Source organism: Halomonas saccharevitans (assembly GCF_900116405.1).
Taxonomy (GTDB): domain Bacteria; phylum Pseudomonadota; class Gammaproteobacteria; order Pseudomonadales; family Halomonadaceae; genus Halomonas; species Halomonas saccharevitans.
Map to the genome: position 1 here is coordinate 1 of NZ_FPAQ01000017.1, position 56497 is coordinate 56497.

The following is a 56497-nucleotide window of genomic DNA, read 5'->3' on the forward strand; positions in this document are numbered from 1 at the left end:
TTCACTTTGGTCGGTAAAGCAGGGAGGGTATCGGCGCTGGCCCTCCTACCTCTACCGTGTGGTCCAAAGCGCTGCAGTTATTCTATGAATCCAGGGATGCCAGCCTTGCGACGCTTTTTTACATTTCCGCTACGCGGATTAACAACAAGGAAATATAAAGAAAAGACTTATTTTTTTACTCCTAATCGAAATAACGTCTCCAGAGAATCAAACAAAATAAGCTCTACCTAACAATAAGACGTGACGCAGCGACGGAAACTTGACGAAAACACTCGGCCATTTGACTTGCGGATATCGTCGCCAGGCGCCATCCTTTCGAGCGCCGTCGGCCAACGGCAAAACAGGCCTCACGCCCCGTCACTTTCTCGCGTAAGTACCGCGGTGACGGCGCTTGGGGAGCTTTTCTGTATATCCATACAGACTAGGCATCTCATACGTCATAGAGTATGGTTCTAAGGCCATTTTTTCGCGTTTCCTTTCTTAAACTGTCACGGCCTTAATTATCATGATGCGAATTCTTCATTCGCTACCCCGCACTCACAAGCTGCTGCTGTTACCCGTTGCTACCATGGTGACCGTGCTGGGAGCCCAGAAGGTGTTCACTACCTTCGAAGATGTTCAGCGTGATCGACAGACGCTCGATACCGTTCTCGTTCCCCTCGACGCCGACGCAAGCCCCGGCCTGCCCGCGCTCAGCACCAAGCAGGACGCGGTCAGCGGCGCCCTGGCCAAGGCCAACCGGGCGCTGGATGCGACCCGCGGCCACGTGCCGATCTCCGCATTGACGGCCTCGGAAGTGGTCGATATCGACTTCATCGACGCCGCCAGAGCCAACAGCGCCGAGTCGGCAGCGCTGACCGCCGCATCATCACCCGCTGATCAGGAGGCGGCCGAGGTTGCTCGCCTCGACGAGGGTGCCCAGCACATGGCCGTGGTCGTCGGCACCATCGCCGCCGGCATGCTCGAACTCGACGACGGCATGGTCGCCGATGCCACCTCCTACGAAGATGTCAGCGAAGACGAGCTCGCGCTGTTCGACGAGGGCCCGATCGTTCTCGACCAGGAGATCGTTGCCACCGAGCCCTTCGTCCCGCAGTGGCAGACCTATAGCGTGCAGAGCGGCGACACCTTCGCCATCATGGCCCAGGAGCATCTCGAGATGGGCTATAGCGAGGTCATGGCGCTGCTTGATTCCCTGCCCGAGCCTCGCCTGCTGACCCACTGGCGCGTCGGCGACCATTTCGAATACCAGCTGGACGAACAGGGCGACCTGCTCGCCCTGCGGATGATGAAGAACGCCCGCGACGGCTACCTGGTCGAACGCCAGGACGACGCCTTCGAGGTCGCCACCATCGAGCGCGCCGGCGAAGCCACGCAACGCCTCTTCGCCGGTACCATCAGCGGCAGCTTCGCGCGATCGGCCAAGGCCACCGGCCTGACCAGTGCCGAGGTCGCGGAACTCTCCAGCGTGCTGGAAAAGAAGCTCGACTTTCGCCGCGACACTCGTCGCGGCGACCGCTTCCAGGTGCTGGTGGAATCCGACATCATCGACGGCGAGAGCCTCGACCCTCGCGTCCTCGCGGTCGCCTACGAAGGCGCACGCATGAACCTCACCGTGGTGCGCAACCCCGACAATAATCGTTTCTATACGCCGGAAGGCGCGAGCCTCGACCCGGCCTTCAACCGCTACCCCTTCGAAGGGCGCTATCGGCTCAGTTCGCACTTCAATCCCAACCGCCATCACCCGGTCACCGGCCGCATCAGTCCCCACAAGGGCACCGACTTCGCCATGCCGATCGGGTCCAACGTGCTGGCACCGGCCGACGGCCGCGTCGAGAAGGTCGGCAACCACCCAGCGGCGGGGCGCTACATCGTGATCCGTCACGACAACGGCTACAAGACTCGCTACCTGCACCTCTCTCGCCCGATGGTCAGCAACGGTGAGCGCGTCACCATGGGCGAGCGCATCGCCCTCTCCGGCAACACCGGCCGCAGCACCGGCCCGCATCTGCACTATGAGGTCCTGGTCAACAACACCCAGGTGAATGCCATGAAGGTGCCGCTGCCGGATAATCAGAGCCTGCAGGGAGATCGCCTGGTGGCCTTCCAGCGTCAGGCGAAGCCGATGCTGGCGGCCCTGCAGAGCGGCCAGACCGGCAGCGTGGTGGCCAGCACCGAGCAGCCCGCCGCGGATGACGACGAAGGCTGATCCCGCCTTCGTCGCCGTAAAGCGCCCCGCCTCGAGCGGGGCGCCGTCGTTTCTGGCCCGACTCAGCCCAGGATCATCACCACGCAGGCCGCGGTCAGAAGCCCCATCAGCGCATTGAAGACCCGCCAGTGACGAGGCGTTCTCATCAGCCGACCGACGGCCACGCCAAAGCCGGCCCAAAGCGCGATCGACGGCAGGTTGGTCATGCCCATCACCGCTATCACCACCAGCGCCGAGGCCAGGAAGGCATCGCCGGAGAGCGTGAAGGAGGCGATCCCCGAGATCGCCATCACCCACGCCTTGGGGTTGGCGAACTGGAAGGCGGCGGCCTGCCAGAAGGTCAGCGGCCGCGCCTTTGCGTCGGCGCTCTCAGCATCCGGTGGCGGCGCAGTGGCGATCCGGTAGGCGAGCCACAGCAGGTAGGCGCTGCCGATGAGCTTGAGCCCCTGCTGTAACGGCGGCCACTGCTCGAACAGGGTGCCGAGCCCCAGCGCCACGGCGCCCATCAGCCCCATCACGCCGATCGAGATGCCGAGCATGTGCGGCAGGGTGCGCAGGAAGCCGAAGTTGGCGCCCGACGCGGTCAGCATCATGTTGTTGGGGCCGGGCGTGGCGGACATGCTGATCGCGAACAGCATCATCGGGCCCACCAGGGCGAGCAGCTCGGGAAGCGGGAGGGTCATGAGGGCTCCTTCGTATCGTCAATCGAGTCGGGGACGTCGCCAGCGACGACTATTGTAGGGGTACAATTCTGCGAATATTCCTGGCAAAAACGGAAATTGCGCGCACAATCTCAGTATGCGACGCCGTTTTCGCCGATCAAGGAATGCTTTGTCACCCCGACATTGTCCGCTGCCAAATTCGCCCGACCGCCCTGATTCTCACTGACAGGATTGCCCGTCAGCCGTTACCGTTATCCGTTGGAGAGTCGCCGCATGGACATCCAGGCCCAGGCCCGCGCTCGCTGCCAGTGGCTGCCCGACCTCGAGGGCACCGACACCCCGCGCTACCAAGCGCTGGTCGATCAGCTGGCCGCCGATATCGCCGCCGGCACCCTCGCTCCCGGCGAGCGCCTGCCGCCTCAGCGGCTGCTGGCCGATGCGCTCAAGGTGACCGTTGGCACCATCACCCGCGCCTATCGCGAGGCCGAGCGTCGCGGCCTGGTCGAGGCCCGAGTCGGCAGCGGCACCCGGGTACGTTCGGCCTCACCCGAGGCGCCGCGCTTTCACCACCTTTCCCACGCCGCCGAGGGCAGCATCGACCTGTCGCTCAGCGTGCCGATTCCCCACCCCTGGCGGGCAGAGCAGCTTACCGGCGTGCTGTCACGCCTGAGCCAGTCTGCCCAGGCCATCGAGGCCGCCCTGGCCTATCCGCCCGAGCAGGGCAGCCCGGCCAGCCGCGAGGCGCTGGCCGTCTGGCTGACCCGCCAGGGCCTGCCGCTATCGGCCGAGGAGCTGATCCTTACCGCCGGAGGGCAGCACGCCGACTTCCTGGCCCTGCAAGCGCTGGTACAGCCCGGCGAGGCGGTGGCCTCGGCGGCCCTCACCTATCCCGGCATGATCGCCACCACCCGCCAACTCGGCTTGAAGCACGTGGCGGTGCCGATGGATGACGAAGGCCTCCAGCCCGAGGCGCTGGAGCGCCTGTGCCAGCAGCAGCGCATCCGCCTGCTCTACCTGATGCCCGAGCACAACAATCCCACCGGCGCGCGAATGGGCGAGGCGCGACGCCACGCCATCGTCGAGGTGGCCAGGCGCCATGATCTGCTGCTGCTCGAAGACGGCGTGCAGTTCGTGACCGCCGCGACCCGCGGTACGCCCTTCTACCGGCTGGCGCCGGAGCGCGCGCTCTACATCTTCAGCGTCTCCAAGCTGCTCGCCGGTGGGCTGCGCCTGGGCGCCCTGCGGGCCCCCGCCAACCTGATGCCGCGCCTGACCGCCGCCCTGCGGGCCCAGTGCTGGGCGATGCCGGAGCTGATGACCCGCGCCGCCGCCGACTGGTTGACCAGCGCCAAGGCCACGACTCTGATCGAATGGCAGTGGCAGGAGGTGGCCGCTCGCCAGCGACTGCTCACCGAGCGTCTCAAAGGCCACGACATCGTCGCCCATCCCTGCGGCTTCCATGCCTGGCTGCGCCTGCCCGAGCCCTGGCGCGCGGTGGACGTGGTGGCCCGCGCCGCCGAACGAGGCGTCACCCTGCTCGGCGCCGACCCCTTCTGTGTGGGCAGCCAGCCCGCCCCCCAGGCGGTGCGCATCTGCGTGACGCCGCCCGCCGAGCGCGCCCGGCTCGACGAGGGCCTGACCCGGCTGGCCGCGCTGCTCGACGAGGAACCTCGGCGAATCTCACCGCTGGTCTGACCCCCTCTCCCCCTTCACTGCCAGGAGCCATGCGCTTGTCCTCACCTCACGCACACGCCCCCTCCTCGCCGCGCTCCAGCGGCATGCTCGCCGGCTTCGTCGGCGTCTTTCGCTACAGCCATCGCGCCCTGGCGCTGGTCTGGCAGACCTCTCGCCCGCTGACCCTGGGGCTCGCGCTGTGCACCCTGGTCGCCGGCGTGCTGCCGGCGGTGGCGGCCTGGATCGGCCAGCTGATCGTCGATGCCGTGGTCGCGGCGATGGCGGTGCATCGCGACACCGGTCGCGTCGAGTGGTGGGGAGTGCTGCGCTACGTGCTGGCAGAAGCCGGGGTGATTGCCACGATCGCCCTGGCCCAGCGCGGCCTCGCGGGCCAGCAATCGCTGCTGCGCGCCCTGCTCGGCCAGAAGGTCAACGTGATGATCCTCGAGAAGGCCGGCACCCTGTCACTTGGGCAGTTCGAGGACTCCGAGTTCTACGACAAGCTGACTCGCGCCCGCCGCGAGGCCTCGACGCGCCCGCTGGGCCTGGTCAACAAGACCTTCGGCCTGGCCCAGAACGCCATCTCGCTGGCCAGCTTCGGCGTGCTGCTGGTGCAGTTCTCGCCCTGGGCGATCCTGGTGCTGGTGATCGGCGCCCTGCCGGTGTTCGTCTCGGAGGCCAAGTTCTCGGGCGATGCCTTCCGGCTGTTCCGCTGGCGCTCGCCGCAGACGCGCATGCAGATGTACCTGGAGACGGTGCTGGCCCGCGAGGACAGCATCAAGGAGGTCAAGCTGTTCGGCCTGGAGCCGCTGCTGCTGGATCGCTACCGGACGATCTTCGACACCCTCTACGGCGAGGATCGTCGCCTGACCATCCGCCGCGAGACCTGGGGCTTCCTGCTCGGCCTGCTCGGCACCCTGGCCTTCTACGGCGCCTACGCCTGGGTGGTGGTGGAGACGGTGACCGGCACGCTGACCCTGGGTGAGATGACCATGTACCTGATGGTCTTCAAGCAGGGCCAGGCGGCGCTCTCGGCGAGCCTCACGGCGATCGGCGGCATGTACGAGGACAACCTCTACCTGTCGAACCTCTACGAGTATCTCGAGCAGCCGGTGCCGGCGGAGCGCGGTACGTTGACCGAGGGCGCGCAGCCGGGCGACGGCATCCGCTTCGAGGCGGTGAGCTTCACCTATCCGGGCAGCGCGACGCCGGCCCTTGCGGGGATCTCAATGCACCTGCGACCGGGACGTAGCCTCGCCCTGGTCGGGGCCAACGGCTCGGGCAAGACCACCCTGATCAAGCTGCTGACGCGCCTTTATGAGCCGACCGGCGGGCGCATCCTGCTCGACGGCAGCGACCTGCGCGACTGGGAGATCCAGACCCTGCGCCGGCGCATCGGGGTGATCTTCCAGGACTTCGTGCGCTACCAGATGAAAGTGGGCGAGAACCTGGGCGCCGGGGACGTCGAGGCCTTCACCGACGAGGCGCGCTGGCAGGAGGCAGCGCGACGCGGCCTGGCCGATGACTTCATCGCCGAGATGCCGAACGGCTACCACACCCAGCTGGGACGCTGGTTCAAGGGCGGCCAGGAGCTCTCCGGCGGCCAGTGGCAGAAGATCGCCCTGTCGCGGGCCTACATGCGCGAGGGCGCCGACATCCTGGTACTCGACGAGCCCACCGCGGCCATGGACGCCGCGGCGGAGGCCGCCGTCTACGCCGACTTTCGCGAGCACAGCCGCGACCGCATGACCATCCTGATCTCCCACCGTTTCTCGACGGTGCGGGCCGCCGACTGGATCCTGGTGATCGATAATGGCGAGATCCTCGAGCAGGGCGACCATGCAAGCCTGATGGCCGCCAACGGTCGCTACGCGAGGCTGTTTCGCCTGCAGGCGAAGGGCTACGAGTGAACGCCGACGCAGGGTGAGCAACAGGCAAGCACCTCTGATGAAGCGCTAGCGGGTCGGAGACGCGTCAAGGGCCTCCAGCAGTGCGGCATCGCGCTGGTAGACATCGGGGCGGAAGACCAGCCGGCCCTCTTCATCCGGATGCACCGTCCAGTAGTGCAGGATGACCGGCACGGGGCGCTCGAGATGGACGTTGCGGGTCCTCCCGGCGGCGACCAGCGTGGACACCTCGGCCTCGGTGCCGGTGTCGTCGAAGAGATGCTGGGCGAGCTCGAGCACGCCCTGCACGCGGATGCAGCCCGAGCTGAACGCGCGCTGTTCCCGGGCGAAGAGCGCCTGCGCCGGGGTATCGTGCAGGTAGACCAGGTGATCGTTGGGGAAGCGCAGCACCACGCGCCCCAGGGCGTTCCGGGGACCGGCGCGCTGGCGCAGGATGACGTTGCCGGGCCGCCACCAGTCGACGTCTCTCGGGTCGAGGCGTCGCCCGGACGGGCTCAGCACCATCAGATCCTGCTGCCACAGGTAGCCGAGGTTGCGGCGCACCCTGGGCAGCACGTCTTCGCGCAGGATGGTCGGCGGCACCGTCCAGGTGGGATTGATCGTCAGGTGGCTGATGCTTGATCGCAGCGAAGGGGTGCGACGATAGGGCCGCCCCACCACGATGCGAGAGCGCCAGACGTCGCCATCGGGGCGGAAGTAGCGGATTCGGTAGCCGGCGATATCCACCAGCACGAAGGAGTCCGGCAGGCCATGGAGCAGCCAGCGAGCACGCTCCAGGTTGACGCGGATCTGATCGATGCGGGTGACCACGGGAACGTTGAGGGCTGCTCGCGTCCGGGGCCCGACGATGCCGTCCACCTCCAGCAGGTGACGCTGCTGGAAGCGCTCCACGGCCGCCATCAGACGCTCGTCGTAGCGGCGCGGTTCGGTCGCTTGCGGCTCCACCCCGGCGGAGACACCCGCCGCCATCACCTCCAGCTCGCCCAGAATGGCCAGGCGCTCTCGCAGCAGCAGCACATCGTCGTGGAGCTCCCCCGGGCGCAGCGACTGCGACCGGGGCGGCATCATCGGCCAGCCCCCCTGCCGCGCGATGTGACGATAGCGCGCGAGACTCGCCCGCAGGCGCTCGTAAGAGGCTGCAGAGGGACGCGCCGAGGCGAAGGCCTGCTCGAAGCGACGGGCGTCCACCGCCTGTGATATCGCCGCGAGATCGAGCGGGGGTGCCTCGATGGGCACCTCCCAGCCCGGATCGATGCGATAGGGATCCACCTTGCCGCGCTGCAGGTGACGCAGCGCCGTCAGCAGGGTTTGACTGGTCTGAACATCGAAGCGTGCCCGTGCCGCCGGGGAGCTTTGCTCGGCGAGCGCCTGGCGATGAGCGGCCACCAGGGTATCCGGGCGGTAGTCCTGCGGCGTCAGGCCATCGGCGTCCAGGGTGCGCAGGGCGTTGGCGAGGGCCGCCACGGTGGCGGTCTCCTGCCAGGCAGGCCGTCCATCGCGCGCCGCGTAGAACGCCCGCAGGGCCACCTCCTGCTCACCTAGGCGCTCATCCAAGCGCTCACCCAGGCGCTCGGCGAGGAGATCTCCCGGGGTGGGCACCCCCTCCTCGGCCAGCGCCGAGGAGGCGGACGCCAGCAGCATCGCCGCCGCGAGAACGATCGGCTTCCATCCGGTTGCCCAGAACATGGCGACCTCCTCGAGGTTGATGTCGGTGGCTGGTTCTTTATGATGCTCATCATCATCATAGTGTTGGATCTCGAGCCGCAGGGAAGCCGCTTATCCGTTCGCGTGATCGCCCCTTCGTTCCGGAACGGACGTCGAGCCGGCAGCGCAACCCACCCCACAGGTTTCCCGAATGTCCATGAATTCCCCGAGCCGATGGCTGCCCGGCGCGGCCCTCTGCAGCGCCCTGCTGCTTGGCGCCCTGCCCTCCCTGGCCAGCGACGACTTCCTGACGCAGGCCGACACGCCCAACACCCTGGACTCCCCATCCCTCGACCAGACCCTGTTACGGCTGGCCCCCGGCGCCGATGCCCGGGTAATGCAACTCGCGGCGCGGGCACTCGCCTGCGCCGACCCGGACGCCGAGCGACTGGCAGTGATCGACTTCTCGCTGCCCTCCACCGAGCCTCGCCTCTGGGTCTTCGACCTGCAAAAACAGCAGTTGTTGTTCAAGGAGCTGGTCTCTCATGGCCAGGGGTCGGGCAATGCCGTGGCGCAGAGCTTCTCGAACGTTCCCGAGAGTCACCAGTCAAGCATCGGGCTGTTTCGCACCATGAACAGCTACCGGGGCAGCAACGGCTACTCCCTGCGCCTCGAAGGGCTGGAGCCCGGGGTCAACGACCTGGCCTATGAGCGAGCCATCGTCATCCACGGTGCCGACTACGTCAGCGAGGACTTCATCCAGCAAACTGGCCGTCTCGGCCGCAGCCACGGCTGTCCGGCGGTTCGCCAGGAAGTGGCGATCCCGCTGATCGACAGCATCAAGGACAATCAGTATCTCTTTACCTACTACCCGGATCCCGAGTGGCTGGCGAGCTCGAACTTCTTCCGCTGCGACCGTGACGAGGGGCCACTGGCCATGAACTGAGGAACTGCCTGCCGTCGGCGATCATCGGGGCGAGCGTCCCGCGCGCCGATATTGCGCAGACGACGATGACTGCGCCATTCTGCAACCTGGCATCTCAATGGCACAGGAGAAGACGATGAAAGATCGGGTATTACTGATTACCGGGGCCTCGAGCGGCATCGGCGCCGCTACGGCCCGCGCCGCCGCGCGTGAGAACTACAAGCTGGTGCTGGCGGCCCGCTCCCGGGAGAAGTTGAACGCCCTGGCCGAGGAGCTGGGTCAGGAAAACGTCCTCGCCGTCGGCTGTGACGTCACCTCCATGGACGACCAGCAGGCCATGGTCGAGCAGGCGCTGGAGCGTTTCGGCCGTATCGATGCGGTGTTCGCCAACGCGGGGCGCGGCGGCTCACCCGGAGGTTTCAGCGGCGCCGATCACGACGCCTGGCGCGACATGATCCTGACCAACGTCTATGGAGTGGGCCTGACCCTGCAGGCGACCCTGCCAGCGTTGCGTCACAGTCGCGGTCAGGTGCTACTCACGGGATCGGCCGCCGGCCGGGCCACCATCCCCGGCTCCATGTACAGCGCCACCAAGTGGGCGGTCACCGGCATCGGCTACAACCTGCGTGAAGAGTTGCGCGGCAGCGGCATCCGGGTGACGCTGATTGAGCCCGGCATGGTGGACACGCCCTTCTTCGACGAACCTCCGGAACACGCCATGGAAGATCGCGATATCGCCAACGCGGTGATCTACGCGCTCAACCAGCCACCCCATGTGGACGTCAACGAGATTCTGATTCGTCCCACTCCTCCCGTGGAATAAGCGCTCTATGTCGTCACCGCCGCAGACGCCATCGCGACCTGACGGCATTTGGTGCCCCCCGCCTTATGATGAGCCATCCCAAGCGGGGGGAAGGGAAGAACTCCGCCTGCCGATTCCTCCCGACGTACCGGTCGAGTCAGGATTAATCGGCAACAGCGCTATAGAAAAATAACTAAAGAAAGAATTGATATAAAAAACAGGATTAAAATAGTGATGAACCAGCCTGATGATCGCTACTCATCATCACCCATGATCGCTTTTACATCCTCACTACCCAACTCACATTTCCCTGCAACCTCGTGTACCAATTTAATACCCCATCTTAACCTCACCCTCTACACCCACACCGCCAACAAGATTTCAATCACTTGAATTAAAAGGATTTTTTATTTCCTTACCAAGGATTGCACCAATTCGAGGTTGAGCACCTCGACGTAACATGACTTTACAGTAAAGTGAAATCCACCAACACTAACATGGTCGATATTGGAAGAGTCACCTCTGCATGAGTAACGGCTTTATCGCCACACGATTTCAATAGCGGGTTGGAAAAACCACGCTTACACAGACACGAATAATAGATCGTTCAAGCAGCATCACCCTTGAACAGTCGTACCGACCCTTGATCACCATCCACAATGATTACCAGTAACCTTAAGGAAGACTGATGATGGAATCATCAAGGCAGATCATGGCTATCGGTAATCACTCGGCCTTGCGGAACACCGTAGAGGCACTGTCACGATATGACTGGTCAATCTTTCATCCCGGAACTCTCGAAGAAGCCCGAGCGATCTTGAGCGAAAAAGCCTGCAGGGTTGGACTTGTTTTTCTCGATGAAGCTCCTTCATCAATACCGCTGTATATGGAAAAAATGCCTGATCTATACTGGATATCGATCATCGAGAATGTCGAGCTGCTGAGTGACGAAACCCGAGATCTGATATACAGGTGCTGCTTCGCTTATCATTCCGGCTCACTAGACGCTCAACACATCAACACGCTCATCGAGAGTGCACTGAGCATGGCCAAGCTGAGCGACCTATGCGAAAAAAACAGAAAGCGTTGTCAAAATAAAGCCTTATGCATGGTTGGCGATACGCCTGTCATGCAGCACCTCTACCGGACCATTCGCAAGGTCGCTTCCGTTGATGCTCCCGTATTGATTACCGGAAAATCCGGAACGGGAAAGGAGCTGACTGCAAGAGCCATTCATGAGCTGTCGTCTCGCCGCCAAGGACCGTTCAATGCAATCAACTGCGGGGCGTTGCCGGCGGGCCTCATCCAGTCGGAGCTTTTCGGCCATGAGAAAGGCGCCTTCACTGGTGCCAATCAGCGACAAATCGGCATTATAGAAAACTCATCTAACGGCACCCTTTTTCTAGATGAAATTGGTGACCTTCCCCTGGAAATGCAGGTCAATCTCCTGAGGTTTTTGGAAAGATTAACTGTATTTCGCGTCGGCGGACAAAAGGAGATCCCCGTCGATGTCAGAGTCCTGGCGGCCACCCATGTCGATCTCGAAAAAGCTATCGAGAAGGGAGAGTTCCGGGAGGACCTCTTTCACCGCCTCAATGTCCTGCAAGTGCGGACACCCGCCCTGAAAGAGCATCCTGAGGATATCGAACCGCTGGCCAACTTCTTCTTCCAGCGATTTTCATCAGACAAACCCGCCATGTTGCGTGGATTCAGCCAAGAGAGCCTGGTGGTCATGCAGCAGTACCACTGGCCTGGAAACATACGAGAAATGGTGAACAGAGTGAGGCGCTCCATGATCATGTGCGAGCATCGCCTGATCAGCCCCGGCGACCTGGGATTGGAACGGCGAAATGGCCATTCCCGAGACACCGACTCCCTGCAGCAGGCTCGCGACTCGGCAGAATGCGAGGCGATCAGGGCCGCGCTGGCACGCAACAAGTACAAGATACTGCACGCGGCGCGCGAACTCGGTATCGCACGGGTCACCCTGTATAGACTGCTCGAGAAGCACGGTATCGACAGGAACGGCGTCCAGGATGAGGCCGCGGCAGACTTTCCGTCGACATCCGAGACCATTCAACTAACCTGAAAGTGAGCCTGTGTCAGCGCTTACCGGAGCTTGACGGCTCGCCCCTGGGGTGGGGGCGAAGTAACTGGGATCATTACTGCACGCCTCTAAGTGCTTAAGGTGCGGCGCAAAAAGTGGCGCGTGATAAGCAACAAGAAAAGGAACGAAGCCATGAGCTCAGCAACCACGACCATCCGCTATGCCGCGGGTATCCTCACAGTGCTAGGCTGCATGCCAGCGCTCGCACAAGAGGCGGGGCGTAATTCTCAGATCCAACCGGTGGGTCAAGCGCCCGAATCGCAGGAAGAGCGACCGCAGATTCAGTCCATCGCCGAATACGGCGGGGTACTCACCCCTAAGGGCCGTCTCATTCTGGAACCCGAGTTCCAATACTCCCACGAAAGCATCAACCGCATGACCTTCGAGGGGGTCAGCGTGCTGAGCACGCTGCTGATCGGGGTGTTCACGGCTCAGGACGTCGATCGCGACAACTACACCGCCTCCCTGACCGGTCGTCTTGGCTTCACCGATCGCCTGGAGCTCGAGATGAAGGTGCCCTACGTCTATCGGGATGAGAACGAGAGGGTCAATGTCCCCATCGAGAATAACCAGGACGATGTCTTCAGCCTCGATCGCGAACTCTCCGGCGATAGCCTGGGCGATATTGAGCTGGCGGCCCACTATCAGCTGAACCGCGGCCAGAACGGTATGCCCTTCTTCATCGGCAACCTGCGCTACAAGACCACCACTGGCAATGGCCCCTTCGACATCGATCGCGACAGTTCAGGCAACCCGTTGGAGCTCTCGACCGGCACGGGATTCCACTCAATCGAGCCCAGCATTACGGTGCTTCTGCCCTCAGCCCCGGCGGTCTACTTCGCCAACCTGGGCTATGTCTTTCACCTCGAAGACAGTGTCGATCAGAGACTAAGCATTGATGATGAGAATATACTTGTTGGCGACGTCGATCCGGGCGATGCCGTACGCCTCAGCTTCGGCATGGCGTATGCGATCAATCCGCGCACCTCCTTTACCCTGGGCTACAAGAACGACTTCATCGGCAAGACCAAGACCGAATACGTCAATACGGTCAATGGAAGCACCACTCAGGTTGAGTCACAAACGTTGAACGTCGGCTCCCTGCTGCTAGGCTGGAATTACTCTCTTAGCCAGGATGTTAATATCAATCTGGGTCTCGAGCTCGGCATTACCGAGGACGCCCCTGACACCACCTTGACCCTGCGTATGCCCATCGGCATGAACGTCTTCTAAACTGACACGCACGGAGAGACGTCAACGCAGGGTAAGAAAAGCAGTAGATTCAACAGCAATGAGGCTCCCCGTAAAGGCAGCCTCATTGTGATCACTCTGTGGCTCGATAAAAGAACGATGGGAAAGTCAGGCGGTGTCAGCGCAGTATGCCAGAGAAGGAATCCAAGATCGCTGCCCGCTTCCTGGCGGCATCCAGGGCGCCCATGTTATTGAGCCGAACGTTGATATCGATTCGCTGCTGGATGCTCCTGCTCGATGCATTGCTCACCACGCCGCTGATGATGGCATCCCGGGTGATATTGTGCAGGGCGGTGGTAAAGCCCTTGGCATCGTTCAGGGCAATACCCGAAAAGTCGGCTAGGCCCGTCAAGTTCACCCCACCGGGAGTCACGTCGGCCACCGAAACCGCACCGTTACCCACGGGGATAGCCGCACCAGCAGGATCACTGAAAGACTGCGAGACAATATTGGTGCCCGCCCGGGTAAAGTTGATAACGGAGATCATCTCGACGCGGTTATCGATCAGCGTCTGGAGACGGGCGCCGAAGTCCACATCAATCCCACCAAGGTTGAAGCCGGCACGCATCTGGCCCATTTCCTCAGCCGCGATCACAGTGCCGCGATAGAAACCGTCATGGGCTCCACGAGACAGCGATACCTCGGTATAGAGCCTCTCCGCGTCATGGACCATGACGGGTACGTGACGCTGATGGGAGCCAGCCGCAAGGTCCGACGCTGACATTTCAGAAGAAGAAGCCGTTTCAGAAGAAGTCGTTGCCGCCTGAGAGGCAGCCGCCAGGAGCAGAGCAGCCGCACAGGCCAACCCGAGCCGGCTCGCCGTCGCTCCCCTACAACACAGAGAGTTCATCGTGTTATCTCCTCGTTACCGCCCCAGTTCGTTGTAGGCGGGTAGGGTCAGCAAGCTGGCCCCGACGCTCGAGCGATTTACGCCCCTGTCGAGCGGGGAGTCAGGGCGCACGGCCCAGTCCTGATCATGGTTGAAATGCTGGCGAGCCACCTCGATCTCATCCCGGGCACCCAGTACTGTCCCGTTCCATAAGTTCTCGAAGTGCTCTCGAGGCACTACCAGGGTACCGGCGGCAGGGTCCCCCACCAGGATATTGTCGGCATCGATACCCTTGACGACGACGAAATGCTTGTAGCCACCGGTGTTCACCATGGTGATGGCCGGAACGCCGATGCGAATGAAATCATCCAGCGAGATTCGAAAGCCGTCAGCATTGAGTCCACGGCCATCCAGGTAGCCTTTCATGTCCAACATGGAAAAACCATGGCGCTGGATCTTTTCAGCATCCCCGGCACGAATCATGGTCTCGAAGACCTCGGCCTCGGTCGTGTCACGCTGATAGTGGTAGGTCAATAAGGTAGCCACAGCGGCCGAACCGCAGCTGAAGTCGTACTCTTGTCTGATCACCCTGTCCCAGCCCTTTTCCTGGAGACTCTTGGCCTCTACCTGAAAGTTGCCGAACCGATTGGTAATGGTGACCTGGCCGGCGATGACTTCCATGCTACCCGCGATGAGTAGCAGTGATGCCATGCCACAGCAAAGGCTCCGGTGCACGTTCATGGCGAATCATCTCTTGGTAGGCACGTTGTGTGACCGACGTTCATCGCGTTAGTCAGCGATGAACACACTGATACCCACCGCGTTGTTGATGGAGTTACCGTTGCCGGTCACGGCGCTGAAGATACCGGTGCCGCTATAGCTGCCCAGCGCTTCCGGCGAGAAGGTGATGTTGCCCGACACCATGTTTCCCCCGATATCGAAGGACGTGTCGTTCACCGATGCCTTCATCTTCTGGACGCTCTTCACCGTGTTGATATTGACGACTGTCTGCCCTTCCCGGGCCCTGGACTGATCCATCTCCGCAAGATCCAGCTGCTCCACGGCTGAGAAGCCTTCCGTCATATACTTATCGCCGTCACCGCCGATCACGGCGACTTCATGGTAAAAAGTAGTGTTCGTGTCCGCCTGACCATTCGACGCACCTATCGCCAGCAGCGCCGAAAGGAGAAAGGAGACCGTCGCCGTGTGGCGATGACGCCCCATACCGGCATATGGACTAACTCTGTTGCTCTTCATGGCGTGAACTCCCGAACTCCGATCCACAGGGACGTTTCATCAAGGAGCCAGTGGAGTTTTCTCCACCGGCTCCCGATTCTTGCGTCGTATCCGCGCGTCACGCGCTCCGGATCAGTTGCCGATGCTCACGTTGCTGTGAGCCGCCACGCTGGTGCCGGACAGCTGGGAGTTGTAGAGGCCGGTGGACACGTTCATGTTGTTGATGCCACCGAACACTCCACCACCTACGGACACATTGGCCGCGCCGGTGCGCAGGATGGCCGCACCGCCGTTGCCGCCGTTGCCGCCGGCACCGCCACCACCCGCATATGCGTAGGCATCACCAGTGGCAGCACTGCCGCCACCGCCGCCGCCACCGTAGCCGTCGCCGCCAGCGCCGGCCACCGCGCTGGCCCAGCCGGTACCGCTGCCGTTCCCGCCTGCACCGGAACCAGTGCCGGTACCGCTACCGCTACCGTTGCCGGTACCGCTGCCGCTACCTCCAGTGCCGGCCGTCGCTCCAGAAGAGGCCCCGGCTGAGGAGCCGGCAGACTGGGTACCACCCGCACCGCCGGGAGCGAGAAAGCCGCCCGCGCCACCATCACCGCTCTGGTCGTTGTCGGCATTAGAGGCGGAGAGCGCGCCGCTACCGGCATCGGCACTACCACCTGCACCGAAGCCGGTACCGGTACCAGTCCCAGTACCAGTACCGGTACCAGTACCGGCACCCCCGGTCCCGGCGCCAAGGCCAATCGCGCCAGCATCGCCGCCGCGAGCGCCGTTGCCGTTGCCTCCATTACCGCCTACGCCCAGGCCGACGTTGAGAGAGAGGGCTCCGCCACCTGCGCCACCGGCCGCACCGACAGCACCGGCACCACCATTGATGTTGATGCGAGCTCCGGTGACGGTGGAGGTCATATCCTGACGAGAGATAACACTGGTGGAGGTATTGTAGGACTCGCTCATCGCCCAGGCGTCTCCGCCACGGCCGGTGGAGCCTCCCATGCCACCAGCACCTGAGCCATTGGCATAGCCACCTGAACCTGCGCCGCCGTTACCACCGGCCCCGCCGGATCCGCCGCCACCCAGCAGTCCGCCGTCATTGTCGTCTCCGCCATCGGCACTGCCGCCGGTACCAGCACCACCAGCGCCCAAGCCAAGCCCTGCTCCGCCAACAGCACTACCACTAGCACCTCCAACCGCGGTAGCAGTAGAGTTCACGTCCTGATCGGCTCCATCGGAGAAGGTCGCGGTCGGGTTGGCGTGCGCCGTAGAAATGGCCATGACGATGGCCAGCAGAGGTGTTCCCGCGAGTACAAGATGCTTTTTCATGATCATGTCTCCATTTGTTGTGTCTGCTGCAGCCTGCGAACTCGCGCCATCGTCCACGACTTGAAACACAGGACCCTTGAATGACGCTTCCCGCTCGCAGTCGTGAATACTTGGGCAGGAAACGTGCCAACGGCATCTCGACTCGGATGTAAGCAACTGTAAGAGTAAGAAATTTATAAATCTCGGAGGTTTCCGGAACGATGATCCGTTTCGACGACCCATTTGTAGCCGAACCGTGAGTGCCCCATATCCTGAACACGGAGCCGGAATAGCTGCACAGATGTACATTTATTCTCTTTTAGAACAATTAATTAACGACATGCTGCTCAGTGATTCGAGAACGTTACAGTCCAGGAGATGCGTATCGACTCGACGGTCAACCGGCAAGGCGGCCCCGCTCGCGGAGAGGGAAGATGCCGATTGAGTGATTGGCTGATTAGCGGCTGCCGCTCTCCACCCTTATGCTGACTTGACCACAGGCAGTCGCGTGCCGGTTCGCCGGCCGAGGGAGCGGACATGAGCGAGAGAAAGCGCATCGATCTGGCCCTGCAGGGAGGCGGTGCTCACGGCGCCTTCACCTGGGGGGTCATGGACCGCCTGCTCGAGGATGAGCGCATCGAGATCGAGGGCATCAGCGGCACCAGTGCCGGGGCCATGAACGGCGTGGTGATGGCTGACGCCCTGACCCGCGGTGGCGAGGAGACCGCGCGCCAGGCGCTGCGCGACTTCTGGCGCGCGGTGAGCCGGGCGGGCATGACCAGCCCCGTTCGCCGGACCCCGCTGGACGTGATGACCGGCAACTGGAGCCTCGACCACTCCCCGGGATACATCGCCCTGGACCTGATGAGCCGACTGGTCTCGCCCTACCACTTCAACCCCTTCAACCTCAATCCGCTGCGCGACATCGTCGCCGAGCGCGTCGATTTCGACCGGGTGCGCGCCTGCGAGACCCTCAAGCTCTTCGTCACCGCCACCAACGTGAGAAGTGGTAAGCAGCGGATCTTTTCCCGGGAGGAGATGAGTCTCGATGCGGTGATGGCCTCGGCCTGCCTGCCCACTGTATTTCAGGCCGTGGAGATCGACGGTGAGGCCTACTGGGACGGCGGCTACATGGGCAATCCCTCGCTCTCGCCCCTGCTGCACGACTGCACGGCGGGCGACATCCTGATGGTGCAGATCACTCCCATGCATCGTCAGGAGCTGCCCACCAGCGCCGCAGACATCCTCAATCGGCTCAACGAGATCACCTTCAATGCCGCCCTGATCAAGGAGGTGCGCATGATCGCGATGCTGCAGAAGCTGCTCGGCGAGCACGACATCAACATCGGCTGCTATCGCGATGCCCGGCTTCACCACCTCAGCGGCGACGAGCCGCTCTCGCATCTCTCGGTGTCCAGCAAGCTCAACGCCGAGTGGGCCTTCCTGTCCCATCTGCACGACCTGGGACGCGCGACCACCGAGGCCTGGCTGGCCGATCACTTCGCGGCGCTGGGCCAGCACTCCACGCTGGATATGGAGCGCATCTTCCAGGAGGTCGAAGCCACTCGCTGAGCCAGCGTTGATCGTCCATCATGATATTGCATTGCAGCATCGGTGAACGGCGTCCATGCTCGAACCATGCCGACACCGATGAGTCAGTAGTAAAGGGGTCAGTACTAGAAGCTCAGTACTTGAAGCTCAGTACTGCGCCAGCCCACCATCATCAGGCCACGGATCAAAGGGCCACCAGGAGGTGACACGACAGACAACGAGCGGGACGACAGCGCTTGCGCCCTTGTCACCTGCCTGACATCGCGCGCCGGCAGTGTCGACACCATGACACAGGAGAACTGCGCCGATGGTACGCATCGACAAGAAGGCCAAACGGCTCTACGTGCTGGACACCAACGTCCTGATCCACGACCCCGCCGCCCTCTATCAGTTCGACGAGCACGAGGTCGTCATTCCCATGACCGTGCTCGAGGAGCTCGACAAGCACAAGAACGGCATCCGCGAGATCGCCCGCACCGCCCGCCAAGTCAGCCGCACCCTCTCGGACCTCACCGCCAACGTCGATATCGACCAGATTCGCGACGGCATTCCCATCCCGCGACTCGTCGGTCCCGAGGGTCGCCTGCGCCTGCTCTGCTACAACGACCTGAAACCGCTGGACCCGCTCGAGGAGAGCCCCGACAACCGCCTGCTGGCCGAGACCTGCCGCCTGCGCGATGAGCGCCCGGACGCCTCGGTGATCCTGGTCACCAAGGACATCAACCTGCGGGTCAAGGCGGCAGCCCTGGAGGTGCCGGTCGAGGACTACCTCACCGATCGCGCCTTCGACGACAGCGACGCCATGATCGACGGCGCGCGAATCTATCCCGATGCCGGCCACGACGGCAGCGGGCTGTGGGACAGCCTCGAGGTAGATGTGAAGGTCGAGCGCCAGGATAAGCGCGTCGTCTATCGTCTCGCCGGCGACATGCCGCGCGAATGGCACCTGGGGATGCTGGTGTCCGACAGTGACGAGGGCGCCAGCTTCGAGGCCATCGTGCGCGAGGCGGGACCGAAGCATGCCCACCTGGAACTGCTGACCAATTATCGCCATGGCGCCAGCGTCTGGGGCGTCCACGCCCACGACAGCCGGCAGAACTTCACCCTCAACCTGCTGATGGACGAGGAGATCGACCTGGTCACCATCGCCGGCAGTGCCGGTACCGGCAAGACCTTCATGACGCTGGCCGCCGCCTTCCAGCAGACTCTGGACAGCAAGCGTTTCGAGCGTATCGTCTTCACCCGGGCGCCGATCTCCATGAGCGAGGATATCGGCTTTCTGCCCGGCACCGAGGAGGAGAAGATGTCGCCCTGGATGGGCGCCTTTCATGACAACATGGACAACCTGCTGCGCGACGAGCACGACGGCAGCAGCACCTGGAACCAGGAGGCCACTCGCCAACTGCTGGCCTCACGGGTGCAGATCCGCGCGCCCGGCTTCATGCGCGGACGCACGCTCAACGACACCTTCCTGATCATCGACGAGGCCCAGAACTTCACGCCCAAGCAGCTCAAGTCGCTGATCACTCGGGCCGGACGCAATACCAAGATCGTCTGCCTGGGCAACGTCGGTCAGATCGACACCCCCTACCTCACCGCCAATACCTGCGGCATGGCGGCGGTGGTCCAGAACTTCCGCGACTGGCCCCACGCCGGCCACGTCACCCTCAAGAGCGTCGAGCGCTCGCGCCTGGCGCTGGCCGGCGAGGAGCTGCTCTAAAGGGGGGGGGGGGCTTAAAGGCACAGCCTTGAAAGGAACCATCTAAATGTCAAAGGGCCGGTGCCTCACGGCCCGGCCCTTGCTGACAGTCCGCCTCGCCACGAGCCGCCCTGCACTGGCCCGTCAGGCGCCGCGGTTGACCGCCTTTTCGATCAGGGCCTCGCTCTCGCTGCCGGCCCCCCTTCTCAGTACAGACTGCGCCTCGTGCCACAGGCAGACGAAACGATGGCAGGAGGAGCAGTGCACCTGATCATCGGGATTCTTGACGCTGGAGACGCGCATCAGATGGCTGCCGCAACTCGGGCAGGCGACAGGCAGGCGAAAGTCTTCCGATAGGGACATGGCATGGCTCCTCGTGTTGTCGTGTAGAGGGTACCTATCCTGCCGATCTCTGCGGCGTTTCTCCAGCCATTCACCGTTCGATCAACGAGTGAGCCCATCGGGCTCGGGATAGCCCGGCGCCGGAACGAGACGGTTGCGGCCTTCGTGCTTGGCACGGTAGAGCGCCTCGTCGGCCCGCGAGAGCGCAAGCTCGAGGCTCCCCTGCGGAGGCATCACCGCCAGGCCCAGGCTGACCGTTACGCCCAGCATCTCGCCCTGCACGTCGAGTCTGATCTCCTCCACCGCCGCGCGCAGGCGCTCCAGCACTATTCGCGCCTCCACAGGTGAGGTGTCCACCAGCATGACGGCAAACTCCTCGCCGCCGATGCGCGCGAAGAGATCGTAGGGACGCAGGCAGTCACGACTGGTCGCGGCGAACGCCTTCAGCGCCAGATCGCCAGCGGCATGGCCATAGGTATCGTTGAGGCGTTTGAAGTGATCGATATCGAGCATGGCAATCGGTACCGCTCGCCCGTGACGTGCAGCCAGGGCCCGCACGGCCTCGCCGTAGTCGAAGAAGGCGCGACGATTGAGCACCCCGGTGAGCATGTCGGTACTGATCAATTTCTTGACGCGCTGCTCTTCTCTCTTGCGCGTCGAAATATCCAGCAGCACGCCATCCCAAAGGGTATCGCCGTCGTGATACCGACGTGGCGAGGCCCTCCATTCTATCCAGCAGGCATCATCGCCGAGCGCCAGGCGACATTCCAGTACCAGGGGAGTCAGACTGACGGCCGACTGCGCCAGGGCGGTGTCCAACCGCTGACGATCATCGTCCTCTATCCTCGCCAGCAGCGTCTCGGCATCGTTCATCACGCTGTGCGGCGCGAGGCCCGCCAGCGCCTGAAGCCCAGCACTGAGGTAGCGAAACTCGAGATTGCCCCGCGCCGACTGGCAAAGCTGGAAGACCACGTCGGGGAGGCGGTCGAGCGTCCCCTGCAGGGATTCGAGCCGGGCATGATCACGCAGGGCGCCCTGATACAGGTCGGTGATGTCGTGCAGCGTCACCAGCACGCGCAGCGACTCGCCCGGCCGCGTCTCCAGCGGCTGGAAGACGCCCTGCTGATGAAGGATCTGCCCGTCGGCCCGGCGACACTGCAGCACCCCTCGCCAGATCGACCGACGCGCCAGGCTGGACGCCAGGGCCCGGCCGATGTCGCCGTGCAGTGGATCGACGTCCAGGCAGGTGACACGGCGACCGAGCATTGTATGGGCAGGATGACCACTGTAGCGCGCAAAGCCGGGGTTGACGCTCAGGATGACCCCGTCGGCATCGACGAGCATCGCCACGCCCGCGAACCCCGCCAGCAGCGATGAGGCCAGCGATGCCTGCTGGCTCCGGGACGAGACCCAGTGCCGCCAGTTATCCTTGATGAGTGCCATGCCCACCGTCCCGGGCTTCCCCGCGTCGATCATGAAGGATCTCTTGCCCTCCTACACTTCACACCCTAGCCCAGGATGGTCGCGGGCACATGCCCGATGCCAGGCGAGCAACAGGACCGCGGGTCCCTGGCGGGAGGGTATGACGCCGGCCAGCCAGTCACCCCGCCGACGCACCGACACCAGCCGAACCGAGGCCTCAGGCGGCGAGCCAGAGCCCCAGGTTGAGCAGCGCGAGGCTCAAAAGCAGCAGCGCGACATTGAGGCCCAGTAGCGGTAGCAGGGCCGCGACCTCGCCCTCCTCCACCTCGGGAGGCAGCCGCCACAGCCCCACGACGAGCCGCAGGGCCACGGGCGCGGCCAGCCACATCAGCCAGGTCTCGGCGGGCAGCCAACCCGCCGCCCAGGCCAGCGGGACCGACACGAAGGCCCCAAGCACCAGCACTGCCACCAGGCGCGCCGCCCGCCGTGCGCCCAGCGTGATGGCCAGGTGATGGCGCCCCACCCGGCGGTCGGGTTCGATATCCGGCAGCTGATTGGCCAGCAGCAGGGCGCTGACCATCAGGGTCGGTACCGCTGAGACGGCCAGCGCCGTGACAGAGAAGCCGCCGGTGAGCGCATGGTTCGCCCCGACCACCATCAGCGTGCCGAAGCCCATCCCCGGCGCCACCAGGCAGAGCCAGGGGCGGCGGGTCAGCCAGCCGGTATAGGCCACCACCAGCACCATGCCGAGCAGACCGTAGAACAGTAGCGCGGGGCCGGCACGCCACAGACACCAGCCGCCGACGATCAAGACCCCGCCCAGGCAGGCAAGCGCGGCACGATGCACCGCCCGGGCCGCCTCGGGCTGCGCGGGCAGCGCGCCACTACCGCCGGAGAAAGGCGTGCGCCGGGTGGTGGCATCCAGGCCGCTCACGAAGTCGTGATGCTCGTTGAACAGGTTCACCGCGGCGTGGGCCAGCAGCGCGGCGAGCAGCACCAGCAGGATCGCGACGCCCTCCAGCGCCCAGCCGTCGAGCCAGGCGCTGGTCACCGCAAGCCCCGCGCAGAGCGGCGCCAGCACCAGGAAGTTGGGACGCGCGCATCGCCAGATGACGCGCAGATCGCTCGTCGAGGCGGCGGGGGCCGTCACGCGGGCGTCATGGCCGGGCACGGCCACCCGCTCAGCGCGCCAGCCGCTCGGCCAGCCAGCGGCCGATGTCGCTGATCTGCTGTGGGCAGAGCGCATGGGCCATGGGGTAGCGGCGGTAGTGCGCCGGATACCCGAGCGTCAGCACGCGGTCGTACCCGGCCCTGCCCAGCGACTCGGGCACCACCGGATCGAAGCTGCCGTGATGGACCTCGATGGGCAGCTCACGGTTGGCCTCGCTGAGCGTGACGCTGTCGGCCGTGGCGAAGTAAGTGGAGAGCGCCAGCAGGCCGCCCAGCGGCGCCTCGAAGGAGAGCGCCGCCTGATAGGCCACCGCGCCCCCCTGGGAGAAGCCCGCCAGGATGATCCGGCGGCTGTCGATGCCGTGCTCGATCTGCTCACGCACCATGGCCTGGATACGCTCCGCGGAGACCAGCAGCTGGGCCTCGTCGATCTGACGATCGAGGCTCATCTCCTTGATGTCGTACCAGGCCGGCATGGTCATGCCGCCGTTGACGGTCACCGGGAGGCGAGGCGCGTGGGGCAGGATGAAGCGCACCGCGGCATCGTCGGGCAGGGGAAGCGCCGGCACCAGCGGCTCGAAGTCACGGCCGTCGGCGCCCAGGCCGTGCAGAATGATGACGCAGGCATCGGCCGGCTGGCCGTTTCTCGGCTCGATGATCAGTTCGCCGGGATGGTTCATTAAGTCGCCTCCAGGGCCGTAAATCGGGTCGGTCGAAGGACGACACCCTACCGCAAACGCCGCCCGGCGGCGAGCGCGCTCAGAAGGGCCAGAACAGCGGTATCAGGGTCAGGGCTACCAGGGCGATGAGCAGGTTCAAGGGGCCGCCGAGGCGCAGGAAGTCACCGAGGCGATAGCCCCCGGGCCCGTGCACCATCAGGTTGGTCTGGTAGCCGATCGGCGTCAGGAAGCTCGCCGAGGCGGCGAACATCACCGCCACCACGAAGGGCATCGGACTCACACCGAGGCTCTCGGCAGCCGCCATGACCACCGGGAAGGTGATCACCACGGCCGCGTTGTTGGTGACCAGCTCCGTGAGCAGGGCCACCAGCAGGTAGCTCCCCACCAACAGCAGCCAGGGATTGCCGTCGGCCAGCTCAAGCGCCAGGCCGGCCAGCGTGGCCGCGGCGCCCGAACTCTCCAGGGCCGCCCCGAGGCCGAAGGAGGCGGCGATGGTCAGCAGCACCTGGGTGTCGAGCCCGCGTCGCGCCGCGCCGACCGTGCAGCAGCCGGTGGCCAGCGCCAGCAGCGCCCCGAGCATGGCGGCCTTCATCATGCTCATCACCCCGAGGGTGGCCAGCGCCACGACCCCCGCCAGGATGGCCCAGGCCAACCAGGCCTTCTCGTGGACCGGGCGCGCGGCGCCGTTGACCTTGCTGATCAGCAGGAAGTCCCGAGACTGGCGATGCCGCTCGATGAAGGGTGGGCGCGCCTCCAGCAGCAGCACGTCCGCGGGCTGCAGGCGGATCTGGCCGAGATTGCCGGCGACCCGCTCGCCACCGCGACAGACCGCCAGCACCGCGGCGCCATAGAGGGTGCGGAAGTGGCCATCGCGAATGCGTCGGCCGATGAACTGGCACTGGCCGGAGACCACCGCCTCCACCAGGCGGCGCTCCTTGAAGTCCTTCTCGAGGCTCGATTCACCCTGGCGGGTCGGCACGAGCCCGCGAATCTGCTGCAGCTCCACGGCCCCCTCACTGGTCCCGGCGAACACCAGTCGATCGCCGCCCTTGAGGTGCTCGCCGGGCCCCACCACGCTGACGACGTTACCGTCACGCTCGATCTCGACCAGAAACAGCGCCTGCAGGTGGCGCAGGCCGGCCTCCTCGACGGTGCGATCCACCAATGGGCCATCGGGCGCCACCTCCATCTCGATGGTGAACTCGCGAGGATTCTCGAAGGCCGACTCGGCCCCCCGCCGCGCCGGCAGCAGGCGCGGCCCCAGCAGCAGCAGATAGAGCAGCCCCACCAGGGCCACCGGCACGCCGACCCAGGCGATGTCGAAGAGGCCCATGGCCAGGGAGGGATCGCGATCGACCAGCAGGCCGTGGACGACCAGGTTGGTGCTGGTGCCGAACAGGGTGATGGTGCCGCCGAGGATCGAGGCGAAGCTGAGCGGCATCAGCAGGCGCAGCAGCGCCCTGCCCTCGCGTCGGGGACGCCCCAGCACGTGGCGGATGATCAGGTCGATGCCGCCGGTCTCACGAATGCTGGTCACCAGCACGTACATGAAGGCCACGGTAAACAGGCCCGTGCTCGAGAAGCCCGCCAGCGCCTGGGCCGGCTCGATCACGCCGAGGGTGAGCAGCAGGATCACCGCGCCGAGCAGCACGATATCGGGACCGACGCGCGAGAAGGCCATCAGCGGGAAGACGGCGATGACGGTGGCAAGGGAAAGCCAGGCATCCAGCGGCATGAGGGGGGACCGGTCGCGACAGAACGAATCCCATTGTGAACGCCGCCAATTATTCTAAAAAGTTATTTTTAGAAATCTAGAAATTCTTTTTTGGAATATAAATCTGGAAGACCCGCACGCAAAAAGGCCCGCTTTCGCGGGCCTTTTTCCGACTGCCGTGAGGCAGTCACATCACGGTCGGTCGACGTTCAGTCGATGACCTTGATGTTGGAAGCCTGGAGGCCTTTCTTGCCCTGGGTGACGTCGAAGGAGACCTTCTGACCGTCTTGCAGGGACTTGAAGCCATCAGCCTGAATCTCGGAGAAGTGCGCGAACAGGTCGTCGCCGTTGTCGTCCGGAGAAATGAAGCCGAAGCCTTTAGTGTCGTTGAACCACTTGACGGTACCAGTAGCCATGATCGAATTCCTCGAATAGCGTTAGATTGTGCCGGGAATACCCGAGTTGCAGTGGGTAAAACAAGAAACTTTCACCGGGAAATCGACGCTATGAGCTTTCGATGACCGCTTGGACGTTCCAATTGCTAACCAACTGCGCGCATAGTGCGCCCTCCCCGAGGGCAGGTCAAACCTTATTTGCACCTCGTTACAAGAAAGTGAGAGAAAGGTGATGAAAGCGTGACGCGGTCGGAAGCGCCTCGGCTCGATCGTGTCACGACGAGCATCACGGCGACGCGAGGATCCAGGCCGCGGCCTTCTCGGCGATCATCAGCGTCGGCGAGTTGGTATTGCCGCTGGTGATGGTCGGCATGATGCTGGCATCCACGACCCTCAGCCCCCGCACTCCTCTGACGCGCAGGCGGGAGTCGACGACCGCCATGGGGTCGTCGTCGCATCCCATCTTCGCGGTGCCCACCGGGTGGAAGATGGTGGTGCCGATGTCGCCGGCCAGCCGCGCCAGGTCGTCGTCGCTCTGGTACTGCGCGCCGGGCTTGAACTCCTCGGGCTGGTACTTGGCGAATGCCGGCTGCTCGGCGATGCGTCGGGTAACGCGCAGCGAGTCGGCGGCCACCTGACGATCCTCCGGCGTGCTCAGGTAGTGGGGCGAGATGGCCGGCGCTTGGCGGGGATCGCGGCTCTTGATACGCACCGTGCCCCGGCTGGTCGGGTTGAGGTTGCACACGCTAGCCGTGATCGCCGAGAAATCATGCAGCGGCTGGCCGAAGGCCTCCAGGCTCAGCGGCTGGACGTGGTACTCGATATTGGGATGCGCGTAGGCCTCGGAGCTGCGCGTGAAGGCACACAGCTGGGAGGGCGCCATGCTCATCGGCCCGGAGCGCTTGAAGGCAAACTCCAGGCCGATCTTGGCCTTGCCGACCAGCGAGTTGGCCAGGGTGTTGAGGGTCCTGGCCCCCTTCAGGCGATAGACCGAGCGGATCTGCAGGTGGTCCTGCAGGTTCTCGCCCACCCCCGGGAGGTCGGCCACCACCGGGATGTCGTGCTCGGCCAGCAGGTCGGCCGGGCCGACACCCGAGAGCTGCAGCAGCTGCGGTGAGCCGATGGCCCCGGCAGAGAGAATCACCTCGCGGTGGGCGGTCGCCGTGACGCTCTCGCCGGCCCGTTCGACCTTGACGCCGCGGCAGCGCGGCTCGTCCTCCTCGCCTGTCGCGAACTCCAACCCCCGCACCTGAGTGGAGTGCCACAGGGTCAGGTTGTCGCGCTTCTCGACGCCGCGCAGGAAGGCCTTGGCGGTGTTCCAGCGCCAGCCGGCGCGCTGGTTGACCTCAAAGTAGTCGACCCCCTCGTTGTCACCACGGTTGAAGTCGCGGGTGCGCGGGATGCCGGCTTCCACGGCGGCGGTGGCGAAGTCGTCCAGCACCTGCCAGCTCAGGCGCTGCTTCTCGACGCGCCATTCACCGCCATGGCCGTGGAAGTCACGGTGGGGAGCATCGGCATCGCCCCCGTCGTCCAGGCGATGGTGATCCTCATGCTTCATGAAGTCGGCCAGGCAGTTCTCCCAGCGCCAGGCATCATCGCCGGTGAGGTCGGCCCAGCCGTCGTAGTCGCGGGCCTGGCCCCGCATGTAGAGCATGCCGTTGATGCTGGAGCAGCCGCCGAGCGTCTTGCCGCGCGGATAGAGCAGGGAACGACCGTTCAGGCCCTGGTCGGGCTCGGTGCGAAACCGCCAGTCGGTGCGAGGGTTGTCGATGCAGTAGAGATACCCCACCGGGATGTGGATCCAGTGGTAGTTATCGCGTCCCCCCGCCTCGATCAGCAGCACCCGATTGGCCGGATCGGCGCTCAGGCGGTTGGCGAGCAGGCAGCCGGCGGTGCCAGCCCCCACCACGATGTAGTCGTATTGTTGTTGTGTCATGGCTTTTTCTCTCGGTTGGTGACGCTCAGTCGCGATGTTCCCTGTGCGCAGTAGGCTCGTCGACGCAGTGGTGGCGGCTCTCCAGCTGGACGGTGGCGTGGGAAAGGCCATAGCGCTCCACCAGCAGGGCGCGGATCGCCACCAGGGTGGCCTGGCGATCAGCGCCCTCGTCGATGGCCGCATGCAGCGAGACCAGGTGGCGCCCCGGCGTCAGCGACCAGACATGCACGTGATGCACGTTGCAGACCGCCTCGAGCCGCTCGGGAATCTCACGGCGCAGCGTCGAGGGATCGACCCCCTCCGGCGCGCCCTCCAGCAGGATATGCCCGGACTCCCGGGTCAGCTTCCAGGCGCTGCGCAGGATCAGCAGCGCCACCAGCACCGAGAGCAACGGATCGATGGGCATCCAGCCGGTGGCAAGGATCACCAGGGCCGCGACGATCGCCGCCACCGAGCCCAGCAGATCGCCCAGCACGTGCAGGGCGGCCCCGCGGATATTGAGGTTCTCGCGGTCGCCGAAGTGCAGGATGGCGAACACCACCACGTTGACCACAAGCCCCAGGCCGGCGATCACCAGCATGGTGCTGCCCACCACCTCCACCGGCGAGAGCAGCCGGCGGATCGCCTCGATGAGGATCCACACCACGATGGCGATCAGCGTCAGGCCGTTGACGAAGGCGGCCAGGATCTGCACCCGGTGGTAGCCGAAGCTGCGTTTCTCATCGGCCGGCCGGCGGCTGATGCGCGCGGCGAACCAGGCAAGCGCCAGGGCCGCGGTGTCGGTGAGCATATGGCCGGCATCGGCCAGCAGGGCCAGCGAGCCGGAGAGAATGCCCCCGACTACCTCGGCGACCATGAAGCCGCCGGTCAAAAGGATCGCCCAGAACAGCCGACGCTGGCTGTCCAGCCCGGAGTGAGGTGTGGCGTGATGCGAATGATGATGGTGGTGATCGTGTGCCATGTGCCCTCCCTTGCCAGGCGTCCAGCTTACCGCAACGGGGCCGGTGAAACGGCCCTCACCGCGCGACGCCCAGCATCGAGCCGACCCCGTCTTCCGTCACGCGAGCGTCAGCCGAGCAGCGGCGCCGCCAGTAGCCCACCGGGAAGATCGCGATCACGAACCCGAGCTCCACCACCAGGTTGGTGGAGGCCAGCATGAAGGCCAGGGAGGGCGCCAGGCCGGCGCCCTTCTGGAAGAGCGCCCGGGTGGTCGCCAGGGCCGCGAAGCTGCAGGAGCTGGAAATGAAACCGAAGAAGCTGGCCAGCAGCATGCTGCGCGGACCGTCCGTGCCCATGGCGCGCTGCATGCGCTGCCGGGTGACCAGCACCTGGATCAGGCTGCTGATCAGATAGCCCAGGGCGAAGGCCCAGAGCGCCATCCAGAAGAAGCCCAGGCTGGTAAGGGCCGCTTCGTTCCAAAGCGAGAGAAAGTGCGCCGTCATCCGCTTCTCCTTTGACGGTCATCGAAAAGGGCGGGCCGGGTGTCCCCGGCCCGCCATGGATGACGGCTAAGGCTAAACCTTTGGGTTGCCCAAGGGTCAAGTCGGCGGCGTTCAGGGCTGCGACAGGAAAGGCGCGCCGAGTGGGTCACATGACCGGCACGCCGATGAGCCACGCATGCAGATAGAGGGCGAACACGACATAGGCCGCCAGGCCGATCACCACGGTCGCGACGGTGCCGACCACGCTCGGGGCGGCGATCTCGGGCCGCGGGCGACGACGGGCCGCGCGGAAGTCGAGCACCGCCCACAGCAGGAAGGCGCCGAAGAGCACGATGTCGGAAAGCCGCCCGTTGGCCAGCAGGTGGGCGAAGGCCCACAGCTTCACCGCCAGGATCATCGTATGGCCGAGCTTCGCCTTGAGGTGGTTGCGCGGCACATAGGCCGCCACCAGCAGCACGAAGGCAGGTATCATGAACAGCGAGACGACATGGCGAAGGCCCAGTGGCGGCTGCCAGACCCAGACCGGGTCCAGGCGCGTCTGGCCGTAGCCCCAGATCGCCAGTGCCAGGCCGATGATCGAGACCACCGAGTAGGCCGCCTTCCAGGGCAGCTCGCCCATGCGCTGGATCTGGGCGCTTCGCCAGTCGTCAGCCAGGATGCGCACCGAGTGCATACCGAGAAAGATCAACAGGCCGAGCAGCATCACGGTCATGGTCAGGGTCTCCATCGGGGAAAAGGGGGTAATGTGGAACATAACCGCCGCCAGCCTAGTCGGTTGACTCGACCGCGACCAGTACCATCGGCCGCCACGGCTCATTGATGCAAAGGACTGCCATGTCTCGCGACACCGCCCCCCTTCCCGAGGTCCTCGCCGGCCCCATCCTGCGCCGCCTGAGCACGCAACGCCTGGTGATCTGGCTGGTGGGCTCACGTCCCCTCGCACCGAGCCTGATGCTGCACCCGGTCGGGCACACCCCGCGCCGTCTGGTGCTCAACGATTCGCGTCTCAGGCGCCTGCCGCTGGGTCGCCACGCCTGGCTGCACCTGATCGACGTGCCCCTCGAGACTCCCCTGCCCCGGGGCGTGCGCATCGACTACGACCTGAAGCTGCCCGGCGAGGCGGGGGCGACCAGCATCGCCGACTGGGCGCCCCACCTGCTGCACGAAGGCGCGGCGCATCCCTGCTTCGTGCTCGCCGAGCGCCACGGCCGGCTGCTACACGGCTCCTGCCGGCGCCCCCATCACGACGGCCCGGACGGCCTAGTGCGCGCCGACACCTGGCTCGCCGAGCGCCGCGACGCTCCCGAGGCCTGGCCGGCCTGGCTGCTGATGACCGGCGACCAGGTCTACACCGACGACGTGGCCGGCCCGATGCTGGTGGCCGTCCACGGGCTGATCCGTCGCCTGGGGCTCTTCGACGAGACCCTGGAGGGCGCCACCGTGGCCGACAGCCAAGCGCTCTACGACGATCCCGCCAGCTACTATCGCCGCGAGGCGCTGCTCCCGGAAGCCGAGAGCAGCGAGAAGGTGCGCAAGGGCTTCTTCGGCGGGGCGCGCAAGCCAGTGTTCACCTCGGCCAACGCCCACAATCACCTGATGAGCTTCGCCGAGGTGATCGCCATGTACCTGCTGGCCTGGTCGCCGACCCCGTGGCGCCTGGTGGGCATGGAGGCGCCGGCGCTGGACGAGGACAAGGCCGCACTGTTCCGCGGGGAGAAGGCGGTGATCGGCCGCTTCGCCGAGGGCCTGCCCGCCGCCGCCCGGGTGATGGCCCACCTGCCCTCGCTGATGATCTTCGACGATCACGACATCACCGACGACTGGAACCTCACCGCGGACTGGGAAACCACCGCCTACGGCCACCCCTTCTCGCGGCGGATCATCGGCAACGCCCTGCTGGCCTACCTGCTCTGCCAGGGCTGGGGCAACGACCCGGACCGCCTGGCCACGCCCCTAGATGACGCCGCCGGGCTGCTTTCGCGCGCCGCCGACCATCAGGGCTGGCTGCCTGCCGGAGAGCAGGACGCCGTCATCGAGCGGCTGCTGCGCTTCCAGGGCTGGGAGGTCGAGGTCGAGGGCGACCCGAAGCTGGTGATCCTCGACACCCGCACCCGGCGCTGGCGCAGCGAGCAAAGCCCCGCGCGCCCCTCCGGCCTGATGGACTGGGAGGCGCTCTCGGAGCTGCAGCAGAACATGCTGGGGGCTCAGTCGGTGGTAATCGTCTCGCCGGCGCCGATGTTCGGCGTCAAGCTGATCGAGACCATCCAGCGGCTCTTCACCCTGGCCGGCCGGCCGCTGCTGGTGGACGCCGAGAACTGGATGGCCCATCGCGGCGCGGCGAGCGTGATGATGAACATCTTCCGCCACTCTCGTACCCCCGGGCACTACGTGATCCTCTCCGGCGACGTGCACTACTCCTTCGCCTACGACATCCACATCCGCCATCGCCGCGAGGGGCCCAGGCTCTGGCAGATCACCTCCAGCGGGGTCAAGAACGCCTTCCCGGACACCCTGCTCGACTGGTTCGACCGCCTGAACCGCTGGCTCTATGCGCCGCGCTCGCCACTCAACTGGCTCACCAAGCGTCGGCGCATGGTGATCTCGCCCCGCGACCCCGACCGCGCAAGGGCCGGCGAACGACTCTGGAACGGCAGCGGCATCGGCCTGGTGGAGCTCGACGACCAGGGCCGTCCCAGCGACATCCGCCAGCTCGATGCCCGCGGCTTCGATGTCCGCTTTCCCGAACCGGAAAAGCGCTCGCCGCGCGGCTGAGCTCACCCGCTGGCACGCTCCTTCGTGCGATACGCTGGATGCGAAATCGAAATCAAGGAGTGCATGAGCCGGCGTGCCTTGAGATGCTGTCGACCGACATGTCGTCGTATACAAGGAGCGCGCGGTGAAGGACGAGAGCGTACTGCTGGACGAGCAGCTGGCCGTGCAGGAATTGATCGCCCGAGATACGCCCCTCGAGACCACCCTTGCAGCCATCGCGGGGGTGGTCGGTCGCCAGCTCGGCGACGCCCGGATAGCGATCATGGTGTTCGATCCCGTAACGCGCACCCTCGACATGGTGGCGGGCGAGCGCTTCTCGGCGGCCTTCCGACAGGCCGCGCAGCGTGTGCCGATCGACGCGCCGGCCGGCACCTGCGGGGCGGCCGCCGCGACCCGCCGGATCGCGATCACCGAGCACATCCCGACCGACCCCCGCTGGCAGGGCCTGCAGGCGCTGGCACGCGCCGAGGGGCTGGCCGCCTGCTGGTCGGTACCGATGATCTCAGCCAGGAGCGACCTGCTGGGCACCTTCGCGACCTATTACCCTACGCCCCAAGCGCCCAGCGAGGGCGAGAAGGCGCGGGTACGTCGCGCCGCCGGCCTGGTGGCCCTGGCCATCGAGCGCCACCGTGATCGCCAGGCTCGCTTCGAGGTGGAGCAGCGCTTTCGCTCGCTGTTCACCCAGCACCCCGATGCGGTATTCGAATTCGACCTCGACGGCCGGTTTATCAGCTGCAACGCCTCGGCCACGCGCATCACGGGCTTCAGCGAGGCGTGGCTCAAGGGGCAGCCCTATGATCGCTTCGTCGCCGCGGAGGAGCTGCCGGCCATCGACGCCGCCTTCGCGCGAGTCTGCCAGGGCGAAACCCAGCAGCACATTTACCACAGCACCGATGCCGAGGGACGGGCCTACACCCTGGAGGTCACCAACCTGCCCATCGTCGTCGATGAACGGGTGGTCGGCGTTTATGGCGTGGGGCGCGACATCACGCAGCGCCGCCAGCAGGAGCAGCAGCTGCGCCTGCTGGCCCGCGGCATCGATGCCAGCCGCAATGGCGTCATCATGGCCGATGCCAGCCTACCGGACATGCCGCTGGTCTTCGTCAACGAGACCTTCCAGAACATCACCGGCTATGCGCGTGACGAGGTCGTGGGCCGCAACTGTCGCTTCCTGCAGGGGCCGGATACCGATCCGGCGACCGTGACACGGCTACGCCTGGCCGTAGCCCAACGCAGCGAGATCCAGGTGACGCTGCGCAACTATCGCAAGGACGGCTCGGCGTTCTGGAACCACCTCTACCTGGGTCCGGTCCTCGACGACGAGGGCCACTGCACCCATATCATCGGCATTCAGCAGGATGTCTCGCGGGTACGCGAGTACGAGGATCGTCTCGCCCACCAGGCCAGCCACGACTCGCTCACCGGGCTGCCCAACCGCCAGCAATTCGTCTCGCGCCTGACCCAGCACTTCCGGCGCACCTGCCGGGAGGAGGGCTTCCTCGCCCTGCTCTATATCGACCTGGACGACTTCAAACCGGTCAATGATGGCCTCGGCCATCACATCGGCGATCGGCTGCTGGAGCAGGTGGCCCATCGTCTCACCGCCCTGCTCGCCCAGGGAGACATCGCCTCGCGACTGGGCAGCGACGAATTTGCCCTGCTGTTGACGGACGTCCACTGCGAGCGGGATGTGCTGGCGAGGGCCGAGGCGATCCTCTCCTCGCTGTCACGCCCCTTCGAACTCGAAGGGCACCGCCTGCACATCAGCGCCAGCATCGGCATCGCCTCGAGCCTGGATCCGCCGGGCCACGCGGCGGAGCTGCTCCAGTACGCCGACCTCGCCATGCAGGAGGCCAAGCAGCAGGGCCGCAACACCTGGCAGTGGTACGGCGACGAAGTCTCGATCCTGATGAGCGAACACGTCGAGATGCGCCTCGAACTGCAGGAGGCGATCCGCGAGGAGCAGTTTCTGCTGCACTATCAGCCCATCGTCGATGCGCACTCCGGCGCGGTGCGCAGCGTCGAGGCGCTGGTGCGTTGGAAACATCCCGAGAAGGGCATGATCTCGCCGGGGCTCTTTATCCCGCTGGCCGAGCAAACGGGACAGATCATCGCCATCGGGCGCTGGGTGCTGCAGCGAGCCTGCCAGGACATGGCCCGCCTGCACGCCGAGGGCGGGCCGGCGCTGCAGGTGGCCGTCAATATCTCGCCGCTGCAGTTCCGGCGAGCCGGTTTCCTCGCCCAGGTCGAGCAGGTCCTCGAGACTACCGGCTGGCCTGCCGACCGGCTGGAACTCGAGGTGACCGAAGGGGTGCTGATGTCCGGCACCGACCGGGCCATCGAGGTGCTGAATGCCCTGCGCCAGCGCGGCGTGCAGGTGGCGATCGACGACTTCGGCAGCGGCTTCTCCAGCCTTCGCTACCTGCGCCAGCTGCCGATCAGCAAGGTCAAGCTCGACCGCAGCTTCATCCACGACATCACCCACAACGGCGATAATGCCGCCATCGTTCAGGGGGTGATTACCATGGCCCATCACCTGGGGCTCAAGGTGGTGGCCGAGGGCATCGAGGTTCCGGAACAGCAGCGCGACCTCATGGACCGCGAATGCGACCTGCTGCAGGGCTTCCTGTTCTCTCGCCCCGTACCGCTCGATCAACTGACGCAACTGCCGATGCACCTGGCGCCCCCCAAGGCGTGATCTGCCGCTTACGCGTCCGACCGGGCTCTACGGCCAGGGCGGCTCCGGCGGCAGCGGTTCAGACGCTCCGGCGACGGCGCCAGAGCGCCAGCCCCGCGGCCATGACCAGCCAGGTCATGGCCGCGGCGACGGTGTCGTCGAGCACGATGCCAATCCCGCCGGGTAGCGCCTCGGCCTGGCTCACCGGCGCCGACTTGGTGATATCGAAGCCCCGATAGACCACGTAGGCCCCGGCCAGGGCCGCAGGATGGCGTGCCGTGGCCTGACCGAGCACCGCTACCGGAAAGGCGACGATCTCATCAAGCACGATGCGTCCGTCGTCCTTGGTGCCCAGCGCAGTCGCGGCCTGATGACAGACCGGCATGGCCGCCACCAAGAGCGCCGCCGTGAGGCCGAGCTGCACTCGGCGCGTGCGACCCAACAGCCACCAGGCGAGCGGCAGTCCCAGCAGCGAGCCGACCGTGCCCGGCGCCCAGGGCGAGAGCCCCAGGCCAAACCCCGTCGAAAGAGCCAACCATAGCGTGTCCATCCCTGCTCCCTATCATCCAAGAGGCGTGCCTCGAACGCCCGACACCATACGCCGGGCCCGGATCGCCGTCGACGCCGGCTTACGCCTTGGCCATCGGGCTTCGACAAGCGCCGCCCGGCGACGCATCATGGAGCGTTCATCCACCGACCCTGCCGGCCCCGCCCATGAGTAACGACACCCGGGAACGCAACCGACGCATGAACCACTTCGATGGCCACGACGAGATCTGGCTGTTCGGCTACGGCTCGCTGATCTGGAAGGCCGACTTCCCCTTCCTCGAGCGTCGTCCGGCCCATATCCACGGCTGGGTGCGTCGCTTCTGGCAGGGCTCTCACGATCATCGCGGCACCCCCGAGGCCCCAGGCCGGGTGGCCACCCTGGTGCGCGAGCCGGAGGCCATCTGCCACGGCATGGCCTACCGCATCGCCCCCGAAGTGCTGGGCCCGCTGGACGTGCGCGAGAAGAACGGCTACCTGCGCGAGCTGACCCGGCTGCACTTCGACGACAACGGCCAGCCGGCGAGCGCCGATGGGCTCCTGTATCTGGCCACCGAAGACAACGCCGCCTTCCTCGGCGACGCCCCGCTCGACGCCATCGCCGCACAGATCGCCCTCGCCCACGGCCCCAGCGGCCCCAATCGCGACTACCTGGTCCACCTGGCCCAGGCCCTGCGCGAACTCGGTGTGGATGACCCCCACGTGTTCGCGCTGGCAGCGCGCCTGCCCCACCCGGCGGGCGACGACTGCCCCCAACGCCGCCAATAACGATCTAAAAAAACATGGAGACGATCCTCCCATGAGCGTGACCCTCGACGACATCCGCCAGGCCGCCGCCCGCCTCGAAGGCAGCGTGGAGCATACCCCTTGCCTGCGCTCCGCGACCCTCTCCCGGCTCACCGGCTGCGACGTCTACATCAAGTTCGAGAACCATCAGTTCACCGCCTCCTTCAAGGAGCGCGGCGCGCTGAACCACCTGCTCTCGCTGTCGCCCGAGGAGCGCGCCCGGGGCGTGATCGCCATGTCCGCCGGCAACCACGCCCAGGCGGTGGCCTATCACGCCGCCCGGCTGGGCATCCACGCCACCATCGTCATGCCCCGCCACACCCCCAACCTCAAGGTGCGTAACACCCGCGACTTCGGCGCCGAGGTGCACCTCGAGGGCAACGGCGTCGACGAGGCCGGCGCCTACGCCCAGCGCCTCGCCGGGGAGCGCCACCTGGTCTTCGTGCACCCCTACGACGATGAACGAGTGATCGCCGGCCAGGGCACCATCGCCCCGGAGATGCTCGAAGCGGTACCCGACCTGGACTGCCTGGTGATTCCCATCGGCGGCGGCGGGCTGATCAGCGGCAACGCCGTGGCGGCCAAGGCCCTGAAGCCCGACATCGAAGTGATCGGCGTGCAGACTCAGCGCTTTCCGGCCATGCAGCAGGCGCTGGGCGGCGAGGAGGTCCACTGCGGACTGGCCACCCTGGCCGAGGGCATCGCCGTGAAGCAGCCCGGCCGGCTGACTCGCGAGATCGTGCGCGAGCTGGTCAGCGAGATCGTGCTGGTGGACGAGCCCGAGATCGAGCGCGCCATCCTGATGCTGCTGGAGATCGAGAAGAGCGTGGCCGAAGGCGCTGGCGCCGCGGGGCTCGCCGCCCTGCTCAGCGAGCCGGCGCGCTATCGCGGTCGCAAGGTGGGGCTGGTGCTGTGCGGCGGCAACATCGACATGCTGGCGCTCTCCTCGGTGATTCAGCGCGGCCTGGTGCGCTCCGGACGCATCGTGCGGGTACGGGTCGGCATACCCGACGTGCCCGGCTCGCTGGCCGAGCTGACCCAGCTGCTCGCCGAGCAGCGCGCCAACGTCATCCAGATCGCTCACCAGCGCACCTTCACCGATCTCTCGCTGCGCGCCACCGAGGTGGAGGCCACTCTGGAGACCCTGGGCAGCGACCACACCCGCGAGGTGATCGCCGCGCTGCGCGTCGAGGGCTACGACCCCGTGCTGCCCGCCAACGAAGTGCACCCGGACGAGCGCTGGGCCACCGATCCCGAGGGCCATCACTGAGATGACCACCCTGGCGCTCTATGTCGCCGCGGCCCTGGCCGAGATCGCCGGCTGCTTCAGCGTCTGGGCCTGGTGGCGGCTGGACAAGTCGGCCCTGTGGCTGATGCCGGGGCTCGCCAGCCTGGCGCTCTTCGCCTGGCTGCTGAGCCTCTCCGGGGCCGACTACGCCGGGCGCGCCTATGCCGCCTACGGCGGGGTCTACATCGCCACCTCGGTGGCCTGGCTGTGGCTGGTCGAACAGCGCCTGCCCGATCGCTGGGACCTGGCCGGCGCGGGCCTGTGCCTGATGGGCGCCGGCGTCATCCTGCTCGGGCCGCGGCCCGCAGCGTGATCTCCGGTACGGGGCGATCTCTGGCGGAGCACCGATGGCAGGCGTACCCTATACACGTTTGTTATCCTTCCCATCCCATCACCTCAACCAAAGGAAGCGTGATGAGCAGCAAGATCAACGTGTCAGCCCCCCTGGTCATCCTGCATGGCGACGAGATGGCCCAGGTCGCCTTCGAGCGCATCCTCGAAACCTTCGTGACCTCGCGGCTGGACGTCGACCTCGTGGAGATCGACCTGACCGCGGAGAACCGCCTGGTCACCAACGGTCAGGCGGTGATCGATGCCATCGAGGCCCTCAAGCAGTACGGCGTGGGCGTGAAGAACGCGGGCATGACCGTGAACCGCACCCAGCTCGGCGAGCTGCTGGCCGCCCACCCCGAGCTCGATGGCACCACCCTGCATCCGCTGGCCACCAAGTCGCCCAACGGCGCCATCCGCAAGGGCATCGGCGGCAACATCACCCGCGAGGACATCCAGTTCCGCAACCTCGAGTTCAACACGCCCGAGTGGATCGGCCGCGATATCGACGTGGAGACCATGGACGGCGGCGGCATCAAGGACAGCTTCAACGAGCTCTCCAGCGCCACCGGCATCGTCAAGCTGCTGTTCGTGGGTGAAAGCGGCGACCCGGTGGAGCTGCACCGCCGCGAGGTGAAGAAGGGCGACCCCTGGCTGCTCGCCACCAACGACATCGACCAGGTCAAGGCCTGGGCCCACCGCTTCTTCCAGCGCGCCATCGACGAGCAGCGCGACATCTACCTGGGCCTGAAGGACACCGTGATCGCCGGCTACGACGGCGTGATGCGGGCCGCCATCGAGGATATCTACCGCGAGCACTACCAGGCGCAGGTCGAGGCGCTGGGGCTCGCCTATCACTACGAGCTGATCGACGCCCAGGCCGCGCGCCTGGTCGCCAACCCGCCAGAGCGGGCGCTGTGGGGCGTGCCGGACAACAACACCGGCCGCAAGCTCTACAAGCTGGTCGAGCAGCTCAAGGTCCACGGCATTCCCAAGCGCAAGGCCCACGTCTCGCTGTCGCGTATGAGCGCCGGCGGCGGCGATCAGTACGGCAGCTACAATGCGCCCTCCCTTGAGGACGGCATCCTCAAGGTGGTGGTCGATGGCGAGGAGAAGCACGCTTGCCGCGTCAAACGCGGCGATCCGATCCTGCTGATGTCCAACGACCACGAAGCCATCAGGGACTGGGTCTTCCAGGTGTTCCGCGACGCCTCGCGCAAGGACAAGGAGGTCTACTTCGGCCTCAAGCGCGAGTATATGGAGTACGACGACGTCTTCAGCACCGCGATCACCGACGTGCGCCGCGAGCTGGCGAAGGCCGATACGCCGCCCCCGTCGTTCATGATCATGCGGCCCTCGCGGCAGCTCATCAAGATGATCACCGATCCGCCCCGCAACGCCCTCTACCCGGCGCAGAACCTCGACGGCGACATCTTCTCGGACATCTCCGCGGCGCTCGGCGGCAGCCTGGCCACCGCCAGCTCGATCATCGAGAGCAAGAACGGCACCATGCTCTTCGAGGCGCCCCACGGCACCGCCCACGACCTCTACCTGAAGTACCAGGAGAGCGACGGCCGCGAGGCACACTTCAACTCCTCCGCGCTGATCTTCGCCGTGGCCAATGCCCTGGAGACCCTGGGCGAGCGTGAAGCCAACGCGGCCCTGGTCGACTACGCCACCGGCCTCAAGGCCGCGCTGATCGACACCGTCGCCGACGGCATCATCACCGGCGACCTCAAGGGCAAGACCACCGATCCCGCCGCCGAGACCGTCGTGGACATGCAGGGCTTCCTGAATGCCGTGGCGGAGCGGCTTCCCGCCTGACGCGCTCCTCCGGACGCCCCTCGCGACCTCGCCCCCGGGCGGGGTCGCATCGTTTCTGCCTAAGGTTTTCTCCCTAAGGCTTGCTGCCTAGCGCCTCTTGCCTTCGCCTGACTCGCTGTAGCGCGTCGCATGAATTGGGACGGTGCGCCATCTGGATTGGGACACGCCGTACCGCTAGTTTAACCCTCCCGTGAACCCCGCTTAAACGACACTCCCTCGAGCACCTGGCGCTTCAGATTTTCGGCCCCTGCATGGTCGGCGTGAGCCACCCACGAATTGACCCGCTGGCGGACGTGCTCGAGGTCGATCAGGCCGCGGGCATACTGCCACTGCATGGCCCGTAGGCTGCGCTTGATCCGCCGCACCGAGTCCTTGCGCAGCAGCCGCTTGTGCGGCCAGATCCGATAGCCCAGGAAGTTCACGCCCCGGCTGGCCGGCAGCACACTGGCCTTGCTGAAGCGCATCCCCATGCTGGCCAGCTTGTCCTCGAAGGCGTCGCGCAGGGCCAACGCCTCCTCCTTGCTACGCACCAGGACCACCATGTCGTCCATGTACCGGGCATAGCGCCGCAGTCCCATCTCGCGCTTGGCCCACTGGTCGATGCGGTTGCCCACCAGGTTGGCGATCCACTGGCTGGTCAGGTTGCCCACCGGGATGCCCACCGGCGCCGGATCCGCCGGGTCGGCGGTGCTGTCGATGACGGTGTCGATGATGCGCAGCGTCTCCGGGCAGCGGATCTTGTCGCGCACCACGGCCTTGGCCAGGTCATGACGGATCGAGAAGAAATACTTGCTGACGTCCATCTTGAGCACCCAGGTCTCGCCGGTGGCCACCATGCCGCGCAGCCACTGCTCGACGCGATCGGCGCCCACGTGGGTGCCCTTGCCTTCCCGGCAGGCGTAGCTGTCATGGATCATCCCGCGATCCCAGATCGGGCCACAGACCCGGCAGACGGCATGCTGAGCCACCCGGTCGCGATAGGGCGCGGCGAGGATCTCGCGGCGCTTGGGCTCGTAGACGATGAACGACCGGTAACGGCCCGGCTGATAGGTGCCCCACAGCAGCTCCATCTGCAGCGCGCCCAGCTCCTCCCACAGGTTGGCCTCGAAGGTGGCCACCTCGGCGCGCTCGCGCTTCCCGCGCCGCGCCAGACGGTGGGCGGCCACCAGGTTGTCCCAGTCGATGATGCGCTCAATCAGGCGCTTGCTCTTGCTTCCCACAGTGACTCCATTTCCTTGTCTGAAAACGCGACCGGGCGGGGCTTTCGCTCTCGCTACTCGCGCCGCCCGGGCTATCGTGTTCGGCCCGCCGTGCGGGACCGGGATGGATCGGCTGACCCCCTATATGGGTCTTAGGTGACGGCGACTCCGTCGCCGCCCTCTCTAGAAACGGTGGTCACAGGCGCCGCGAAAACCGTTGTTGCCATTCGCGTTCCACGGATTCGCATTGGAGTTCAGACAGCGCGCGCCACAGCGCACGCCGTTGTCGAAGTTGCCGCCGCCAATGAAGCAGCGCCAAGCGGCGTCGAAACCCGACCCACCCCTTGCTCGTCATGCCCCGAGGCGCTGGCGCCAGGCGCCGATCATGGCGCCGATCTCCGACAGCTGGCTCGAGGCATCGCCCACGCGCTTGAGGCCTAGCAGCTTGCGGTCGGCCCCATGCCGCAACAGGGCATGAATAAAGCGGACCTGCTCGTCCGCTCGGTACACCTTGCTTTTCTGGTTGCTCATGGCGGCTTCGATCAGGCGCCGCACCAGCTCCCACAGCGCCTCCTCGAGGCGCGCGCCATAGCGATAGCGCTGATGGCGCGGGATCTTGTCGAGGTGCGGCCCCAGATCACTGATCAGCCGCTCGGCCTTGTTGACGATCACCAGGCCCCGCTGCCGCGGGGCCCCATCAGGGTTCATGCTCACAGGGCGTCACAGGCGCCGCGAAAACCGTTGCTGCCAGACGCGCTCCACGGATGCGCATGGGAGTACAGACAGCGCGCGCCACAGCGCACGCCGTTGCCGAAGTTGCCGCCGCCAACGAAGCAGCGCCAAGCGGCGTGATACACCTGGCCGCGCGGGATCGACGAGTCCTTACCGACGTTGACCACCGAGGTCGTCCAGTTGTAAGTGCCGCCCAGGTCGTGGTGGTTATCCAGCCAGTCCCACAGGTTGCCGGCCGCGTCGACCACGTTGAACATCGAGACCGCCTTGGCCACCGCGCCGGTGGTGGTGGGGCCGCTGTTGCCGGTGGCGGACCAGGCCAGGTCGTTATTGCCGTCGTTGCCCTGGGGCGCGCCCTCGGCGTAGGTCAGGAACTCCTCGACCGTCGGCAGGCGCTTGCCGGCGTTGCGCACCAGCAGGTGGAAGTCGCTGCGCGAGTAGATGTCGTCCTTGATCGGCTGGACGCCGAAGCGGCTCACCGGGATATTCTCCGGCCAGGTGCCGCTGCCCTCGCTGTTCAGGTAGATGTCCACCCACAGCCTACCGGGTACCACCTCGACCATGCCGGTGGGGTCGCAGGTCGGGCGATGGCTCAGATCCCACACGCTGTTCGGCACGATCTGTGTGGCCGGCGTGATGGCGGTGTCGTAGCGCTGGGCGATCGTGCGCACGCGGCCATAGTGGAAGCCGCCGATCTTGCGGCTGGTCTCGCTGGTGTAGCCGCCCGGCACGGTGATGTTGGTGCTGGCCACCAGCCCGGCGCGACCGTCGGCGCCCTGGACGGCGTACAGGTAGACGTCGTCGCCCAGGGTCAGGCTATCCAGCGAGCCATCCTGGTTGGCCACGGCGGTCGGATCCCAGTCCACCAGCGGCGGCAGCACGTAGCCCTTGCCGTTGCCGCCGATGTTCAGGACCCCTTCGGGGACGTCGAGGCGCATCGCCCCGGACGCCACGATCGACCCCATCATCTCGAAGTGCCCGGCCCCCATGGCCGGGATCGCATAGGTCTTCTGGACCATCAGACACTCTCCAGATCAGTGATTGCTTGCTCGACCTCGGCGACCGAATACCCCAGGCGGAAGATCTCCGCGTCGGGGCTCTCGGTGCGCTGGAACTGCACCCGCTCGACGGTGCCGGCGTCCTCGTCCTCGATCTCCAGCACGCGATAGTCGGGCATGGGGCCGTCCGGCGACTCGCCGTCGGCCAGCACCCGGTCGCGCATATAGACGAAGCGCCCGGACAGCAGCCCCTGCCAGTGCTGCTTCAGACGGGTCACCCCCTGGGGGCGCACCTCGCCCTGCAGGGCGAGCCCTTGAAGCAGGTCGTAGTCGGCCCGCGTGCGCAGGCCATAGCGCGGTACTCCTTGCATTTACGCTTCCTCCACAGTGATGACGGCCACCCCGTCCACGCGGCTGACCGCGCGGCGATCGGCGATGGCGTTGATGGCCGCGGCCAGCTGCGCCTCATCGTTGATGTCCGGGGTCAGACCGGCATCGGCCAGCACGGCCACCAGCTCGCGCTGCAGCATGTTGAAATAGGCCGCCAGCATCGGCGTCGCGCGCACGTTGCTGGCCGGCTCGCCTTGCCGCCACTCGCCCTCGGACGTCGTGCGCTCGGTGAATGCCCCTACCTTCTCCATCGTTACTCCTCCAGGTACCCCACATTGAGAATCAGCCAGCTGGGCGCCGCCTCGTGCAGCGCGCACTCGACCAGCTCGTCGCCCCAGCTGCGCAGCGGGTCGCCGATCTCCGAGGCGCCCACGACCGCCTCGCGGACCACGCCGTTCGGCACCAGGACGTCCCAGGCCCACAGCCAGGTCTCGCCATTCATCGGGTCGCCGATCTCCGCGCCACGCGGCCCGACGCCCCCGCCCAGCTCCACCGTCGCCTCCTGGTGCTCGACGATGATGGCTCCCTCGTAGCCCAGCCCCTCGGCCAGGTCGATATAGTCCTGCTGGCGCATGCCGCCGCGACCGACGATGCGGCCGATCAACGCCACGCGACGGTCGGTCAGGCTCTGTCCGGCCGGCGCGCAGGCGCTGGGCAGGCCGTAGCTGGCCTCCCACTCCGGGAACAGCACGTCGGCCTGGCGCGGATCCACCTCGGTCAGCAGCTCGAGCACCCGCGCATCGACCCGCGCATACTCCTGGGCCGAGCCGTCCAGCAGGCGTTGCACGTTGCTCTCCGGCTCGGTCGGCCAGACCATCCCCGGAGGCAGCAGCTGGAACAGCAGCCGCCGGTAGTCGTCCGCCGTCAGCTCTGCACCCATGTCACGCCTCCCCAGATCGGCAGCTCACCGGCCGCGTGGGTCACGTCCGCCGTTGGCGCCTGCAGATCGTAGTCCTCCACCCCGGGCGCCAGGCTGATCGCCGCGCGAATGCGGCTGATCAGCAGGGTGCCGCCGGGCTCGCCCTCGCGCTCCACCAGGTCGGCCAGCGCCTGGGCCGCCGCGTTGCGCACCTCCTGGGTGTCCGGGGTCACGATCAGCTGCGGCTGGAACGCCTTGGTGTTGGGCGCCGAGACGTAGACCTGCGCCTGCACGTTCTTGCGGGCCTCGATATAGGCCTTCACCGCGTCCAGCAGCTGCTGCGAGGGCAGCGGGCCATCGCTGGCGTCATCGGCCATGACGCGCACCACCACCGAGCCCGGCCCCATGCCCAGCGGATCCTCCCAGGCGCGGGTCACGCCCGGCACCTCGAGCGCCCAGCCTTCCCAGTCGCCCTCGGCGCCGCCGCGCGGCACCCGCGCCCGGCGCAGCAGGATGCGATCCCGCCAGCTGCCTGCGGCCTCGAGGTCGGCGCCGCCCTGCAGGCCATCGGCGCCGACCACCGCGCCACCGCTCACCCCCGGGATGGGCGACACCAGGCGCAGCGCCGCGCCCGCGGCCTGATCCCCGGCCGAGCCGGCCTCCAGGGCCACCACATCGGCGCTGGCCGTGCCCCCGGCGATCACCGCCTCCTCGGTCGTCTCGTACTCCTGGTCGTCCAGCTGCAGGCGCGTGCCAGCGACGATCACCGCGTCGTCGCTACCCTCGAAGCTCACCGCGCCACCCGCCTTGGCCGGCTGGCGACGCGGCACCCCGGCGCTATGCAGGTGCAGCAGGTCGTCGTCGCAGGTCTCCGGGAACAGCTGACGCTCCAGCCACTGCAGGTACCCGTAAAGGCCGTGGGTGACGCCCGCCTGGCTGGTCGCCAGGGCCTGGGTCAGCCGCGTGGCCAGCGCCGCCTCAGCGCCCGGCAGCCGCGACAGCCGCGACAGCCGCGACAGCAGGTCCTGGTCGACCCGCGCCATCAGCTCCGCAAGTGAAGGCCGTTGAAACCCCATCTAACCCTCCGTTATGCAGCGTTTCGCCACACGTAATCGTATTGCCCCTCGAGCAGCTCGCGGCCGCCGCGACGGATCACCACCCGCAGCCCCAGGGTGTCGAAGCGCACGTGGCGCGCCTCCACCTCCACGCTCTCGGCGATGCCGTCCTCGATCAGCCAGGCCAGCGCCTCCTCGGCGTACTCCCTGGCCCGGCGCCGCACGTCCTCCTCGGCCTTCTCGCGGTGCAGCAGCCACAGCCGGGAACCGTGGCGCCGGTCGCGGTAGGCGTCGGCCCAGTAGCCGCGGCGATCGCTCGAGCCATCCGGCAGGCGGTCCTCGAGCAGCGCCCGCCGATCGGTGAACAGCGACAGCAGCACCGCCGTCTCCAGCCCCTCGTCGGCCAGCAGGTCGCCGCCCTCGAGGCGCAGGTCGAAGCGCTTGGCGCCCGGGTCATAGCGCAATGCAATGTCCATCAGCCCATCTCCTGGTTCGGGGTGCTGGTCGTGCCGCCGCTGTCGCCGCCGTGGTCATGGCCGTTGTAGGTGTTGCGCATGCCCTGCATGGTGCCCACGCCGTCGCGCACCTGGCCGGCCGCCTCGATGTCGCCGGTGGCGATCACCTTGGGCGTGTTCAGCGTCACGCTGGTGCTGCTGTTGAACACCGCTTCCGGCGCCGTCACGTCCAGCTTGCTGCCGGCCTTCACGCCGATGATGCGGCCGCGCTTGAAGCGGATCTCGTCACCCTCGTCGGTGTACAGGCACACCTCGCCGGCCTTGAGCCCCTTGGGGCGATAGCGCCGGTCGTCCACCGACAGCGCCACCAGGTGGGCCCGCGCCCCGCCCACGGCCGCCACGATGGCCTCGGCCCCCGGGTGCGGGTGGCTGGTGTAGCCGTACTCCTGGAAGCGCTCGGCCCAGGCGGGCTCGCCGCCCAGCAGCGACACCTGCACCCCTTGCAGCTTCAGGCTGTCGTCCACCAGCTTGAGCACCCCGCGGCTGACCAGCAGGCGCAGGCGGCGCCAGACCGGCCCCATCATGCGCTGCCAGGTGCGTCGTTGATCGCTCATCACCACCCCCAGCCGGCCGGCGTCGTGCCGCCGGACGATGACGGCTCGGGCTCCGGTACCGGCACCGGCTCGAACGCGGCCGGCGGCGCCACGCGCAGCTCGGCGCTGCGGCCCTGTTCGCTCTCGATCAGCTGCACGTCGCTGATCAGCAGCCGCTCGTCCAGCCCCAGGTAGGCGTCGCGCACCGGCACCAGGTCGCCCGGGCGCCACACCCCTTGCTCGTGCCGCCAGGTGCCCACCGTGTAGGTCACCCCGCGCCCCTTGGCCCAGCGCATACGCGCCTCGAGCTCGGCGCGCTCGCGGCAGTCGGCCGGGTTGGCCGGCGTGTCGCTGACGATCAGCGTGGTGCGCGGCGAGCGAATCCGCGGATCGGTCGCCCGGGCGCTGGGGCCGGCGGCGTCCTCGCCGTTCCACTCGTCGGTGCCCGGCGTCTGCCCCTCGACGATGTAGGTATTGAAGCGGTCGCGGTCGCTGAACGACCCCGAGCCCTTGCGAATGTTGCCGCCCAGCTCCAGCGGCGTGCGGATCTCGCGCTGCACCGCATGCACGATCACCAACCGCCCCTCGGCGTCGCTGACGATCCGCGCCCCGCGGATCTGCGCCGCCCGCTCCAACGCCTCGGCGATGGTCTGGCCGTCCTCCAGGGCGAACTCGCGGAAGGGCCGCGACGCCCCCACGACGTCCACCACCTCGATGCCATACGGCGCCGCCAGGGTGCGGGCGATCTGCACCAGGGTCTGGCCGTCGAAGCGCTGGTCGCGGCCGCTGCAGTCGATCAGGTCGGCCGCCTTGCTCCGCCCGCTGGCGGTGATGGTGTGGCTGGTGGCGTCGTAGTCCGGCAGCACCTCGTCCAGGTAGCCGGTCACCACCGTCTCGCCGCCCACGCTCACCGTGCACGCCTCGCCAGGCGTCACCGGGCGCACCTGGCCGCTATCGGCCCAGCGCTCGGTCAGGGTCAGGTCGAAGCTGTCGGCGATCTGGTCCAGCGACAGGCGGATGCGCACCTCCTGCCAGCCCTGGTGGCGGCGGCTGCCGAGCTGCAGCACTACCGGGCTGCGTCCAGTTGGGTCGCGCTCACTCACTCAGCACCTCCAGCGTCATGCCCCCGCGCAGCGCGCCGGGATGGCGTGCCCGGTTGCGCGCCGCCACCTCGTCGGCGCGGGTGGCGTCGCCGTACAGGCGGTGCGCCACCACCAGCGCCGGCATCGTCGCCTGCGGGGTGTAGGTGGTCAGCCCGGGCAGGGCCACCGCCCGGGCGCGAAGATCCTCGGAGACCTTGGCGCGCAGCGTCACCAGGGTGGCGTACACCGCATCGGTGATCGGCGCCTGGGTGGCCATCTGCGCGTCGATCAGCGCCAGAGCATCCTCCCCGGCGGCCAGCGCCTCCTCGCGGCTGGTCCAGGCGGTCTCGCCCACCAGCCGGCTGGCGGCCAGCGTCGCCGCCCGGCCGTTCAGCTGGCGGGCGGCCATGGTGTTCTGGGCCCGCTGGCGGCGGGCCGGGGTATCAGCCACCGGCGGCGTCACGCTGTCGCTGCCGGTGCCGGTCTCGCGCAGCAGGCGCGCCGCCCGGGTCGGCGTGCCCGGCGTCAGCAGCACCCGGCCGGCGCCGGCATCGCCCGCGCCCACGCCCGCCCCGCCGTACAGGTCGAGCGCCTGGGCCGGCTTCAGCACCGCCTGGCGCAGCCGGTCGTAGCCGCCCAGCACGGTGGCGGCGATGGCGGCCGGGGCGCGCAGCTGGTCGGCCACCTGCTCGGCCACGCCACCCACCACGTCCTCGAGGCCGCGCACCACCTGGTCCAGGTCGCGCTGCACCGCCACCAGCGACCAGCCCAGCAGCCCCTCGACGCTCCAGCGCTCGGCGAAGTCGTCGGCAAGGGCCGTCTCGAAGGCGTCCGAGGCCTGGCGCACCTCGCGCTGGGTGTCGATCGAGGTGGCCGGGTAGGCCTCCTGGCCGGCCTCGGAGAACGTCACCTGGAAGGTACACACGCCGCCTTCGCGGGTGCTCTCCCGCCAGCTCACGTCGCTGGCCACCGCCGTCACGCTACCCAGGTAGGGGTGCACCAGGGTGGCCGCCCCCGGCGCGTCCAGCGCCTCGATCAGGGCGTCGCGCTGGCGGTCGTAGTCGTCGCCGGCCACGAACATCTGCAGGCGCCACTCGCGGGCCTTGCGGCCCATGTCCTCGGCGTGGGGGCGGTCGCGGCGCGGGTACTCGTGGATCAGCCAGCGCCGCCCGCCGGTGGTGTCCGAACGCTCCACGTGGAAGCGCACGCCGCGAAATTCCCCCGCCAGCTCGGGGTCGATACGGTCACGCCAGCTCATGTGCTACGCTCCCTTGGCAACGCATGGAAATGAAGGAAGGGACTGACCCATGAAGACGACAGAAAAGGTTTCCCTCATCGCTGCCGCCTCCGGCGTCGCCGCCGGCATTGGCACCTGGTGGCTGCTTCCCGAGGCCCACTGGGGCGTCTACGTTCTGGCGGGCCTGCTGGTGATGGGAGGCGCGTACACCGGCATCATCCAGCAGATCGCCACCGACCGAATCGCCGACCGCGACGTGAGCAACCGATAGCCTCACGGCATCACCCCCAGGGCCCCGGAGGTCACGTCGAAGTCCAGCGCGCCATCCCGGCGCGCTTCGGCTACCCGGGGCCGGCCCTCCGAATCCACCACGATGCGCAGCTCGCCGCCCACCTCGGTGCGCCCCGGGCCCGGCATCGCCCCCGAGCGCCCCTCGGCCACCGGCGCCCCGCCGGCCTGCGGCGCGCCCATCTCGCCTAGCCCCAGGCGCTCCTGAGCCCAGTCCGGCAACCAGCCGGTCAGCTCCTCGATCTTCTGCGACAGCCAGCCGGTCAGCGCCGTCCAGCGTTCGGTGATGCCGTCCCACAGCCCGCCGATCCACTCGCGCCCCACCTCGGTCAGCGGCCGCGCGCCGAACAGCTCGAACACCGCGTCGATGCCCTGCAGCAGCAGCCCGGCCGGGCTGAAGGCCAGCAGGTCCTGGACGATGCCGCCGATGCCCTGGTCGAACCACTCCGTCACGCCCTCCCACAGCTCGCCGAACCAGGCCGAAATGCCATCCCAGTTGCGATAAATCAGGTAGGCAGCCCCTGCCACGGCGGCAATGCCGGTGATGATCCAGCCGATCGGCGTGGTCAGCATGGCCACCGACATGGCGCGGATGCCGGCGATCACGGCAGGGACCGCCCTGGCCGCTAGCCCAAGCATGGCTCGCGTCGCAGCGACCAGGCCTCCAGCCAGCGCTGGAAGAATCCTCACCAGGCTGACGGCAATTGCCGCGCCCATGTTGTAGATCGCGATGATCGTTCTGCCGATGGCCACCAGCAGACGGGCACTCATGATGGCCGCCAGAATGGCGATCAGATTGCCGAACCCCCCGACGCGATCCGCCGCCCAGGACACTGCGGCACCGACCATCTGCACCCCGCGCCACACGTCGCGAACGCCCTCGACGATGTCGGTGGCCACCGCCTCGCGGTTGGCCTGGCCCAGCAGCCCCATGCGCTCGATCCAGTCATTGATCGCCGGCAGCAGCTCGCCCACCACGGTGCGCTGGATGCCGAACAGCGTCTGGCGCAGGGCGCCCATCTGGCGGGTGTAGCTGCGCGACTCCTCGACGTCCTCGGGGCTGAAGATCTCGCCGCGCTCGTGGGCGGCGCGCATGATGGCCTCGACCTCCTCGCGGGTGGCGCCTAGCATGGCCACCATCTGCTCGGCCCCCTGGCCGCCGAAGATCTCGTCCATCACCCGCTGGCGGGCGGCGTCGTTCTCCAGCTGCCCCAGGCGCGAGCGCACCAGGTCGAACATGGCGGCGGTGTCGCCGCCGGTCCTGCGCAGGTCGTCGACATTGATGCCCAGCCGTCCGAACGCTTCGGCGGCGGGGCCGCCGGCCGTCACCACGAACTCGTCGGCGCGCATCGACAGCTCCTTCAGGCCGTCGACCAGGGCGTCGTTGCCCACGCCGAACCGCCGACCCACCGCCATCCACTCCTGCAGCCAGGTGGTGCCCACGCTCAGGCGCTCGGCGCTCTCCTGCACCGAATTGCCCACGTCGGTCACCCCCGAGACCAGGCGCTCCACGCCCCACACGGCCCCGGCGGCCAGCCCGCCCATCACCGCCAGGCGCTGGCCCAGCCCGCGGGCACGCTCCAGGGTCTGGCCCATGGTCTCGCCCACGCGCCTCGCCGAGCCGGCCAGGCGGTCCAGCCCGGCGCGACGGCCCAGCCCCGACAGCGACTGCTGGATGCGGCGGACCGGGCGCGTCACCCGGTCCACCAGCTGCATCACGATGCTGGTCGTCATGTTAGCCATCGCGCTTCATCTCCTCGGCGAGGATCTCGGCCTGGCCGTACCACCAGACCAGGTCGTCGACGTCCATCTCCAGCAGCTCCACCGGGTTGAAGCCGGTGAAGGCCACCGCCACGGTGCGGGTCAGCGCCGCCCAGTCCCGCGGCGCTTGGGCAAAAAAGGCTCGATGGCCACCAGGCACAGGTCCATGTCGCGAGCGCCCAGCTCGTCCATGGCATGCGCCGGCACCCCGGCCACGGCGGCCACCAGGGCCAGGCCCTTGCCGATCTCGCCGCTGGCCTGGTCCATCTTCTTCAGGTGCTTGCCCTTGACCCGCTTGGGCAGGGTCAGCGTCTCCAGGGTGCGCGGGCCGTCATCCAGCTTGCTGTGCGTGTAGGCCAGCGGCTCCTCGAGGGTGACGACCAGGGTGTCGCCCTGGTCGTCGATGCGGGCGCGCTCGTCGTCGGTCAGCTCGATGCCGTCGATCTGGTCGTGAAGGGTGTCGTCCATCGCTTAGATCCTCTTGCAGGTGCGGGCGGCCATGTTCAGGCGGAAGGTGCCCTCGCCGCTGTTCAGCTCGGTGGTCTCGGTGACGAAGGCGCCGGTCAGCATGTAGTCCTGGCCGTTGTCGCACTCGAACAGCACCGTGGCGCCGCGGATCTTGCCGACCTCGATCAGGTCCAGCTCCTCGGTGTGCAGCACGGTCAGCTGCAGGGTCGGGGCCACCGGCTCCTCGTTGTAGTAGACGCGATGCCCGGCCATCTTGGTGTTGCGGTTCACGCCGCCGGGGTTGAGCGTGGCGCCGCGCTCGCTGGGAAACTCCTGGCCGTCCACGCGCACGGTGGCGACTCCGGTTACTCGTCCGCTCATGGGGGCTTGCCCTCCTGTTAACGGGTGGTTGAGCGGCGCTTATCCGCGCCGCATCGGGTTACCGGCGGAACTGGGTCTGCTGGGCATGCACGCGGTACTGGCCGATCAGCATCGGCTGGTCGATCACGTTCAGGCGCGCCGGGTCGTTGGGGTCGATGTTCGCCTGCAGGCTCTCGGCATAGCCGGCGTAGTCGCGCACCCAGCCATAGGCGCCCATCAGCGTCAGCTCGTAGAGGTTGAGCAGCTCGGTCTTCGCCACCTTCGGCGTCATGATCGGCTGGCTCGGGTCGTAGAAGGCCCGGTCCTCGTCGGCCGCCAGCTTGTGGCGCGGGTACTTCTGGGCGAACAGCGAGATCTGCTCGAAGCGGATCCGCTCGAGGGTCTCGGGCACGTTGATGTCGAGATACGAGTCGTCGGCGATGCCGGCGTCGTTCTCCTGGTAGGTGGTGATCTGGCGCTCGATCTGCACGCTGCCGTCGCTCGCCACGGTATAAGTGGCAATGCCGTCATACAGCAGCAGGTTGCGCTCGGGATCGCTCCAGCGGTCGTCCTCGGCGGGCGGAATCAGCCCGGGCAGGGTCAGGCGCTGCAGCGGGCGAGCCGGGTCGATGGCCAGCGCCCCGGCCGCGACGATGGCGTCGGTGGCCGCCCAGATCCAGGTGGCGCTGGGCGCCAGGCCGGTGCCCATCACGCTCAGGTGCGGGGAGTTGCGCCCGCTGCCCAGGGTGCCGGTCTCGCTGTGGGTGCCGCGGAAGGCGGCGAAGGCGCGCCCGCCGATCTGGCGCATCGGCCCGTAGCGGTCGGCCAGCTCGCCCTCGATGGCCTCCAGGCTGGTGGTGTCGGTATAGGGCAGCGCGATCCAGTTCCACCACTCGCCGCCCATGGCCGCGATCACCGGGTCCAGCGAGGGGTTCACGGCGCCGCCAGTGGGCTGGGTGTAGGTCAGGGCCAGCGCCCGTGGCCGGGTCTCGCCCTTCACGCTGTCGCGCAGGTCGATGTCGTTGCCGGTCTCGCCGCCCCAGCGGCAGGTCAGGTCGACCTGGCTCGGCGTGGTGCCGTTCACCGCCGCGGTCACCGGCATGCGGTCGTCGGCGTTCACGGCATCGACGATCGCCTGGGCCACCACCTGCGGGTCGTCGCCGCCGGCCATCTCCACCCACACGCGCCGACCGGCCACGTACAGGGCCAGCGGCCGGGTCTCGGCGGGACCGTCGGTCACCTCGATGGTGCCCTTGGCCTTGGTCGCGGTACCGTCGTCATCCAGGGCGATGGCCCAGGTCTCGGTATAGAGGTCGACGTCCTTGATGGCGCGCATCATCTCGGCCAGCATCGAGCCACGGCCGAACAGCTCGTCGGCCTGCTCCTTGCCGGTCACGCGCACCAGGCTGCCGGCGCCCTGGCTGCCGGCGGCCAGCTTCTGGCCGACCACCAGCAGCTTGCCCATGAACACGCTGTTGCCGGCCAGGCGGTTGTCGAACTCGATGTACCACCCCGGCAGCCGCAGGGCGGCGGGGATCTGGTTGAATACGGTGGAACTGATCGCCATCAGTCAGTCTCCTGTTGGTCACGGGCCGGCGCCTTCGCCGGGGCCTTGGGTTGCTTGGGCGGCTGGGCCTCCACCACCGAGCCCTCGGCGTGGCGGCGCACCCAGTAGCCGGTCCACGCCACCCAGGCGCCCTCGGCGGGCAGCGGGCGGCCGTTGTGCGGTTGCCGCACCACCAGGCCCTTGCGGGCCGGTTTCATGAAGCGCTGTTTCACGGTGACTCCTCCGTGGGCAGTTCCAGGTGACTCTCGGTGTCGGGGCCATCCCCGACGTGATGCGTGCCGTGGTAGGTGGCGAAGTCGGCCAGCTCGGCGGCATCGCGCGGGGCCGGCAGCCCCATCTCCAGGTCGAAGCTCATCTCGTACACCGCCACCCCCTTGCGCTGGGCGCTGGCCGGGGTCAGCACCCGCAGCCCCTGAAACATCAGCGTGCCCAGCTTCGCCGCCGGCTTGCCGCCCAGGGTGGGGATGACCCGCTCGACGATCTCGTAGGCACCGATCTGGCGGCTGCTGCCGCGCTGCCGGGCCCGGCCGCCACTGGCCTGGGCGGTCACGGCGTAGACCATGAAGCGCCCGTTGAGCCGGCCACCCTGAGCGCCCTTGCCGGGGCCGCCACCGTCGAAGTAGACCCACACCCCCGGCATGCTGCGAAAGGCCAGGGCCAGGGCGTCCTGGTCCCAGGGCCCGGGCAGGGTCTCGACGGTGCGCACCGTCTGCCCCAGCACCCCCTGGATGGCGGCGACGATGGCGTCCTCGGCCTCGGCGATCATCAGTAGCCCCTCAGCGCGTCGTCATCGAACACCCGGCGCCCACCCCCGGTGGTGGCCGGGGCGGCGTTGGCCGGCGGCGGCGAGGCCAGGGGCAGGTTGATCTCGCCCCGGGCCACGGCCTTCAGCCGGGCGATGGCGTCCTCGTAGCGCTGCCGCCCCTGTTCGGTGGCCACCGGCTGCTGCAGCCGATAGCGGGCGATGTCGGTGCACAGCAGCGACAGCAGCCGCGGCGTGTCGGTCACCGGCAGCCGGTAGCGCGCCGCCAGGAAGCCGTCGATCTCGACGCTGGCGTCCTCCAGGGCGCGCTCGGCCACCGCGGTGTCGATCGCCCCGGCGTGCTCGAGGTCGGTCAGCTCGACGATCTCGTCCTCGCCGAAGCGCTCGACCAGGTCGGCCACACTGGCGTACATGGCGCGTTACTCCTTCGCCTTGGCGGTTTTCGCGGCCGGCTTGGCCGGCTGCGGCTTGGCGTCCTGCTCGGCCTGGGCCTTGGCGTCCGCCTCGCCGGCGTCGCCCGGCGCGCCGATCACGCCCTTGCGGGTCAGGTGCTCGATCTCGGCGGCGTCCTTCTTGGGGTCCAGCTCCACCTCGCCCTGGGGCGGGCGGTGCGTCTTGCCGTTGCGGCGCAGGGGTTCACGTACCGGATACTTCATGGCTCACCTCGTGGCGTGCCGGCCCGCCCACGGGCGGGCCGGGTGCGTGGGCTTACGACTGGGCGGCGACGTCCTGGATCAGGAAGCCGGACTCGATCCCCGAGAGCACCGGGGCGCGCTCGTAGGTCACCGGGTAAATCCAGCTCTTGGCGTTGCGCTCGTTGTAGGGCTCCTCGACGATCGGGTGCCCCTCGAGGGTGTAGGTGTAGCCGAAGGAGGGTTCGGCCCGGGAGCTGACCTGCTCGGGCACGTAGGCCAGCACCGCGGCATTGCCCCAGGCGTCCACCATGGTGTCGCTGCCCTCGTTCATGTACACCGCCTCGCCGATCACGATGCGACGCAGGTTGAACAGGCGGGCCAGCATCTCGGCGGTGATCGAGTCGGAGCTGGTGCACTTGAAGCGCTCCAGGATCTTGGGGTGCTCGCACAGGGCGTTGAAGCCGGCCGCCGGGATCTCCAGCGTGTTGGGCCGCACGCCGATGATCGAGCGCACCGCCTCGCGGTACTCGCGAATCTGCTTCGCCGGGTCGCTGGTGCCGTCGGTCCACTGGTCGGTGCCCGACAGGGTGATCTTGTTGTTCACGCCGTAGTTGGCCGGGTTGGTGGCCAGCTCGGCCTGCTCGATCTCCAGCGAGAGCGACATGATGTTCATGGTCTCGTTGGTGGCCTGGGTACCCAGGTCGATGCCGGGCACTTGGTTGGCGTCCTGCATGTGCTCCCAGGGCACCTGGCCTTCCAGGGCGTCCTGCACCAGCGAGAACGGCTTGCCTTCATAGCCGAACTGCACCCGCTTGGTGTTGGCACCCGGGGCGCGGCGCGTCTTGTAGCGCTTGAACGAGTCGCGCCCGAACTCGATGACCTGCCCGCCGCGCTGCTTCACGGGCACGCGGGGGAACAGGGCGAAGCCGACGCGCTCGGGGTGGCGATACCCCTGGGCCACGTTGGACAGGATCGGGTCGATCACCCGGACTTGCTGGTTGTTCATGACCATCGGTTAACGTCTCCTTGAAAGCGGGTTACCGGCCGTTTAGCGGACCAGCAGCACCTCGATGAACTCACCGGCGCCGGCCGCCGAGTCGAGCGCGCGGGCCAGCACGATCTCGCCGCCCACGCCGGGGTTGGTGATGGCCATGCCGCTGGCATCGCTGACCACCTCATCGCCCACGGCGACGGCTCCGGCGGTCTCCACCACGCTGGTGCCCATGACATCGAGGGCCAGGTCCTGGCCGTCCACGGCGTCATGGCCGGCCACGCCCATGGCGTCGCCACCGGAGGCGGCGACCTGGGCGCCATCGAAGCCCACGAAACGGTGCCCGGCGACCGCCCCCGAGGCGGTCACGGTGAGGGCGAGTACGACGATCTTCTGGCTCATGCCTGGTTACCTCCCCGCTGCACGGCGCTGACGGCCGTGATGTAGTCGCAGTCGTGCTTCTCCTGGTAGGCCACCGCACGGGCGTGCAGACGGGCCTTGTCCGGGTCCACGTTGTAGCCGTCCGGGGCCTGGTAGCCGGCGCCCTCGGCGTCGTCGCCGCCGGCCGCGGCGCGCTCGCTGTAGTCCACCGCCACGGGCAGCTCCTTGAGGAAGCCTTCCAGCCAGGCGCGATCGGTGGTCTTCACCTTGTCGCTGCCCTCGCCGAACTCCAGGGCCTCCTCGGCGTCCTGGTTGGCCATGAAGGCCACCAGGCCGTCGCGGTGCTTGGGCAGCACGCGGCCTTGCGTCACCAGGTCGTCGACCAGGTGGGCGCTGGCCTCGGCCTGTGCCTTGCGTTCGCGCTCGGCGAAGGCGGCCTCCTGTTCCTTGAGCCGGTTCTCGCGCTCGGCCGCCTCGCGCTCGCGGCGCTCCAGTTCTTGCTTGTCCACGTCGGTCACCTCCAGGGTGGGCTTGGGGTGTGGCGGTTGATGGGAGGGGCGCTCGCCGTAGCTCGGCGCGTCGCGCTCCTCCAGGTGCTCGATCTCCCAGTCGGGCAGCACCTTGTCGGCGGCCTCCAGGCCGTCGTCGGCGATCAGCTTGTCGCGCAGGCCGCGGAACAGCCGCTGCAGGATGCCGCCGCGGATCTCGCCGAACTCCAGCTCCACCACGCCGGTGTCGCCGTCGGCGAACTCGATCTGCTTCAGGCCCTTGATGGCCGGGGGCTGGGCGCCCAGGAAGCCCACGTGGCGCAGGTAGTACACGCCGGGCTTGGGATTGGCGGGAGAGTCGGGGCGGTAGAAGCTCGCCGACACCTTCTTGAAGCGGCCGGACTCGACCAGCTCGGCGAACTGCGGCTCGACCTGGTCGGGCTCGGCGGTCAGGGTGTCGGCGAATGCCAGGGACTTCACCCAGCCATAGGCGGGGTGATCGTGGCGCGGGTGCCCCACCACGATGGGCGCTTCATGCAGCGCCGGATCGTAGGCGGCGGCACTCTCGCGCAGCTGCTGCTCGGTGAACCCGATGGTCTCGCCGGACATATCGGTGTGCGTGCCCGGCCGGAAAATCTCGATGCGCTGCATGGCGGCCTCCCGTGTTCGTGGGGGCCAGTATCGAGGGCGCCGCGGCGGGCGGTAAGGCGAAGGGCTTCAGCGGAAAGCGGAGGGGTGCGACGGGTCGAGCGAGGCGGGAAAACGGCGGCCGCGAGGGCGAAACCCATATAACCAGCGACCGCCGCCACGGGCAAGCTGTTTAAACCCTGTTTAAATCGCCGCAGGCGCGTGTAAAAAATTCGAGTCGTAACACGGGGGCGGGAAAGACGAACGGCGCTTGTGCGGCCTCACAGGCCGCTCTAGGTGGTGCCGGGCTGACCGCCGAGGGCGTAGCGCCCGAGGATCTCGTCGATCACCTGGCGGTCCTCGTCGGACAGCCCCAGGTAGGGGCGCGCCGGGATGGTCACCTTCTTGACCAGGGCGAAGGCACCGCCGGGCCGACCGATGGCCAGCGAGCCGCCCTT

56 protein-coding genes (1 of these 56 cut by a window edge) are annotated in these 56497 nt (G+C 66.9%); 16 read left to right on the plus strand and 40 right to left on the minus strand.

The window, feature by feature from the left end:
• The first annotated feature begins 505 nt into the window (after nt 1-505).
• Nucleotides 506-2209, plus strand: coding sequence for a peptidoglycan DD-metalloendopeptidase family protein (locus tag BM388_RS09165; protein ID WP_089849360.1), 1704 nt, complete (start codon nt 506-508; stop codon nt 2207-2209).
• Between the two features lie 62 nt (nt 2210-2271).
• Here the strand turns inward: BM388_RS09165 and BM388_RS09170 are convergent, their stop codons facing one another.
• Nucleotides 2272-2892: a LysE family translocator gene (locus tag BM388_RS09170; protein WP_089849362.1), complete on the minus strand. Its 621-nt coding sequence runs from the start codon at nt 2890-2892 to the stop codon at nt 2272-2274.
• A gap of 252 nt (nt 2893-3144) precedes the next feature.
• Here BM388_RS09170 and BM388_RS09175 point away from each other — a divergent pair, with 252 nt between their 5' ends.
• Both BM388_RS09175 and BM388_RS09180 read left to right on the plus strand, forming a co-directional pair.
• Nucleotides 3145-4566, plus strand: coding sequence for an aminotransferase-like domain-containing protein (locus BM388_RS09175; protein ID WP_089849364.1), 1422 nt, complete (start codon nt 3145-3147; stop codon nt 4564-4566).
• Nucleotides 4567-4649: 83 nt separating this feature from the next.
• Nucleotides 4650-6455, plus strand: coding sequence for an ABC transporter ATP-binding protein (locus BM388_RS09180; RefSeq protein WP_245781514.1), 1806 nt, complete (start codon nt 4650-4652; stop codon nt 6453-6455).
• Between the two features lie 45 nt (nt 6456-6500).
• Here the strand turns inward: BM388_RS09180 and BM388_RS09185 are convergent, their stop codons facing one another.
• Nucleotides 6501-8138: a L,D-transpeptidase family protein gene (locus BM388_RS09185; RefSeq protein WP_245781509.1), complete on the minus strand. Its 1638-nt coding sequence runs from the start codon at nt 8136-8138 to the stop codon at nt 6501-6503.
• Nucleotides 8139-8307: 169 nt separating this feature from the next.
• Between BM388_RS09185 and BM388_RS09190 the strand changes: the two genes are divergently transcribed.
• From BM388_RS09190 to BM388_RS09205, 4 genes are all read left to right on the plus strand, one after another.
• Nucleotides 8308-9042 carry a murein L,D-transpeptidase catalytic domain family protein gene (locus BM388_RS09190; protein WP_089849368.1) on the plus strand — a complete coding sequence of 245 codons (735 nt, stop codon included), beginning with the start codon at nt 8308-8310 and terminating at the stop codon, nt 9040-9042.
• 115 nt (nt 9043-9157) lie between these two features.
• Nucleotides 9158-9844 (plus strand): SDR family oxidoreductase, encoded by a 687-nt coding sequence (locus BM388_RS09195; RefSeq protein WP_089849370.1) that lies wholly within the window; start codon nt 9158-9160, stop codon nt 9842-9844.
• A 667-nt stretch (nt 9845-10511) separates the two neighbouring features.
• The gene (locus tag BM388_RS09200; protein WP_089849372.1) at nt 10512-11912 is read left to right on the plus strand and encodes a sigma-54 dependent transcriptional regulator; all 1401 of its coding nucleotides are present in this window, start codon (nt 10512-10514) and stop codon (nt 11910-11912) included.
• A gap of 150 nt (nt 11913-12062) precedes the next feature.
• Nucleotides 12063-13163, plus strand: coding sequence for a transporter (locus BM388_RS09205; RefSeq protein ID WP_139233914.1), 1101 nt, complete (start codon nt 12063-12065; stop codon nt 13161-13163).
• A gap of 136 nt (nt 13164-13299) precedes the next feature.
• Here the strand turns inward: BM388_RS09205 and BM388_RS09210 are convergent, their stop codons facing one another.
• The 4 genes from BM388_RS09210 to BM388_RS17565 form a co-directional block, all read right to left on the minus strand.
• Nucleotides 13300-14031 carry a hypothetical protein gene (locus BM388_RS09210; protein ID WP_139233915.1) on the minus strand — a complete coding sequence of 244 codons (732 nt, stop codon included), beginning with the start codon at nt 14029-14031 and terminating at the stop codon, nt 13300-13302.
• Nucleotides 14032-14046: 15 nt separating this feature from the next.
• On the minus strand, nt 14047-14721 hold the full coding sequence (locus BM388_RS09215; protein ID WP_089849524.1) for a C39 family peptidase: 675 nt from the start codon (nt 14719-14721) through the stop codon (nt 14047-14049).
• Nucleotides 14722-14799: 78 nt separating this feature from the next.
• A complete protein-coding gene (locus BM388_RS09220; RefSeq protein WP_089849378.1) occupies nt 14800-15267 on the minus strand; it encodes a hypothetical protein in 468 nt (155 codons plus the stop codon).
• 111 nt (nt 15268-15378) lie between these two features.
• Nucleotides 15379-16578, minus strand: a complete 1200-nt coding sequence (locus tag BM388_RS17565; RefSeq protein ID WP_139233916.1) for a hypothetical protein — start codon at nt 16576-16578, stop codon at nt 15379-15381.
• A 516-nt stretch (nt 16579-17094) separates the two neighbouring features.
• Here BM388_RS17565 and BM388_RS09235 point away from each other — a divergent pair.
• Nucleotides 17095-18129 carry a patatin-like phospholipase family protein gene (locus BM388_RS09235; RefSeq protein WP_089849384.1) on the plus strand — a complete coding sequence of 345 codons (1035 nt, stop codon included), beginning with the start codon at nt 17095-17097 and terminating at the stop codon, nt 18127-18129.
• A 286-nt stretch (nt 18130-18415) separates the two neighbouring features.
• Nucleotides 18416-19828: a PhoH family protein gene (locus BM388_RS09240; RefSeq protein ID WP_089849386.1), complete on the plus strand. Its 1413-nt coding sequence runs from the start codon at nt 18416-18418 to the stop codon at nt 19826-19828.
• A gap of 123 nt (nt 19829-19951) precedes the next feature.
• Here BM388_RS09240 and BM388_RS09245 read toward each other — a convergent pair whose 3' ends face one another.
• From BM388_RS09245 to BM388_RS09290, 10 genes are all read right to left on the minus strand, one after another.
• Nucleotides 19952-20170, minus strand: coding sequence for a hypothetical protein (locus tag BM388_RS09245; RefSeq protein ID WP_089849388.1), 219 nt, complete (start codon nt 20168-20170; stop codon nt 19952-19954).
• 81 nt (nt 20171-20251) lie between these two features.
• Complete coding sequence (locus BM388_RS09250; RefSeq protein WP_175535065.1) at nt 20252-21592, minus strand: sensor domain-containing diguanylate cyclase; 1341 nt, start codon at nt 21590-21592, stop codon at nt 20252-20254.
• A gap of 196 nt (nt 21593-21788) precedes the next feature.
• The gene (locus BM388_RS09255; RefSeq protein WP_245781510.1) at nt 21789-22721 is read right to left on the minus strand and encodes a prenyltransferase; all 933 of its coding nucleotides are present in this window, start codon (nt 22719-22721) and stop codon (nt 21789-21791) included.
• A 31-nt stretch (nt 22722-22752) separates the two neighbouring features.
• A complete protein-coding gene (locus BM388_RS09260) occupies nt 22753-23421 on the minus strand; it encodes an alpha/beta hydrolase (protein WP_089849394.1) in 669 nt (222 codons plus the stop codon).
• 79 nt (nt 23422-23500) lie between these two features.
• Nucleotides 23501-25156 (minus strand): SLC13 family permease, encoded by a 1656-nt coding sequence (locus BM388_RS09265; RefSeq protein WP_089849396.1) that lies wholly within the window; start codon nt 25154-25156, stop codon nt 23501-23503.
• Between the two features lie 188 nt (nt 25157-25344).
• The gene (locus BM388_RS09270) at nt 25345-25551 is read right to left on the minus strand and encodes a cold-shock protein (RefSeq protein ID WP_021818720.1); all 207 of its coding nucleotides are present in this window, start codon (nt 25549-25551) and stop codon (nt 25345-25347) included.
• Between the two features lie 265 nt (nt 25552-25816).
• The gene (locus tag BM388_RS09275) at nt 25817-27466 is read right to left on the minus strand and encodes a GMC family oxidoreductase (RefSeq protein ID WP_089849397.1); all 1650 of its coding nucleotides are present in this window, start codon (nt 27464-27466) and stop codon (nt 25817-25819) included.
• 25 nt (nt 27467-27491) lie between these two features.
• Nucleotides 27492-28427 (minus strand): cation diffusion facilitator family transporter, encoded by a 936-nt coding sequence (locus BM388_RS09280; protein ID WP_089849399.1) that lies wholly within the window; start codon nt 28425-28427, stop codon nt 27492-27494.
• A 55-nt stretch (nt 28428-28482) separates the two neighbouring features.
• Complete coding sequence (locus BM388_RS09285) at nt 28483-28908, minus strand: permease (protein WP_245781511.1); 426 nt, start codon at nt 28906-28908, stop codon at nt 28483-28485.
• A gap of 145 nt (nt 28909-29053) precedes the next feature.
• Nucleotides 29054-29620, minus strand: a complete 567-nt coding sequence (locus BM388_RS09290; protein ID WP_089849401.1) for an NnrU family protein — start codon at nt 29618-29620, stop codon at nt 29054-29056.
• Between the two features lie 122 nt (nt 29621-29742).
• Here BM388_RS09290 and BM388_RS09295 point away from each other — a divergent pair, with 122 nt between their 5' ends.
• Nucleotides 29743-31680: a metallophosphoesterase family protein gene (locus BM388_RS09295; RefSeq protein WP_089849403.1), complete on the plus strand. Its 1938-nt coding sequence runs from the start codon at nt 29743-29745 to the stop codon at nt 31678-31680.
• A gap of 124 nt (nt 31681-31804) precedes the next feature.
• Nucleotides 31805-34378 carry an EAL domain-containing protein gene (locus tag BM388_RS09300; RefSeq protein WP_245781512.1) on the plus strand — a complete coding sequence of 858 codons (2574 nt, stop codon included), beginning with the start codon at nt 31805-31807 and terminating at the stop codon, nt 34376-34378.
• Between the two features lie 58 nt (nt 34379-34436).
• Here the strand turns inward: BM388_RS09300 and BM388_RS09305 are convergent, their stop codons facing one another.
• Entirely contained in the window at nt 34437-34907 is a 471-nt protein-coding gene (locus BM388_RS09305; RefSeq protein WP_089849405.1) for a phosphatidylglycerophosphatase A family protein, read from the minus strand.
• A 164-nt stretch (nt 34908-35071) separates the two neighbouring features.
• Here BM388_RS09305 and BM388_RS09310 point away from each other — a divergent pair, with 164 nt between their 5' ends.
• From BM388_RS09310 to BM388_RS09325, 4 genes are all read left to right on the plus strand, one after another.
• Nucleotides 35072-35671 (plus strand): gamma-glutamylcyclotransferase, encoded by a 600-nt coding sequence (locus tag BM388_RS09310; protein ID WP_089849407.1) that lies wholly within the window; start codon nt 35072-35074, stop codon nt 35669-35671.
• 31 nt (nt 35672-35702) lie between these two features.
• Nucleotides 35703-36959, plus strand: a complete 1257-nt coding sequence (locus tag BM388_RS09315) for a threonine ammonia-lyase (RefSeq protein WP_089849409.1) — start codon at nt 35703-35705, stop codon at nt 36957-36959.
• A gap of 1 nt (nt 36960) precedes the next feature.
• Nucleotides 36961-37290, plus strand: a complete 330-nt coding sequence (locus BM388_RS09320; protein ID WP_089849410.1) for a YnfA family protein — start codon at nt 36961-36963, stop codon at nt 37288-37290.
• 101 nt (nt 37291-37391) lie between these two features.
• Entirely contained in the window at nt 37392-39131 is a 1740-nt protein-coding gene (locus BM388_RS09325) for an isocitrate/isopropylmalate family dehydrogenase (RefSeq protein ID WP_089849412.1), read from the plus strand.
• Nucleotides 39132-39310: 179 nt separating this feature from the next.
• Here BM388_RS09325 and BM388_RS09330 read toward each other — a convergent pair whose 3' ends face one another.
• From BM388_RS09330 to BM388_RS09380, 11 genes are all read right to left on the minus strand, one after another.
• Nucleotides 39311-40351 carry an RNA-directed DNA polymerase gene (locus BM388_RS09330; RefSeq protein WP_089849414.1) on the minus strand — a complete coding sequence of 347 codons (1041 nt, stop codon included), beginning with the start codon at nt 40349-40351 and terminating at the stop codon, nt 39311-39313.
• Between the two features lie 330 nt (nt 40352-40681).
• Nucleotides 40682-41038 carry a diversity-generating retroelement protein Avd gene (avd, locus tag BM388_RS09335; RefSeq protein ID WP_245781513.1) on the minus strand — a complete coding sequence of 119 codons (357 nt, stop codon included), beginning with the start codon at nt 41036-41038 and terminating at the stop codon, nt 40682-40684.
• Between the two features lie 2 nt (nt 41039-41040).
• Nucleotides 41041-42081, minus strand: coding sequence for a phage major tropism determinant (locus tag BM388_RS09340; RefSeq protein ID WP_089849418.1), 1041 nt, complete (start codon nt 42079-42081; stop codon nt 41041-41043).
• Nucleotides 42081-42431: a hypothetical protein gene (locus tag BM388_RS09345; RefSeq protein ID WP_089849420.1), complete on the minus strand. Its 351-nt coding sequence runs from the start codon at nt 42429-42431 to the stop codon at nt 42081-42083. Before BM388_RS09345 ends, BM388_RS09340 begins: the two co-directional genes overlap by 1 nt.
• Complete coding sequence (locus tag BM388_RS09350; RefSeq protein WP_175535066.1) at nt 42432-42701, minus strand: hypothetical protein; 270 nt, start codon at nt 42699-42701, stop codon at nt 42432-42434.
• 2 nt (nt 42702-42703) lie between these two features.
• Complete coding sequence (locus BM388_RS09355) at nt 42704-43330, minus strand: YmfQ family protein (protein ID WP_089849422.1); 627 nt, start codon at nt 43328-43330, stop codon at nt 42704-42706.
• On the minus strand, nt 43315-44385 hold the full coding sequence (locus tag BM388_RS09360; RefSeq protein WP_089849425.1) for a baseplate J/gp47 family protein: 1071 nt from the start codon (nt 44383-44385) through the stop codon (nt 43315-43317). The genes BM388_RS09355 and BM388_RS09360 overlap by 16 nt, the downstream gene beginning before the upstream one ends.
• A gap of 11 nt (nt 44386-44396) precedes the next feature.
• Nucleotides 44397-44840: a phage GP46 family protein gene (locus BM388_RS09365; protein WP_089849427.1), complete on the minus strand. Its 444-nt coding sequence runs from the start codon at nt 44838-44840 to the stop codon at nt 44397-44399.
• Nucleotides 44840-45433, minus strand: a complete 594-nt coding sequence (locus tag BM388_RS09370) for a phage baseplate assembly protein V (protein WP_089849429.1) — start codon at nt 45431-45433, stop codon at nt 44840-44842. Before BM388_RS09370 ends, BM388_RS09365 begins: the two co-directional genes overlap by 1 nt.
• A complete protein-coding gene (locus tag BM388_RS09375; protein ID WP_089849431.1) occupies nt 45433-46515 on the minus strand; it encodes a phage baseplate assembly protein in 1083 nt (360 codons plus the stop codon). The genes BM388_RS09370 and BM388_RS09375 overlap by 1 nt, the downstream gene beginning before the upstream one ends.
• The gene (locus BM388_RS09380) at nt 46508-47752 is read right to left on the minus strand and encodes a DNA circularization protein (protein ID WP_089849433.1); all 1245 of its coding nucleotides are present in this window, start codon (nt 47750-47752) and stop codon (nt 46508-46510) included. The genes BM388_RS09375 and BM388_RS09380 overlap by 8 nt, the downstream gene beginning before the upstream one ends.
• 49 nt (nt 47753-47801) lie before the next feature.
• Between BM388_RS09380 and BM388_RS09385 the strand changes: the two genes are divergently transcribed.
• Nucleotides 47802-48002 (plus strand): hypothetical protein, encoded by a 201-nt coding sequence (locus tag BM388_RS09385; protein WP_089849435.1) that lies wholly within the window; start codon nt 47802-47804, stop codon nt 48000-48002.
• Nucleotides 48003-48004: 2 nt separating this feature from the next.
• On the opposite strand, the gene BM388_RS09390 is transcribed toward BM388_RS09385, so the two are convergent.
• The 12 genes from BM388_RS09390 to BM388_RS09445 form a co-directional block, all read right to left on the minus strand.
• Nucleotides 48005-49762 carry a phage tail tape measure protein gene (locus BM388_RS09390; RefSeq protein WP_139233917.1) on the minus strand — a complete coding sequence of 586 codons (1758 nt, stop codon included), beginning with the start codon at nt 49760-49762 and terminating at the stop codon, nt 48005-48007.
• 120 nt (nt 49763-49882) lie between these two features.
• Nucleotides 49883-50248, minus strand: a complete 366-nt coding sequence (locus tag BM388_RS09395) for a phage tail assembly protein (protein WP_089849440.1) — start codon at nt 50246-50248, stop codon at nt 49883-49885.
• A gap of 3 nt (nt 50249-50251) precedes the next feature.
• A complete protein-coding gene (locus tag BM388_RS09400) occupies nt 50252-50608 on the minus strand; it encodes a phage tail tube protein (RefSeq protein WP_089849442.1) in 357 nt (118 codons plus the stop codon).
• Nucleotides 50609-50666: 58 nt separating this feature from the next.
• Nucleotides 50667-52154, minus strand: a complete 1488-nt coding sequence (locus BM388_RS09405; protein WP_089849444.1) for a phage tail sheath subtilisin-like domain-containing protein — start codon at nt 52152-52154, stop codon at nt 50667-50669.
• Nucleotides 52154-52366, minus strand: a complete 213-nt coding sequence (locus BM388_RS09410; RefSeq protein WP_089849446.1) for a DUF2635 domain-containing protein — start codon at nt 52364-52366, stop codon at nt 52154-52156. Before BM388_RS09410 ends, BM388_RS09405 begins: the two co-directional genes overlap by 1 nt.
• On the minus strand, nt 52363-52920 hold the full coding sequence (locus BM388_RS09415) for a phage protein Gp37 (protein ID WP_089849448.1): 558 nt from the start codon (nt 52918-52920) through the stop codon (nt 52363-52365). Before BM388_RS09415 ends, BM388_RS09410 begins: the two co-directional genes overlap by 4 nt.
• Nucleotides 52920-53330, minus strand: a complete 411-nt coding sequence (locus BM388_RS09420) for a gp436 family protein (protein WP_089849450.1) — start codon at nt 53328-53330, stop codon at nt 52920-52922. The genes BM388_RS09415 and BM388_RS09420 overlap by 1 nt, the downstream gene beginning before the upstream one ends.
• 6 nt (nt 53331-53336) lie before the next feature.
• Nucleotides 53337-53573: a hypothetical protein gene (locus BM388_RS09425; protein WP_089849452.1), complete on the minus strand. Its 237-nt coding sequence runs from the start codon at nt 53571-53573 to the stop codon at nt 53337-53339.
• 52 nt (nt 53574-53625) lie between these two features.
• Entirely contained in the window at nt 53626-54564 is a 939-nt protein-coding gene (locus BM388_RS09430) for a major capsid protein (RefSeq protein WP_089849454.1), read from the minus strand.
• A gap of 36 nt (nt 54565-54600) precedes the next feature.
• Nucleotides 54601-54945, minus strand: coding sequence for a DUF2190 family protein (locus tag BM388_RS09435; protein WP_089849456.1), 345 nt, complete (start codon nt 54943-54945; stop codon nt 54601-54603).
• On the minus strand, nt 54942-56063 hold the full coding sequence (locus BM388_RS09440) for a peptidase (RefSeq protein ID WP_089849458.1): 1122 nt from the start codon (nt 56061-56063) through the stop codon (nt 54942-54944). The genes BM388_RS09435 and BM388_RS09440 overlap by 4 nt, the downstream gene beginning before the upstream one ends.
• Nucleotides 56064-56332: 269 nt before the next feature.
• Nucleotides 56333-56497 carry the 3' end of a phage virion morphogenesis protein gene (locus BM388_RS09445; RefSeq protein ID WP_089849460.1) on the minus strand. It continues 351 nt past the right edge of the window, so only the last 165 of its 516 coding nucleotides appear in the window; the start codon falls outside the window, past its right edge; its stop codon occupies nt 56333-56335.

Coding starts and splice junctions, on each gene's coding strand:
- BM388_RS09165 (WP_089849360.1), top strand. CDS start 506: ATGATGCGAATTCTTCATTCGCTACCCCGCACTCACAAGCTGCTGCTG.
- BM388_RS09170 (WP_089849362.1), bottom strand. CDS start 2,892: ATGACCCTCCCGCTTCCCGAGCTGCTCGCCCTGGTGGGCCCGATGATG.
- BM388_RS09175 (WP_089849364.1), top strand. CDS start 3,145: ATGGACATCCAGGCCCAGGCCCGCGCTCGCTGCCAGTGGCTGCCCGAC.
- BM388_RS09180 (WP_245781514.1), top strand. CDS start 4,650: ATGCTCGCCGGCTTCGTCGGCGTCTTTCGCTACAGCCATCGCGCCCTG.
- BM388_RS09185 (WP_245781509.1), bottom strand. CDS start 8,138: ATGTTCTGGGCAACCGGATGGAAGCCGATCGTTCTCGCGGCGGCGATG.
- BM388_RS09190 (WP_089849368.1), top strand. CDS start 8,308: ATGTCCATGAATTCCCCGAGCCGATGGCTGCCCGGCGCGGCCCTCTGC.
- BM388_RS09195 (WP_089849370.1), top strand. CDS start 9,158: ATGAAAGATCGGGTATTACTGATTACCGGGGCCTCGAGCGGCATCGGC.
- BM388_RS09200 (WP_089849372.1), top strand. CDS start 10,512: ATGATGGAATCATCAAGGCAGATCATGGCTATCGGTAATCACTCGGCC.
- BM388_RS09205 (WP_139233914.1), top strand. CDS start 12,063: ATGAGCTCAGCAACCACGACCATCCGCTATGCCGCGGGTATCCTCACA.
- BM388_RS09210 (WP_139233915.1), bottom strand. CDS start 14,031: ATGAACTCTCTGTGTTGTAGGGGAGCGACGGCGAGCCGGCTCGGGTTG.
- BM388_RS09215 (WP_089849524.1), bottom strand. CDS start 14,721: ATGGCATCACTGCTACTCATCGCGGGTAGCATGGAAGTCATCGCCGGC.
- BM388_RS09220 (WP_089849378.1), bottom strand. CDS start 15,267: ATGAAGAGCAACAGAGTTAGTCCATATGCCGGTATGGGGCGTCATCGC.
- BM388_RS17565 (WP_139233916.1), bottom strand. CDS start 16,578: ATGAAAAAGCATCTTGTACTCGCGGGAACACCTCTGCTGGCCATCGTC.
- BM388_RS09235 (WP_089849384.1), top strand. CDS start 17,095: ATGAGCGAGAGAAAGCGCATCGATCTGGCCCTGCAGGGAGGCGGTGCT.
- BM388_RS09240 (WP_089849386.1), top strand. CDS start 18,416: ATGGTACGCATCGACAAGAAGGCCAAACGGCTCTACGTGCTGGACACC.
- BM388_RS09245 (WP_089849388.1), bottom strand. CDS start 20,170: ATGTCCCTATCGGAAGACTTTCGCCTGCCTGTCGCCTGCCCGAGTTGC.
- BM388_RS09250 (WP_175535065.1), bottom strand. CDS start 21,592: ATGGCACTCATCAAGGATAACTGGCGGCACTGGGTCTCGTCCCGGAGC.
- BM388_RS09260 (WP_089849394.1), bottom strand. CDS start 23,421: ATGAACCATCCCGGCGAACTGATCATCGAGCCGAGAAACGGCCAGCCG.
- BM388_RS09265 (WP_089849396.1), bottom strand. CDS start 25,156: ATGCCGCTGGATGCCTGGCTTTCCCTTGCCACCGTCATCGCCGTCTTC.
- BM388_RS09270 (WP_021818720.1), bottom strand. CDS start 25,551: ATGGCTACTGGTACCGTCAAGTGGTTCAACGACACTAAAGGCTTCGGC.
- BM388_RS09275 (WP_089849397.1), bottom strand. CDS start 27,466: ATGACACAACAACAATACGACTACATCGTGGTGGGGGCTGGCACCGCC.
- BM388_RS09280 (WP_089849399.1), bottom strand. CDS start 28,427: ATGGCACACGATCACCACCATCATCATTCGCATCACGCCACACCTCAC.
- BM388_RS09285 (WP_245781511.1), bottom strand. CDS start 28,908: ATGACGGCGCACTTTCTCTCGCTTTGGAACGAAGCGGCCCTTACCAGC.
- BM388_RS09290 (WP_089849401.1), bottom strand. CDS start 29,620: ATGACCGTGATGCTGCTCGGCCTGTTGATCTTTCTCGGTATGCACTCG.
- BM388_RS09295 (WP_089849403.1), top strand. CDS start 29,743: ATGTCTCGCGACACCGCCCCCCTTCCCGAGGTCCTCGCCGGCCCCATC.
- BM388_RS09305 (WP_089849405.1), bottom strand. CDS start 34,907: ATGGACACGCTATGGTTGGCTCTTTCGACGGGGTTTGGCCTGGGGCTC.
- BM388_RS09310 (WP_089849407.1), top strand. CDS start 35,072: ATGAGTAACGACACCCGGGAACGCAACCGACGCATGAACCACTTCGAT.
- BM388_RS09315 (WP_089849409.1), top strand. CDS start 35,703: ATGAGCGTGACCCTCGACGACATCCGCCAGGCCGCCGCCCGCCTCGAA.
- BM388_RS09320 (WP_089849410.1), top strand. CDS start 36,961: ATGACCACCCTGGCGCTCTATGTCGCCGCGGCCCTGGCCGAGATCGCC.
- BM388_RS09325 (WP_089849412.1), top strand. CDS start 37,392: ATGAGCAGCAAGATCAACGTGTCAGCCCCCCTGGTCATCCTGCATGGC.
- avd (WP_245781513.1), bottom strand. CDS start 41,038: ATGAACCCTGATGGGGCCCCGCGGCAGCGGGGCCTGGTGATCGTCAAC.
- BM388_RS09340 (WP_089849418.1), bottom strand. CDS start 42,081: ATGGTCCAGAAGACCTATGCGATCCCGGCCATGGGGGCCGGGCACTTC.
- BM388_RS09345 (WP_089849420.1), bottom strand. CDS start 42,431: ATGCAAGGAGTACCGCGCTATGGCCTGCGCACGCGGGCCGACTACGAC.
- BM388_RS09350 (WP_175535066.1), bottom strand. CDS start 42,701: ATGGAGAAGGTAGGGGCATTCACCGAGCGCACGACGTCCGAGGGCGAG.
- BM388_RS09355 (WP_089849422.1), bottom strand. CDS start 43,330: ATGGGTGCAGAGCTGACGGCGGACGACTACCGGCGGCTGCTGTTCCAG.
- BM388_RS09360 (WP_089849425.1), bottom strand. CDS start 44,385: ATGGGGTTTCAACGGCCTTCACTTGCGGAGCTGATGGCGCGGGTCGAC.
- BM388_RS09365 (WP_089849427.1), bottom strand. CDS start 44,840: ATGGACATTGCATTGCGCTATGACCCGGGCGCCAAGCGCTTCGACCTG.
- BM388_RS09370 (WP_089849429.1), bottom strand. CDS start 45,433: ATGAGCGATCAACGACGCACCTGGCAGCGCATGATGGGGCCGGTCTGG.
- BM388_RS09380 (WP_089849433.1), bottom strand. CDS start 47,752: ATGAGCTGGCGTGACCGTATCGACCCCGAGCTGGCGGGGGAATTTCGC.
- BM388_RS09385 (WP_089849435.1), top strand. CDS start 47,802: ATGAAGACGACAGAAAAGGTTTCCCTCATCGCTGCCGCCTCCGGCGTC.
- BM388_RS09390 (WP_139233917.1), bottom strand. CDS start 49,762: ATGGCTAACATGACGACCAGCATCGTGATGCAGCTGGTGGACCGGGTG.
- BM388_RS09395 (WP_089849440.1), bottom strand. CDS start 50,248: ATGGACGACACCCTTCACGACCAGATCGACGGCATCGAGCTGACCGAC.
- BM388_RS09400 (WP_089849442.1), bottom strand. CDS start 50,608: ATGAGCGGACGAGTAACCGGAGTCGCCACCGTGCGCGTGGACGGCCAG.
- BM388_RS09405 (WP_089849444.1), bottom strand. CDS start 52,154: ATGGCGATCAGTTCCACCGTATTCAACCAGATCCCCGCCGCCCTGCGG.
- BM388_RS09415 (WP_089849448.1), bottom strand. CDS start 52,920: ATGATCGCCGAGGCCGAGGACGCCATCGTCGCCGCCATCCAGGGGGTG.
- BM388_RS09420 (WP_089849450.1), bottom strand. CDS start 53,330: ATGTACGCCAGTGTGGCCGACCTGGTCGAGCGCTTCGGCGAGGACGAG.
- BM388_RS09425 (WP_089849452.1), bottom strand. CDS start 53,573: ATGAAGTATCCGGTACGTGAACCCCTGCGCCGCAACGGCAAGACGCAC.
- BM388_RS09430 (WP_089849454.1), bottom strand. CDS start 54,564: ATGGTCATGAACAACCAGCAAGTCCGGGTGATCGACCCGATCCTGTCC.
- BM388_RS09435 (WP_089849456.1), bottom strand. CDS start 54,945: ATGAGCCAGAAGATCGTCGTACTCGCCCTCACCGTGACCGCCTCGGGG.
- BM388_RS09440 (WP_089849458.1), bottom strand. CDS start 56,063: ATGCAGCGCATCGAGATTTTCCGGCCGGGCACGCACACCGATATGTCC.